52 protein-coding genes and 1 tRNA gene (2 of these 53 running past the window's edge) are annotated in these 56,776 nt (G+C 71.4%); 26 read left to right on the top strand and 27 right to left on the bottom strand.

What is annotated here, in order from left to right; genetic code table 11:
• Both OG819_RS26270 and OG819_RS26265 read left to right on the top strand, forming a co-directional pair.
• A protein-coding gene (locus OG819_RS26270) for an aldo/keto reductase (RefSeq protein WP_266623442.1) crosses the window boundary here: on the top strand, nt 1-562 show its 3' portion. The gene continues 422 nt to the left of window position 1, outside the view; the window shows 562 of its 984 coding nt (coding positions 423-984); its start codon lies off the left edge, out of view; its stop codon occupies nt 560-562.
• On the top strand, nt 559-2,802 hold the full coding sequence (locus tag OG819_RS26265) for a helix-hairpin-helix domain-containing protein (protein WP_266651304.1): 2,244 nt from the start codon (nt 559-561) through the stop codon (nt 2,800-2,802). The genes OG819_RS26270 and OG819_RS26265 overlap by 4 nt, the downstream gene beginning before the upstream one ends.
• Nucleotides 2,803-2,934: 132 nt before the next feature.
• On the opposite strand, the gene OG819_RS26260 is transcribed toward OG819_RS26265, so the two are convergent.
• Entirely contained in the window at nt 2,935-3,642 is a 708-nt protein-coding gene (locus OG819_RS26260; protein WP_266623445.1) for a hypothetical protein, read from the bottom strand.
• A 47-nt stretch (nt 3,643-3,689) separates the two neighbouring features.
• On the opposite strand from OG819_RS26260, the gene OG819_RS26255 reads away from it, so the two are divergent.
• Nucleotides 3,690-3,878, top strand: coding sequence for a DUF5703 family protein (locus OG819_RS26255; protein ID WP_054231126.1), 189 nt, complete (start codon nt 3,690-3,692; stop codon nt 3,876-3,878).
• A gap of 148 nt (nt 3,879-4,026) precedes the next feature.
• Here the strand turns inward: OG819_RS26255 and OG819_RS58615 are convergent, their stop codons facing one another.
• The 3 genes from OG819_RS58615 to OG819_RS26235 all read right to left on the bottom strand — a co-directional run bounded on the left by OG819_RS58615 (nt 4,027) and on the right by OG819_RS26235 (nt 6,753).
• Nucleotides 4,027-4,896: a chaplin family protein gene (locus tag OG819_RS58615; RefSeq protein WP_323139363.1), complete on the bottom strand. Its 870-nt coding sequence runs from the start codon at nt 4,894-4,896 to the stop codon at nt 4,027-4,029.
• Between the two features lie 151 nt (nt 4,897-5,047).
• Nucleotides 5,048-5,281 (bottom strand): chaplin ChpH, encoded by a 234-nt coding sequence (gene chpH / locus OG819_RS26240; RefSeq protein WP_054231124.1) that lies wholly within the window; start codon nt 5,279-5,281, stop codon nt 5,048-5,050.
• Nucleotides 5,282-5,427: 146 nt separating this feature from the next.
• Nucleotides 5,428-6,753, bottom strand: coding sequence for a M20/M25/M40 family metallo-hydrolase (locus OG819_RS26235; RefSeq protein ID WP_266623448.1), 1,326 nt, complete (start codon nt 6,751-6,753; stop codon nt 5,428-5,430).
• Between the two features lie 188 nt (nt 6,754-6,941).
• Between OG819_RS26235 and OG819_RS26230 the strand changes: the two genes are divergently transcribed.
• From OG819_RS26230 to OG819_RS26215, 4 genes are all read left to right on the top strand, one after another.
• Nucleotides 6,942-7,026 (top strand) — tRNA-Leu (locus OG819_RS26230).
• Between the two features lie 329 nt (nt 7,027-7,355).
• Complete coding sequence (locus OG819_RS26225) at nt 7,356-11,231, top strand: Pls/PosA family non-ribosomal peptide synthetase (RefSeq protein ID WP_266651303.1); 3,876 nt, start codon at nt 7,356-7,358, stop codon at nt 11,229-11,231.
• Between the two features lie 71 nt (nt 11,232-11,302).
• The gene (locus OG819_RS26220) at nt 11,303-12,691 is read left to right on the top strand and encodes a M1 family metallopeptidase (RefSeq protein WP_266651302.1); all 1,389 of its coding nucleotides are present in this window, start codon (nt 11,303-11,305) and stop codon (nt 12,689-12,691) included.
• A 31-nt stretch (nt 12,692-12,722) separates the two neighbouring features.
• Nucleotides 12,723-13,097, top strand: a complete 375-nt coding sequence (locus OG819_RS26215; RefSeq protein ID WP_266651301.1) for a YchJ family metal-binding protein — start codon at nt 12,723-12,725, stop codon at nt 13,095-13,097.
• A gap of 16 nt (nt 13,098-13,113) precedes the next feature.
• Here OG819_RS26215 and OG819_RS26210 read toward each other — a convergent pair whose 3' ends face one another.
• On the bottom strand, nt 13,114-13,815 hold the full coding sequence (locus tag OG819_RS26210) for a FadR/GntR family transcriptional regulator (protein WP_266623454.1): 702 nt from the start codon (nt 13,813-13,815) through the stop codon (nt 13,114-13,116).
• A 130-nt stretch (nt 13,816-13,945) separates the two neighbouring features.
• On the opposite strand from OG819_RS26210, the gene OG819_RS26205 reads away from it, so the two are divergent.
• Nucleotides 13,946-14,473: a gluconokinase gene (locus tag OG819_RS26205; protein WP_266651300.1), complete on the top strand. Its 528-nt coding sequence runs from the start codon at nt 13,946-13,948 to the stop codon at nt 14,471-14,473.
• Between the two features lie 38 nt (nt 14,474-14,511).
• On the top strand, nt 14,512-14,694 hold the full coding sequence (locus OG819_RS26200; protein ID WP_266652954.1) for a hypothetical protein: 183 nt from the start codon (nt 14,512-14,514) through the stop codon (nt 14,692-14,694).
• Between the two features lie 39 nt (nt 14,695-14,733).
• Here OG819_RS26200 and OG819_RS26195 read toward each other — a convergent pair whose 3' ends face one another.
• From OG819_RS26195 to OG819_RS26175, 5 genes are all read right to left on the bottom strand, one after another.
• Entirely contained in the window at nt 14,734-15,369 is a 636-nt protein-coding gene (locus tag OG819_RS26195; protein ID WP_266415847.1) for a cytochrome b/b6 domain-containing protein, read from the bottom strand.
• Complete coding sequence (locus OG819_RS26190; protein WP_266651299.1) at nt 15,353-16,114, bottom strand: molybdopterin-dependent oxidoreductase; 762 nt, start codon at nt 16,112-16,114, stop codon at nt 15,353-15,355. Before OG819_RS26190 ends, OG819_RS26195 begins: the two co-directional genes overlap by 17 nt.
• A gap of 129 nt (nt 16,115-16,243) precedes the next feature.
• Nucleotides 16,244-17,809, bottom strand: coding sequence for an APC family permease (locus tag OG819_RS26185; RefSeq protein WP_266623460.1), 1,566 nt, complete (start codon nt 17,807-17,809; stop codon nt 16,244-16,246).
• Nucleotides 17,810-17,853: 44 nt separating this feature from the next.
• Complete coding sequence (locus OG819_RS26180; RefSeq protein WP_266651298.1) at nt 17,854-18,813, bottom strand: hypothetical protein; 960 nt, start codon at nt 18,811-18,813, stop codon at nt 17,854-17,856.
• Between the two features lie 289 nt (nt 18,814-19,102).
• Complete coding sequence (locus tag OG819_RS26175) at nt 19,103-20,758, bottom strand: FAD-binding dehydrogenase (RefSeq protein ID WP_266651297.1); 1,656 nt, start codon at nt 20,756-20,758, stop codon at nt 19,103-19,105.
• Between the two features lie 305 nt (nt 20,759-21,063).
• On the opposite strand from OG819_RS26175, the gene OG819_RS26170 reads away from it, so the two are divergent.
• The 7 genes from OG819_RS26170 to OG819_RS26140 all read left to right on the top strand — a co-directional run bounded on the left by OG819_RS26170 (nt 21,064) and on the right by OG819_RS26140 (nt 26,102).
• On the top strand, nt 21,064-21,957 hold the full coding sequence (locus OG819_RS26170; RefSeq protein WP_266623465.1) for a DMT family transporter: 894 nt from the start codon (nt 21,064-21,066) through the stop codon (nt 21,955-21,957).
• Nucleotides 21,958-22,034: 77 nt separating this feature from the next.
• Nucleotides 22,035-22,556 (top strand): NUDIX hydrolase, encoded by a 522-nt coding sequence (locus OG819_RS26165; protein WP_266623467.1) that lies wholly within the window; start codon nt 22,035-22,037, stop codon nt 22,554-22,556.
• Between the two features lie 31 nt (nt 22,557-22,587).
• The gene (locus OG819_RS26160; RefSeq protein WP_266415834.1) at nt 22,588-22,980 is read left to right on the top strand and encodes a YidH family protein; all 393 of its coding nucleotides are present in this window, start codon (nt 22,588-22,590) and stop codon (nt 22,978-22,980) included.
• The gene (locus OG819_RS26155; protein ID WP_266623469.1) at nt 22,977-23,339 is read left to right on the top strand and encodes a DUF202 domain-containing protein; all 363 of its coding nucleotides are present in this window, start codon (nt 22,977-22,979) and stop codon (nt 23,337-23,339) included. The genes OG819_RS26160 and OG819_RS26155 overlap by 4 nt, the downstream gene beginning before the upstream one ends.
• An 80-nt stretch (nt 23,340-23,419) precedes the next feature.
• Nucleotides 23,420-23,716 (top strand): hypothetical protein, encoded by a 297-nt coding sequence (locus tag OG819_RS26150; RefSeq protein ID WP_266623470.1) that lies wholly within the window; start codon nt 23,420-23,422, stop codon nt 23,714-23,716.
• Between the two features lie 143 nt (nt 23,717-23,859).
• Nucleotides 23,860-24,882, top strand: coding sequence for a phosphotransferase family protein (locus OG819_RS26145; protein WP_266651296.1), 1,023 nt, complete (start codon nt 23,860-23,862; stop codon nt 24,880-24,882).
• Nucleotides 24,883-24,887: 5 nt separating this feature from the next.
• Entirely contained in the window at nt 24,888-26,102 is a 1,215-nt protein-coding gene (locus OG819_RS26140) for an acyl-CoA dehydrogenase family protein (RefSeq protein ID WP_266651295.1), read from the top strand.
• A gap of 60 nt (nt 26,103-26,162) precedes the next feature.
• Here the strand turns inward: OG819_RS26140 and OG819_RS26135 are convergent, their stop codons facing one another.
• Genes OG819_RS26135 through OG819_RS26125 form a run of 3 tightly spaced genes read right to left on the bottom strand, consistent with a single transcriptional unit; the run spans nt 26,163 to nt 29,235 of the window.
• Nucleotides 26,163-26,756 carry a TetR/AcrR family transcriptional regulator gene (locus OG819_RS26135; protein ID WP_266415823.1) on the bottom strand — a complete coding sequence of 198 codons (594 nt, stop codon included), beginning with the start codon at nt 26,754-26,756 and terminating at the stop codon, nt 26,163-26,165.
• Nucleotides 26,757-26,812: 56 nt separating this feature from the next.
• Nucleotides 26,813-28,474 (bottom strand): AMP-binding protein, encoded by a 1,662-nt coding sequence (locus OG819_RS26130; RefSeq protein WP_266623475.1) that lies wholly within the window; start codon nt 28,472-28,474, stop codon nt 26,813-26,815.
• A complete protein-coding gene (locus tag OG819_RS26125; RefSeq protein WP_266623476.1) occupies nt 28,471-29,235 on the bottom strand; it encodes an SDR family oxidoreductase in 765 nt (254 codons plus the stop codon). The genes OG819_RS26130 and OG819_RS26125 overlap by 4 nt, the downstream gene beginning before the upstream one ends.
• Before the next feature lie 228 nt (nt 29,236-29,463).
• Here OG819_RS26125 and OG819_RS26120 point away from each other — a divergent pair, with 228 nt between their 5' ends.
• Both OG819_RS26120 and OG819_RS26115 read left to right on the top strand, forming a co-directional pair.
• Complete coding sequence (locus OG819_RS26120; RefSeq protein WP_266623478.1) at nt 29,464-30,717, top strand: DUF1343 domain-containing protein; 1,254 nt, start codon at nt 29,464-29,466, stop codon at nt 30,715-30,717.
• Between the two features lie 110 nt (nt 30,718-30,827).
• Nucleotides 30,828-32,162, top strand: coding sequence for a serine-threonine protein kinase (locus OG819_RS26115; RefSeq protein ID WP_266651294.1), 1,335 nt, complete (start codon nt 30,828-30,830; stop codon nt 32,160-32,162).
• Nucleotides 32,163-32,196: 34 nt separating this feature from the next.
• Here the strand turns inward: OG819_RS26115 and OG819_RS26110 are convergent, their stop codons facing one another.
• Nucleotides 32,197-34,989, bottom strand: a complete 2,793-nt coding sequence (locus OG819_RS26110; protein WP_266651293.1) for a penicillin acylase family protein — start codon at nt 34,987-34,989, stop codon at nt 32,197-32,199.
• A gap of 368 nt (nt 34,990-35,357) precedes the next feature.
• Between OG819_RS26110 and OG819_RS26105 the strand changes: the two genes are divergently transcribed.
• Nucleotides 35,358-35,960: a hypothetical protein gene (locus OG819_RS26105; RefSeq protein ID WP_266623485.1), complete on the top strand. Its 603-nt coding sequence runs from the start codon at nt 35,358-35,360 to the stop codon at nt 35,958-35,960.
• A 337-nt stretch (nt 35,961-36,297) separates the two neighbouring features.
• Here OG819_RS26105 and OG819_RS26100 read toward each other — a convergent pair whose 3' ends face one another.
• Both OG819_RS26100 and soxR read right to left on the bottom strand, forming a co-directional pair.
• A complete protein-coding gene (locus tag OG819_RS26100; protein ID WP_266623486.1) occupies nt 36,298-36,582 on the bottom strand; it encodes a GNAT family N-acetyltransferase in 285 nt (94 codons plus the stop codon).
• 270 nt (nt 36,583-36,852) lie between these two features.
• Nucleotides 36,853-37,362 (bottom strand): redox-sensitive transcriptional activator SoxR, encoded by a 510-nt coding sequence (gene soxR / locus OG819_RS26095; RefSeq protein ID WP_266623488.1) that lies wholly within the window; start codon nt 37,360-37,362, stop codon nt 36,853-36,855.
• Between the two features lie 128 nt (nt 37,363-37,490).
• On the opposite strand from soxR, the gene OG819_RS26090 reads away from it, so the two are divergent.
• Complete coding sequence (locus OG819_RS26090; protein WP_266415803.1) at nt 37,491-37,952, top strand: MaoC family dehydratase; 462 nt, start codon at nt 37,491-37,493, stop codon at nt 37,950-37,952.
• Between the two features lie 24 nt (nt 37,953-37,976).
• Here the strand turns inward: OG819_RS26090 and OG819_RS26085 are convergent, their stop codons facing one another.
• The 3 genes from OG819_RS26085 to OG819_RS26075 all read right to left on the bottom strand — a co-directional run bounded on the left by OG819_RS26085 (nt 37,977) and on the right by OG819_RS26075 (nt 40,177).
• Entirely contained in the window at nt 37,977-38,603 is a 627-nt protein-coding gene (locus tag OG819_RS26085; protein WP_168490237.1) for a TetR/AcrR family transcriptional regulator, read from the bottom strand.
• Nucleotides 38,604-38,663: 60 nt separating this feature from the next.
• Complete coding sequence (locus tag OG819_RS26080; protein ID WP_266623489.1) at nt 38,664-38,894, bottom strand: YiaA/YiaB family inner membrane protein; 231 nt, start codon at nt 38,892-38,894, stop codon at nt 38,664-38,666.
• 95 nt (nt 38,895-38,989) lie between these two features.
• The gene (locus tag OG819_RS26075; RefSeq protein WP_266623490.1) at nt 38,990-40,177 is read right to left on the bottom strand and encodes an acyl-CoA dehydrogenase family protein; all 1,188 of its coding nucleotides are present in this window, start codon (nt 40,175-40,177) and stop codon (nt 38,990-38,992) included.
• 85 nt (nt 40,178-40,262) lie between these two features.
• On the opposite strand from OG819_RS26075, the gene OG819_RS26070 reads away from it, so the two are divergent.
• The 3 genes from OG819_RS26070 to OG819_RS26060 all read left to right on the top strand — a co-directional run bounded on the left by OG819_RS26070 (nt 40,263) and on the right by OG819_RS26060 (nt 42,847).
• Entirely contained in the window at nt 40,263-40,904 is a 642-nt protein-coding gene (locus tag OG819_RS26070) for a TetR/AcrR family transcriptional regulator (protein ID WP_266623492.1), read from the top strand.
• 174 nt (nt 40,905-41,078) lie between these two features.
• Nucleotides 41,079-41,804: a helix-turn-helix transcriptional regulator gene (locus OG819_RS26065; RefSeq protein ID WP_266623494.1), complete on the top strand. Its 726-nt coding sequence runs from the start codon at nt 41,079-41,081 to the stop codon at nt 41,802-41,804.
• A gap of 74 nt (nt 41,805-41,878) precedes the next feature.
• Nucleotides 41,879-42,847 (top strand): DMT family transporter, encoded by a 969-nt coding sequence (locus OG819_RS26060; protein ID WP_266652851.1) that lies wholly within the window; start codon nt 41,879-41,881, stop codon nt 42,845-42,847.
• On the opposite strand, the gene OG819_RS26055 is transcribed toward OG819_RS26060, so the two are convergent.
• The 8 genes from OG819_RS26055 to OG819_RS26020 form a co-directional block, all read right to left on the bottom strand.
• On the bottom strand, nt 42,844-43,926 hold the full coding sequence (locus OG819_RS26055) for a Zn-dependent alcohol dehydrogenase (RefSeq protein ID WP_266651292.1): 1,083 nt from the start codon (nt 43,924-43,926) through the stop codon (nt 42,844-42,846). The two genes, OG819_RS26060 and OG819_RS26055, sit on opposite strands and share 4 nt — an antisense overlap.
• 70 nt (nt 43,927-43,996) lie before the next feature.
• Nucleotides 43,997-45,385, bottom strand: coding sequence for an aldehyde dehydrogenase family protein (locus OG819_RS26050; protein WP_266623497.1), 1,389 nt, complete (start codon nt 45,383-45,385; stop codon nt 43,997-43,999).
• 130 nt (nt 45,386-45,515) lie between these two features.
• A complete protein-coding gene (locus OG819_RS26045; protein WP_266651291.1) occupies nt 45,516-46,859 on the bottom strand; it encodes an ABC transporter ATP-binding protein in 1,344 nt (447 codons plus the stop codon).
• A gap of 194 nt (nt 46,860-47,053) precedes the next feature.
• Nucleotides 47,054-48,328, bottom strand: a complete 1,275-nt coding sequence (locus OG819_RS26040) for an MFS transporter (RefSeq protein WP_266651290.1) — start codon at nt 48,326-48,328, stop codon at nt 47,054-47,056.
• 120 nt (nt 48,329-48,448) lie between these two features.
• Nucleotides 48,449-49,861, bottom strand: coding sequence for a citrate:proton symporter (locus OG819_RS26035; RefSeq protein ID WP_266651289.1), 1,413 nt, complete (start codon nt 49,859-49,861; stop codon nt 48,449-48,451).
• 154 nt (nt 49,862-50,015) lie between these two features.
• The gene (locus OG819_RS26030; protein WP_266651288.1) at nt 50,016-52,274 is read right to left on the bottom strand and encodes a molybdopterin oxidoreductase family protein; all 2,259 of its coding nucleotides are present in this window, start codon (nt 52,272-52,274) and stop codon (nt 50,016-50,018) included.
• Between the two features lie 151 nt (nt 52,275-52,425).
• Nucleotides 52,426-53,043 (bottom strand): TetR/AcrR family transcriptional regulator, encoded by a 618-nt coding sequence (locus OG819_RS26025; protein WP_266651287.1) that lies wholly within the window; start codon nt 53,041-53,043, stop codon nt 52,426-52,428.
• Complete coding sequence (locus tag OG819_RS26020) at nt 53,040-53,675, bottom strand: nuclear transport factor 2 family protein (protein ID WP_266651286.1); 636 nt, start codon at nt 53,673-53,675, stop codon at nt 53,040-53,042. The genes OG819_RS26025 and OG819_RS26020 overlap by 4 nt, the downstream gene beginning before the upstream one ends.
• A 201-nt stretch (nt 53,676-53,876) precedes the next feature.
• Between OG819_RS26020 and hmgA the strand changes: the two genes are divergently transcribed.
• The 3 genes in view from hmgA to OG819_RS26005 are tightly spaced (at most 41 nt apart) and all read left to right on the top strand, a layout consistent with a single transcriptional unit that may run on beyond the window.
• The gene (gene hmgA / locus OG819_RS26015) at nt 53,877-55,217 is read left to right on the top strand and encodes a homogentisate 1,2-dioxygenase (protein ID WP_266651285.1); all 1,341 of its coding nucleotides are present in this window, start codon (nt 53,877-53,879) and stop codon (nt 55,215-55,217) included.
• 28 nt (nt 55,218-55,245) lie between these two features.
• A complete protein-coding gene (locus OG819_RS26010; protein WP_266623509.1) occupies nt 55,246-55,995 on the top strand; it encodes a GntR family transcriptional regulator in 750 nt (249 codons plus the stop codon).
• A 41-nt stretch (nt 55,996-56,036) separates the two neighbouring features.
• A protein-coding gene (locus OG819_RS26005; RefSeq protein WP_266652849.1) for a type ISP restriction/modification enzyme crosses the window boundary here: on the top strand, nt 56,037-56,776 show its 5' portion. It continues 460 nt past the right edge of the window; 740 of the gene's 1,200 nt are visible here — the first part of the coding sequence; the start codon lies at nt 56,037-56,039; its stop codon lies off the right edge, out of view.

Here is a 56,776-nt window from a genome sequence, read left to right as displayed (position 1 = left end):
CGGTCGCGCGCGGTACGCGGGGGTGTCCAACTTCTGCGGCTGGCAGCTCGCCAAGGCGGCGACCTGGCAGCTGGCGGCGCCCGGCACACGGACCCGGATCGCCAGTACGCAGCTGGAGTACTCCCTGCTCCAGCGCGGCGTGGAGCGGGAGGTGCTGCCCGCGGCGCTCGACCTGGGCATCGGTCTGCTGCCGTCCTCCCCGCTCGGGCGCGGTGTGCTCACCGGGAAGTACCGGGGCGGCACACCGTCGGACTCCCGGGGCGGCTCGGAGCACCTCGCGCCGTTCGTCGCGCCGTACCTGGACGACACGGCGAGCGGCATCGTGGACGCGGTGGCGACAGCGGCGGACGGCCTCGCGGTCACACCGTTGCAGGTCGCCCTCGCCTGGGTCCGCGACCGGCCCGGCGTCGCCGCCCCGATCGTCGGCGCGCGCAACGCGCAGCAGCTCACGGCCGCGTTGTCAGTGGAGACCCTTAGTCTTCCTGACGAGATCTGCCGGGCGCTGGACGATGTGTCGGCACCGGTGCACCACTATCCCGATCACGACTGGAGCACGCTGTGAGCACGGAGCCCGAGACCACGGAGGAAGCAGAGCCGGGGACGCCGGGCGCGGGAGCGACCGACGACCCGCAGACCGCGGACACGGATGCGGACATGGTCACGGAAGCGGACGCGGGCACCACGTCTTCCGGGGGCGAGGGGACCACGGCCGAGGGCGGCACGGAGACCGAAGGCGCGGCGGACGCGGCCAAGTTGTCCGAGGCCGCGGCGGAGTTGGCGGCGCAGCGGCTGGAGCGGGAGCGGATCGAGCGGCGCAAGGCCGAGAGGCAGGGGCCGATCGAGGCCGGCGCCAAGCTCAGCGGGACGGCCGCCGATCTGCTCGCGGCGGTGCGGGCCGTGGAGAGCGGCGAGAAGCCCGCGGCCACCGCCTTCCGCGACCCCGCGCCGACGCCACGCAGGACGGTCGCCCCGGAACCCGTGCGCCGTCCGGAGCCGGTGGCCGCCCCGGCCCGGACCTCGGTGACGGTCGCACCGGAAGCCGTCGCCGCCGTAGGCGCCGTACTGAGCGAAGGCGGCGCACCCGCCGCCCTCGCACCGGGGGCCCTCGCGGCTCTCGGCGAGGGCGCGGACGAGCAGTTGCGCGAGGACCCCTGGCAGCTGCTGCAGGTCGCCGGGGTGCGGCCCGAGCAGGCCGACGGGTTCGCCCGCGCGCTGCTCGGCGCGGAGTGCCGCCCGGACGACGAGCGGCGCGGCCGGGCGGTCACCGTCTGGCTCCTCGATCAGGCGGCCCTCGCCGGGCATACCGCCCTCGACGCCCCCGCGCTCACCGCCGCGCTCGCCCAGCGCGCGGTGCCGGACCCGGACGCGGCCGTGCAGAGCACCCTCGCCGAGGGCGACGCGCTGGTCTTCCAGGACGCCCTCGACCCCGCGCCCCCGGCCCAGGAAGAGGGCGCCGAGGAGTCCGAGGAGCGTCCGGTCCGCGTCCTCATCGGCCTGGAGCGGTACGCCCTGGCCGAGGAGAGCCTCGCCGACGGACTGGCCCGGGTGATGAACTCGGTGCCGAAGGCCGACGGCTCCGCCGACGGGTGGGAGCAGGCCGCCGCGTCGGCCACCCGCTCCGCCGCGGAGCTGATCCGGGCGGTCGCGGGCCACGGCCTGGTCCTGCACACCGGCGGGGACGCGTCCCAGGCGGAGGCGGCGGCGCTGCTGCACGCCGCGCGCGGTCTCGGTCTGCGCGGCTGGGCCGCCGCCCACACGCCGAGCGGCCGCGACGGCTTCACGGTCCGGACGGCGCGCTACGACCTGCCGGACGGCCCCTCGGGCGACGCCGAGGACGGGCCGGTCACCGGGGTCGCCACCGTCGCGGGACTCCTCTCCGGCGCCGAGGGCCCGGGCCGGGACGCGGACGGCGCCTTCGACCTGGACCTCCTGATCGTCCTGGACGCACCGCAGCTGGACGTCGAGACGGCGGCGATGCTCGCCGAGTCGCTGCCGGACGGCGCGCGGCTGGTGCTGAGCGGGGACCCGGGTGTGCTGTGGTCGGCCGGTCCGGGGCGTGTCTTCGCCGACCTGCTCGCCGCCCGCGTGTGCCCGCAGGTGGCCTCGAGGACGCCGGACCCCGGCCCCATCGGCGAGCTGGTCTCCGGGGTCGGCATCGGCGAGCTCAACCAGGTCGAGGCGCCCGGCAAGGAGGTCGTGATCGTCCCCGTGCGGGACGCCGGCGAGGCGGTGCACCGGACCGTGCAGCTGGTCGCGGACTCGGTGCCGCGCGCCATCGGCATCCCGGCCGAGCAGACGCAGGTGATCACCCCGGGGCACGGCGGCGCGGTCGGCACCCGCGCGCTGAACACCGCGCTCAAGGAGCGGCTGAACCCGGGCCCCGGCCGCTTCGGCGGCTTCGACCCCGAAGACCGCGTCGCCTACTCCCCCGCTCCGGGTCGTACGGCGGTGGGACACGTGGTGAAGGCCGACGCCGACGGGCTGCACCTGACGTGCTCGGGGCTCCCCGTCGTCGTACCCAAGGAGCGGGTGGAGCAGTCGGTACGGCACGGCTGGGCGCTCACGGCGCACCAGGCGGTCGGGCTGCGCTGGCCCGCCGCGGTCGTGGTGCTCCCCGGTGACGCCGCGGCGGCCCTGACCAGGCCCTGGGTCTACACGGCCTTCGGCCGGGCCGAGCGCCATCTGTCCGTGGTCCACGGGGTGGAGCAGGCACTGCAGCGGGCGGTGGCCGAGATCCCGCAGAAGCCACGCACCACGCGTCTGCCCGCCCTGCTCAAGGCGCAGGTCCCGGCAGCGGGCTGAGCCCCGCCCAGGGACACGGCTCCCCTACGCGGGGAGGTGGCGGCCACCGGACTTCCGGTGGCCGCCACCTCCCTGTGACACGGTGCTCAGCGATCCCGCGAGGGGATGCTCGGCGATCCTGTGACGCGGTTCTCAGCGATCGGCGTCCAACGGCTCCAGATCCCCGTCCTCGTCCAGCTCGGAGTCCGGAGCGAGGTCGTCGTCCAGCTCGTCCTCGTCCGGCTCGTCGTCGAAGACCGCGCTGACGTCGAAGCGGCAGACCACCCGCTGCGGGTCGATCGCCTCGAAGGGGGTCTCCAGCCACTCGCCGGGATCGGCGGGTTCGTCGGCGGCCGTGACCCAGAGTGTGGAGTCGCCCTCCTCCAGACCGAACTCCTTGTGCCGGGAGGCGATCTCGTCCGGCTCGAACTCGCCGAACAGAACGCCGAGCGCCCCGTGCACCGTGCCGGAGGCCGCGTCGAAGCCCACGGCCGCGGTCGCCCCGTCCTCCTCCACCGCCTCCACCCGCTGGGCCTGTGCCAGCAGTCGCTGCGGCTCCACCACCGCGTAGTCCCGCCGGATCAGCACGCTCAGCGCGTTCGGTTCCTCGGGCCCCGTGTACGGCGGCAGCGTGTCGTCGCTGCCGGGGATCTCGAAGGGTGTGACCTCGTCGTAGCGGTCGTAGAGCAGCTCGTCGTACTCCTCGGCCGCGGCGGCCAGCTCGTTGAACGCCTCATAGACGGCCGGGTCGTCATCGCCCGACCTGCGCTCGACCGCGGCCAGGTGGCGGTCGAGCGCGATCTTGACAGCCTCGGCGGCGGCGCGTACCTCGGCAGCGGTGGGCTGCACAGCATCAGACATAGTGCAGACGCTATCCGTACAGGGCCTCTGCCCGCACAATAGATGCGATGCCGGAATACGAATTTGTCGACGTGTACGTGCCGCGCGGGGTGTCCCGCAAGGAGACGACACGCCTGCTGACGGACCATGCGGAGTACGGACACTGGGAGTTGGACCGCCTCAGCCTGCACCCCGACGGCAGCCGCAAGGTGCGGCTGCGCCGGCGGATCATCCGCCAGGTGCGTGCCACGTGGTGAGCGAAAGCGGCTGAAACGGGGCGGGCCCCGCCGGTGCGGGGCCCGCTACGGTCGCTTCGCCACAGGGGATGCCTGTGGCGTCGCGATCACCCCTGTCCCGGCCCGTTCCCGGCCCGTTCCCGGCCCGGACCTGCCTTGTCCTGCCGGTCTACGCCCCGGAGCGCGCCCGGCGGTAGAGCACGGCGCCCGCCAGCAGCGCGCCCGCGCCCGCCGGGATCACCGCGCCGATCGGCAGGTCACTGCCGGTGTGGGCGAGCTGCGCGGGGCTCTGCGGCTGGGAGACGTTCTGCGTCCCCGGGTGGTGGGGGTGCGAGGCGGGCGGGGTGCCCGGGGTTCCGGGGTGCCCGGGGTTTCCGGGGTTTCCGGGGTGCCCAGGATTTCCAGGCTGCCCCGGGTTCCCGGGCTGACCGGGCTGCCCCGGGTGGCCGGGGTTCCCCGGCTGACCCGGGTTTCCGGGCTGTCCCGGGTGACCGGGGTATCCCGGGTGCCCAGGGTGACCGGGGTGACCTGGCTGGCCGGGGTGGCCCGGGTGACCGCCGCCGGGCGGATAGTGGGTGTGGCCGCCGTGTCCGTTCGCGCAGTCGTTGCCCATCGCCGGGTTGCCGACTCCGATCACGTTCACGCTGTTGCCACAGGCGTTGACCGGCACGTCGATCGGCACCTGGACGTGGTTGCCGGAGCCGACGCCCGGCGAGCCACTCGCGTGCCCGCCGGCGTGGGAGCCGCCGCCCGAGTGCGAACCACCGCCCCCGTGCCCACCGGCGGACGATCCACCGCCGTCGTTGACGCACTTGTTGCCCATCGCCGGGTTGAGCAACCCGACGACGTTCACGGTGTTGCCGCAGACGTTGACCGGCACGTGCACCGGTACCTGCACCGTGTTGCCCGACAGCACGCCGGGCGAGTTGGAACTGGCGCCGCTCGCACCCGAGTCGGCGTGTGCGTAGCCTCCGGTCGCGGCGAGTACGCCGGTCGCGGCCGCCACGGTCATCAGGCCCTTGCGGGTGACCTGTCGCATAGCTGAATTCCCTGCCTTAGTCCTTGGCTTGGACCCTCCGGAAAGCGCACGCATCCGTCCCGTGCGTGCGCCGAAAGCCGGTCGGCCCCGGAGCGCATGGCGCACGCTCCGGGGCCGACGGGCTCAGACCCTCATGGGGTGAGGCACAACGTCACTTGTTGATGCAGGTGTTGCCGAAGGCGGGGTTCAGCAGCCCGATCACGGAGACCGTGTTGCCGCAGACGTTCACCGGGACGTGAACAGGCACCTGGATGACGTTGCCGGAGATGACGCCCGGGGAGTGCACAGCGGCACCCTGGGCACCCGAGTCGGCGACAGCCAGGCCCGCACCCGCGAGAACCAGACCACCAGTGGCAGCCGCAGCAGCGACGACCTTCTTGATCATTATTCCTCCTTGTAGGCAAATGCGATCCCAAGTAGCGGATCACATCACCTGTAACGAGGAAGAAGTACTTGAGCTACGAGCTTATGGTCCCATTCACCCGTCCCGGGCGATCTCCGCACGTACGGGCGATTGCGGGCGTCAACACGTCATGACGCCTCGATGAAGCGGTCGAGTACGCGGACGCCGAACTTCAGCGCATCCACCGGCACCCGCTCGTCGACCCCGTGGAACATGCCCGCGAAGTCCAGCTCCGGCGGCAGCTTGAGCGGGGCGAAGCCGAAGCAGCGGATGCCGAGGTCGGCGAAGGACTTGGCGTCGGTGCCGGCCGAGAGCATGTAGGGCACGGCACGCGCGATCGGGTCCTCGGCGGACAGCGCGGTCTGCATGGCGTCGACCAGTGCCCCGTCGAAGGTGGTCTCCAGCGCCTTGTCCGCGTGCACATCCGTGCGCTGGACCCTCGGTCCGAGAACCCGGTCCAGGTCGGCGAGGAACTCCTCCTCGTATCCCGGCAGGTACCGCCCGTCGACGTGCGCGGTCGCCTGCCCCGGAATCACGTTGACCTTGTATCCGGCACCGAGCTGGGTCGGGTTCGCGGTGTTCTGCAGGGAGGCGCCGATGAGCTTGGCGATGCCGCCGAGCTTGGCGAGCGTCTCGTCCATGTTCTCCGGGTCGAGCTCGGTGCCGAGCGCGTCGCCGAGCTCGTCGAGGAAGTGCCGCAGCGTCTTCGTCACCCGGACCGGGAACTTGTGCCGCCCGAGCCGGCCCACGGCCTCGGACAGCTCCGTGATCGCGTTGTCCTTGTGGATCATCGAACCGTGCCCGGCGGTGCCGTCCACGGTCAGCTTCATCCAGTGCATGCCCTTCTGCGCGGTCTCGACGAGATACAGCCGCAGCTTCTCGTTGACCGTGAAGGAGAAGCCGCCGACCTCGCCGATCGCCTCGGTCACGCCCTCGAAGAGGTCGGGGTGCTTGTCGACGAGATGCCGCGCACCCCACGTACCGCCGGCCTCCTCGTCGGCGAGGAACGCGAGGACGATGTCCCGGGGCGGCTTGCGCCCGCTGCGCAGCCGGTCCCGGACGACCGCCAGCGTCATGGCGTCCATGTCCTTCATGTCGACCGCGCCGCGGCCCCACACCATTCCGTCCGCGATCTCGCCGGAGAAGGGGTGGTGGGTCCAGTCCGCCGCGTTGGCCGGTACGACGTCGGTGTGACCGTGGATGAGCAGCGCGGGGCGCGAACGGTCCTCACCCTCGATACGGGCCACGGTCGACGCGCGCCCCTTGTGCGACTCGAAGATCTGCGGCTCGAGCCCGACCTCGGCGAGCTTCTCGGCCACGTACTCCGCGGCCTTGCGCTCACCCGGTCCGGAGTGGTCCCCGTAGTTGCTGGTGTCGATCTGGATCAGCTCGCGACAGAGGTCCACGACCTCGTCCTCGCCAGAGACGCCCCTGGCCGTGTTCGACTCGCTCACGCTGCTTCCTCCCACTGTCACTGCTGGTGGTCCCCCCTCATCCTCTCTCCCGCCCCCGCCCTCCCCCAAGGCCGGACCCGGCCCGTCACACGCCGTTCACGCGGCGACGGGGTGTGATCGGGGACCCTCGAAAGCCTGGTAATGTTTCCTCTGTCGCCGCGAGGGAAACCCCGCGCGACAAACACCTTGTCCGGGTGGCGGAATGGCAGACGCGCTAGCTTGAGGTGCTAGTGCCCTTTATCGGGCGTGGGGGTTCAAGTCCCCCCTCGGACACACAGAGGAGTGAGGGCCGCGACCATCAGGTCGCGGCCCTCACTCGTTGCGTCGATCACAGGCCTCGCTCGCCGTGTTCACCGCGTTACGGACAGATGTGGGGCAGATCTCGTCAGGATGACATACCCCCATGTCAGAGCACCGTCACCACACCGAAATCAGTGGTTCCGGTCCCCTCGTACGGCCTCCTCGCATGGCTGACGACCAGGTACGCGACTAGCGTCGTACTAAAATTCCAGGCTTGTTTGGAGCTGGACCGGAATATCCCCAGGCATACCTGCGGGCCCACCAGCTCCCCGGACGCTCCGGGAACGACACGTGAGGACCCGATGGCAGCCCTCGAGCAAGGCCCCGCACTCGCGCTGTTCGACGAGGAGGTGCGCGCGGAGTTCGGCGACCCGGCGCGCTTCTCCGCCTCCGTCGCCGCCTCGCCGCGCACGCTGGTCGACATCCTCGACGCCACCGTCCGGGCCCACCCCGACGAGCCCGCCCTCGACGACGGTCACCGGAGCCTCACCTACCGCGCCCTCGCCGTCGAGGTCGAGGCCCTGCGGCGGCGGCTGAGCAGCGCCGGAGTGGGCCTCGGCGACCGGGTCGGCGTCCGCGTCCCCTCCGGCACCAACGAGCTGTACGTCGCCATCCTCGCCGTACTGGCCGCGGGCGCCGCCTACGTACCGGTGGACGCCGAGGACCCCGACGAGCGGGCCGACCTGGTCTTCGGCGAGGCTCAGGTGCGGGCCGTCATCGGGGCCGGGCACCGGCTGACCGTCGACGGCGCCTCCGAGGTGCCCGCCGCGCGGCCCGGCGTCGAGCACGACGCCTGGATCATCTTCACCTCCGGGTCCACCGGCAAGCCCAAGGGCGTTGCCGTCAGTCACCGCAGCGCCGCCGCCTTCGTCGACGCCGAGGCGGAGCTGTTCCTCACCGAGGACCCGATCGGGCCCGGCGACCGGGTCATGGCGGGCCTGTCCGTCGCCTTCGACGCCTCCTGCGAGGAGATGTGGCTGGCCTGGCGGTACGGCGCCTGTCTGGTGCCCGTACCGCGTTCTCAGGTGCGCAGCGGCGCCGACCTGGGGCCCTGGCTGGTCGAGCAGGAGATCAGCGTCGTCTCGACCGTGCCGACGCTCGCCGCGCTCTGGGAGCCGGAAACCCTCAACGACGTACGGCTGCTGATCTTCGGCGGTGAGGCCTGCCCGCCCGAGCTGGTCCAGCGGCTGGTGACCGAGGGCCGCGAGGTGTGGAACACCTACGGGCCCACCGAGGCGACCGTCGTCGCCTGTGCCTCCCTCATGACCGGCGAGGAGCCCGTCCGGATCGGGCTGCCGCTGAACGGCTGGGAGCTGACCGTGGTCGACGAGGCCGGCGAGCCCGTGGCGATGGGCGGCAGCGGTCAGCTGGTGATCGGCGGGGTCGGGCTCGCCCGGTATCTCGACGCCGAGAAGGACGCGGAGAAGTACGCGCCGCTCAAGTCGCTCGGCTGGGAGCGGGCGTACCGCAGTGGTGACCTGGTCAAGGCCGAGCCGGAGGGGCTGATCTTCCTCGGGCGGGCCGACGAGCAGATCAAGCTCGGCGGGCGCCGTATCGAGCTCGGCGAGGTCGACGCGGCGCTGCAGGCGCTCCCCGGTGTGGCGGGGGCCGCGGCCGCCGTCCGTACCGCCCGCGGCGGCAACCAGTTGCTCGTCGGTTATGTCGTCACCCAGGAGGGCTGGGACCAGGCTGCCGCCGTCGAGAAGCTGCGTGCCGAGCTGCCCGCGGCCCTCGTCCCGCTGCTCGCCCCGGTCGAGGACCTGCCGACCCGCACCTCCGGCAAGGTCGACCGGGGCGCGCTCCCCTGGCCCCTGGAGGGCCTGGAGAGCGGCGGTGCGAAGGAACAGCTCTACGGCACCGAGGCCTGGCTCGCCGAGCAGTGGAGCGAGGTCCTGGGCCTCCCGGTCTCCGGCGCGTCCGACGACTTCTTCGCGATCGGCGGCGGCAGCCTCGCCGCCGCCCAGCTGACCACCCGGCTGCGCACCCGCTACCCCAGCGCCGCCGTGCTCGACATCTACCAGCAGCCCGTCCTGCGCAAGCTGGCCCGGCACCTGGAGAAGTCCGCGCAGGACGACGGCGCCGAGCGGGTCATCGCCCCGGTACCGCTGCGCGCCAAGGTGGCCCAGCTGTTCCTGCTGATACCCCTGTTCACGCTGATGGGGCTGCGCTGGACCGTGGCGCTGGCCGCGCTCGGCAACATCCTGCACTGGTTGGGTCCGTACCCCTGGGCGCCGAGCGCCTCGTGGTGGCTCGTCGGCGCCGGGGCGGTCGTGCTCTTCAGCCCGCCCGGGCGGCTCGCGATCGCGGCCGGCGGGGCGCGGCTGCTGCTGCGCCATGTGAAGCCCGGGCGCTACCCGCGCGGCGGAAGTGTGCACCTGCGGCTGTGGACCGCCGAGCGGCTGGCCGAGTTCAGCGGCGCGGTCTCACTCACCGGGTCCTGGCTGGAGCGGTACGCGCGTGCCCTGGGCGCCAAGGTCGGCGCGGACGTCGATCTGCACTCGCTGCCGCCGGTGACCGGCATGCTCAAGCTGGGCCGGGGTGCCGCCGTCGAGTCCGAGGTGGACCTGTCGGGGTACTGGCTGGACGGGGACCGGCTGGAGATCGGGCAGGTCAAGGTCGGCGCCGGTGCGGTGGTCGGGACGCGCAGCATGCTCTTCCCGGGGGCGCGCGTGGGCAAGCGGGCCGAGGTGGCGCCGGGCTCGGCGGTCGCCGGGCAGATTCCCACCGGGCAGCGCTGGGCCGGAGCGCCCGCAGGCAAGCTCGGCAAGGCGAAGCGCGCCTGGCCCAAGGAGCGTCCGCGCCGGGGCACGTACTGGCGGGCGATGTACGGCGCGACCGGTTTCGCGCTGTCCGCGCTGCCCGTGCTCGCGGGTGTCGCCGCGCTCCTGGTGGCGCATGTCTTCGTGAGCGCGGACGCCGGGCTCGGTGCGGCCCTGCGCGGCGCGGCGCTCGCGCTGGTCCCGGCCACGCTCGCCTTCGGGCTGGCCTACGCGCTGCTGCTCCTGGTCGGCGTGCGTCTGCTCAGCCTGGGCCTGCGCGACGGCACCTACCCGACGCACAGCAGGATCGGCTGGCAGGCCTGGACCGTCACGCAGCTGATGGACCGCTCGCGCGACACACTGTTCCCGCTGTACGCCGGGCTGATCACGCCGGTGTGGCTGCGGCTGCTCGGCATGAAGATCGGCCGGGGCGCCGAGGTCTCGACCGTCCTCGCGCTGCCGAGTCTCACCACCGTGGGCGAGGGCGCCTTCCTCGCCGACGACACCCTGACCGCGCCGTACGAGCTCGGCGGCGGCTGGATGCGGATCGGGCGCGCCGAGATCGGCCGCCGGGCCTTCCTGGGCAACTCCGGGATGACCGCGCCGGGCCGCAGCGTGCCGGACGGCGGGCTGGTCGGGGTGCTGTCGGCGACCCCGAAGAAGGCGAAGAAGGGCAGCTCGTACCTGGGGCTGCCGCCGGTGAAACTGCCGCGCTCGACGCAGGACGGCGATCAGAGCCGTACCTACGACCCGCCCGCGCGGCTCTTGTGGGCGCGGGCGTTCGTGGAGCTGTGCCGGATCGTCCCGGTGTTTTGCTCGGCGGCGCTGGCGGTGCTGACGGTGGCCGCGCTGAGCGCGCTGGGCGGGTGGGCGCCGCTGCTGGCCGGACTCGTGTTCCTGGGCGCCGGTGTGCTCGCCTGCCTGACGTCCATCGTGGCGAAGTGGCTGCTGGTGGGCCGGCACCGGGCGGGCGAGCACCCGCTGTGGAGCGGTTTCGTGTGGCGCAACGAGCTGGCGGACACCTTCGTCGAGGTCGTCGCCGTGCCGTGGCTGGCCGGATCGGTGCCCGGTACGCCGCTGATGACGGCGTGGCTGCGCGGCCTCGGCGCCCATATCGGCAAGGGCGCGTGGATCGAGAGTTACTGGCTACCCGAGACGGACCTGGTGACCCTGGGGGACGCGACCACGGTCAACCGAGGCTGTGTCCTGCAGACCCACCTCTTCCACGACCGGATCTTGCGGACGGATACTGTTGTCCTCCGTGAGGGCGCCACTCTGGGCCCGGGCGGAATCGTCCTTCCCGGCAGCACAGTCGGGGCGCGCAGCACGCTGGGACCCGCGTCGCTCGTCATGGCGGCGGAATCCGTCCCCGACGACACCCGCTGGCTGGGCAACCCGATCGAGGCATGGCGTTCCTAGGCGCCTGTACGGCGTCCGGGGACGGTGCACCGGCACGTCGTACGAGCACAGCGCAGGGAGCAGACGCAAGCGTGAGCGTTCAGCAGACAGTGGGATCGGACCCGTACTTCCCGGCGAACGGTGATCCCCGTTACCGGGTGCACCGGTATGAGCTCGCGCTGGACTACCGCCCCGGCCCGAACCGGCTCTCCGGCACGGCACGGCTCAACGCCATAGCGGGCCGGGCTCCGCTGGCCGAGTTCCAGCTGAACCTGGCCGACTTCCGGATCGGCCGGGTCCGGGTCGACGGCAAGGCACCGCACTACACGCACCGGGGCGGCCGGCTGCGCATCCGCCCGCCGAAGCCGATACGGGCCGGAGCCGCCTTCACCGTGGAGGTGCACTGGTCGGGCAACCCCAAGCCGGTCGCCAGCCCCTGGGGCGGGCTCGGCTGGGAGGAGCTGGAGGACGGGGCGCTGGTGGCGAGCCAGCCGATCGGCGCGCCCTCCTGGTACCCGTGCAACGACCGCCCCGCCGACAAGGCCTCGTACCAGATCTCGATCACGACGCCGTCGGCGTACTCGGTGGTGGCGGGCGGCCGGCTGCTCACCCGGACGACGAAGGCGTCGACGACCACCTGGGTGTACGAGCAGGCGGCGCCGACCTCCAGCTATCTGGTCGGGCTGTCGATCGGGAAGTACCAGACGGTGCTGCTCGGCGACCCCGGACTCGGCGGCGTACCGCAGACGGGACATCTGCCCGCGCACCTCCTCGCCGAATTCTCGCGGGACTTCGCGCGGCAGCCCGCGATGATGGAGCTGTTCGAGCAGATCTTCGGGCCGTATCCGTTCGGCGAGTACGCCGTGGTGGTGACCGAGGAGGAGCTCGATGTCCCCGTCGAGGCCCAGGGGTTGTCGCTGTTCGGCGCCAACCACGTGGACGGGGCGCGGAGTTCGGAGCGGCTGGTCGCGCACGAGCTGGCGCACCAGTGGTTCGGCAACAGCGTGTCCATCGCGGACTGGCGGCACATCTGGCTGAACGAGGGCTTCGCGAAGTACGCCGAGTGGCTGTGGTCGGAGCGGTCGGGAGGTCGTACGGCACAGCAGCTGGCCGCTCTCGCGCACCGCAAGCTGTCCGGGCAGCCGAAGGACCTGGTGCTGTCCGACCCGGGCCGCAAGCTGATGTTCGACGACCGGCTCTACGAGCGCGGCGGACTCACCCTGCACGCGCTGCGCTGCGCGATGGGCGACGATGCCTTCTTCCGTATGCTGCGCGGCTGGGCCGCCCTGCACCGGGGCGGCGTCGTCACCACGGCGGCGTTCACCGGGCACGCCGCCCGGTACGCGGCCGAGCCGCTGGACGACCTGTTCAGGGCCTGGCTGCATACGGCGAAGCTGCCGCCGCTGCCCACCCAGCCCGCACCGGTCGCGCCGATGCCGGCCCGCCCGACATACCCGCCGACCAACGCCGACTCGGCGTAGGGCCCCTCCGGGCTGGGGGAGAATGGCGGTCATGACCAGTCGTAGCTGCCCGTGCGGGCTGTCCGAGCCGTACGCGCGGTGCTGCGCGCGCTTCCACCGCGGTGAGGCGCTCGCGCCGACCGCGGAGCGGCTCATGCGGTCGCGGTACTGCGCCTTCGTCAAGGAGGACGAGGGGCATCTGCTGCGGACCTGGCATCCGCGGACGCGGCCGGGGCGGGTCGACTTCGACCCGGGGATGCGGTGGACGGGGCTGGAGATCCTCGACACGGGGCAGGGGTCGGCGTTCCACTCCGCGGGGACCGTGACCTTCCGGGCCTCCTACCGGGGCGGTTCGCTGCACGAGCGGAGCCGGTTCGAGCGGGTCGACGGGGCCTGGGTGTACGTGGACGGCGACTTCCTGGACTAGGCCTGGCCTAGGCCGCCTACGGCGCGAGGACGTCCAGTTCCTGGAGCGCCCCGACCGTGATCTCGCGGGTGAGTGCCTCGGCGCGGGCCGCGTCGCCTTCGCGGACCGCCTCCGCGAGCTGGACGTGCAGGGTGACGGCGGCCGGGTCGGGGTCCTCGAACATCACCTCGTGGTGGGTGCGGCCCGCGAGGACCTCGGCGACGACATCGCCGAGACGGGCGAACATCTCGTTGCCGGAGGCGTTGAGGATCACCCGGTGGAAGGCCACGTCGTGGACGAGGTACCCCTCCAGCTTGTGGCCGCGTGAATTGGCCACCATGCCAAGGGCGCACTCGGTGAGCTCCGCGCACTGCTCGGCGGTGGCGTGCCGTGCGGCCATGCCCGCGGCGATCGGTTCGACGGCGGAGCGCAGCACGGTGAGCGAGCGCAGCTGGTGGGGGCGGTCGGCGCCGGCCAGCCGCCAGCGGATGACCTGAGGGTCGAACACGTTCCATTCCGCCTTGGGGCGGACCGTGACGCCGACGCGGCGGCGGGACTCGACCAGGTCCATGGACTCCAGCACCCTGACCGCCTCGCGCATCACGGAGCGTGACACCTCGAAGCGCTGCGCGAGTTCGTCCGTGCGCAGCACGCTCCCCGGCGGGTACTCGCCCGCCGTGATCGCCGGCCCGAGGCATTCCAGTACATGTCCGTGCAGCCCCCGGCCCCGTGTGGTCATGGGGTCAGCGTACGAGGCGGAGCCAGCGAACCAAAAGTCAGACTTATATGTCACACACTCTTGAATTCGTCGTACCTAATGAGTTTCAGTGTCGTCGACATCAGATGTCGACGAAGACAGTGAGAGCACGATGCAGCAAGTGCGCACCCCCCATGTCGTCGTGGTCATGGGCGTCGCAGGCACCGGCAAGACCACCATCGGTCCCCTGCTTGCGGCCCGGCTCGGCGTTCCGTACGCCGAGGGCGACGACTCCCACCCGCAGGCCAACATCGCCAAGATGTCGGCCGGGCACCCGCTGACGGACGACGACCGCTGGCCGTGGCTGGACGCCATCGGCCGTTGGGCGCACGACCGGCACGGGCTCGGCGGAGTGGTCAGCAGTTCGGCGCTCAAGCGCAGCTATCGCGACCGGCTGCGGGCCGAGGCGCCCGGAGTCGTCTTCGTCCATCTGACCGGTGACCGCGCGCTCATCGAGGACCGGATGTCGCACCGTCAGGGGCACTTCATGCCGACGGCGCTGCTGGACTCGCAGTTCGCCACCCTCCAGCCGCTGGAAGCGGACGAGGCGGGTGTCTCCGTGGACGTCTCCGGCGACCCCGGGGAGATCACCGAACGGGCCGTCGCCGCACTCCAGGGGCTCGCCCAGCCCTCGCTCTAACACCTTTCCCACGTACGTTTCTCAAGCAAGGGACCACCGTGACCAGACTCAGCGTCGAGATGCTGGCAGCGGACGCCGTCGAGCCGATCACCTCGGCGGGCCATGCTCAGCTGGGCATCGCCGTACTGGCGGGCATCGCCGTCATCGTCCTGCTCATCACCCAGTTTGTCATCTCGGTGGTGGCGGGCGGGCTGATCCTGCTGCTGTCGCTGGTCATCTAGGGGGTGTGCCGGGGGCCATGAGCCCCCGGCAGATCCGGCCTAAGGCCGCCAGAGGGGATGCTCCCGTTCCGCCCACTCCCGGCTCACCGAGCCCGTGCGCAGGCCGCGGCGGGCCTCCGGGTCGCCGAGGGCCATGCCGATGTGGCCCGCGAGGACGACGCCGATCGTGAGCGCGAGCCAGTCGTGGACGAAGGTCGCCGAGGTGCGCCACATCAGGGGGGCGAGGTGGGTGAACCACATCAGCAGCCCCGTGGCGAGCATGACCAGGGTCGCGCCGGCGATCCAGGCGGCGTAGGTCTTCTGGCCCGCGTTGAACTTGGCCGCCGGGCGGGACGAGCGGCGCCGGTCCCGTCGTAGCGCCGCGCGCAGCCACGTACGGTCGTGCGGACCCCAGCGGTTGAGGCGGCCCAGGTCCGCACGGAAGGCGCGGGAGACCAGGCCCGCCAGCACCGGTACCGGCAGTAGCAGGCCCGCCCATTCGTGGATCCTGACCACCAGCTCACGACGGCCGACGAGCTCGGCGAACATCGGGAGGTACAGACAGGCCGCCGTCGCCACGCAGATCCCCATCAGCAGGGCGGTCACGCGGTGCACCCAGCGCTCGGCGCGGCTGAAGCGCCGTACGCGTGGCGCGGGCGCGGCGAGGGCGGGGGTCTCGTCAACTCGTGGGTGCATCGTCGCGTCCGTTCGAGCGGCCGACCCACGCGTCCACGTCGTAGCCCCGGTCCTCCCAGTACCCGGGACGGACGTCCTCGGTGACGGTGATGCCGGAGAGCCACTTGGCGGACTTGTAGAAGTACATGGGGGCGACGTAGAGGCGGACCGGGCCGCCGTGGTTGTGGCCGAGGGGCTTGTCCTGCATGCGGTGGGCCACCAGGATGTCCGGGCGCCGGGCCTGTTGCAGCGTGAGGCTCTCGGTGTACGCCCCGTCGAAGCAGGTGAAGCGGATCGCGCGGCCCTTGGCCTGGACCCCGGCGGCGTCCAGGAGATGGGACAGCCGTACGCCTTCGAAGGGGGTGCCGGGCACCCGCCAGCCCGTGACGCACTGGACGTCGTGCACGATCCGTGTCTGCGGCAGGGCCTTGAGGTCGGCCAGGGTGTAGCTGCCGGGGTGGTCGACCAGGCCGTTGATGGTCAGCCGGTAGTTCGACGCGTCCTTGTGCGGGACGGATGAGGTCACCGAGTAGTAGCGGAAACCGCCGCCGTTGGGGAGCAGGCCGGTCAGCCCCGTGGGGTCGTCGGCGAAGAGGGACTCCAGGCCACGCTGCAGGGTGGGCGCGGCCAGCACGCCGAAGGCACCGAGTCCGAGCGTGCCGAGCAGGAGCCGGCGGCCGATGGGCGCGCCGGAGGCTTCCGGGTCCTCCGGCGGGCGTTCCCGGGGCCGGTCCGGTCCCTGCCGTGGGGACTGTTCAGGGTTCACACACCCATACGAGCACCCGCGACCCCCTTGAGGCCAGCGGCAGCGGGTGCTCGTCAGATTTCCGTAACCACTTCTCACGCGCTTCTCAGAACGGACGCCCCGGATCGGGGCGCCGCACGAGGGCTCCGGTCAGGGCGTGGACTCCGCCGCCTTGTCCAGCTGGAACGCCTCGTTGCCCAGGCCGATACGGGCGTACGCCTCGGGTTCGCGGGAGCGCAGCACCAGGCCCTGGACCAGGCCGACGACCAGGGCGACCGCGACGAGGGCGGGCAGCAGCCAACTCAGCGCGGAGTCCGGACCGGCCCCGACCAGGATGTCGAAGTCCTTGACCGTGTAGCCCGCTATCACGAGGAGGGCGACGGCCGCGATCGCCGAGGTGACCAGGCGCCAGGCCTGGGACCGGGCGGCGCCGCGACGGGCGAAGAAGACGATCACCGAGACCGAGGCCGCCGCCATCAGCAGGATGACGCCGAGCGCGCCGACGTTGCCGGCCCAGGTGAACAGGTGCAGCACGGGCGCGGTCGGGTCGCCGGTGGGCTTGTCGTCGGTCACGGCGAACGCGATCAGCACGATCACGGAGACGCCGGTCTGCAACAGCGAGCCGGTGCCGGGCGCGCCGCTGCTGCCGGTGGTCCGGCCGAAGGCGGCGGGCAGCAGCCCTTCGCGGCCCATGGCGAAGGCGTACCGCGCGACGACGTTGTGGAAGCTGAGCAGCGCCGCGAACATGCCGGTCACGAAGAGGACGTGCAGGACGTCGGTGAAGGCGCCTCCGAGGCGCGACTCGGTGAGGAAGAACAGCAGTCCGGCGCTCTGCTTCTGCGCCGCCCCGACGATCCCGGAGGGGCCCGCGGCGACGGTCAGCGCCCAGGAGCTGAGCGCGAAGAAGACAGCGACGAAGCCGATCGCCAGGAACATCACGCGCGGGACGAGGATGTGCGGGCGGCTGGTCTCCTCGGCGTACACCGGTGCCTGTTCGAAGCCGGTGAAGGCGGCGATGCAGAAGCACAGCGCGGTGCCGACGCCCGCCCCGGTGAGCGTGTCCGGGTTGAAGGCGTGCAGGGAGAGGCCCTCCTTGGCGGGGTCGGCGACGGCGGCGATGTCGAAGATGACGACGAGCGCCACCTCGACGACCAGGAGGACGCCGAGTACAAGCGCGTTGACGTCGATCTTCAGCCAGGAGAGCGCGCCGACGGCGAGGACGGCGATCAGCGCCGGTATCCACCAGGCGACCTCGACGTGGCCGTAGGTGGCGAACAGCCCGGAGACCTCGAAGCCGAAGATGCCGTAGATGCCGAACTGCAGGGCGCTGTAGGCGACGAGCGCGACCGCGGCGGCGCCCGCGCCCGCGGTGCCGCCGAGACCGCGGGCGACGTAGGCGTAGAAGGCGCCCGCGTTGTGGACGTGGCGGCTCATCTCGGCGTACCCGACGCTGAAGAGCACCAGCACCACGCCGAGGATGACGAAGAGCAGCGGCTGCCCGACGATGCCCATCACCGCGAATGTGGTGGGCATGACACCCGCGACCACCATGAGGGGGGCGGTCGCCGCGAGGACGGAGAGCAGCAGACCTCCCGTGCCGAGGCGGCCCGCGTGCAGGGCGCGCTCCTGGCCCTTGAAGGTGCTGATGGCGCCACCGGCCGTGGCGGGTCTACCCGTGTTCGAACTGCTCGATGTGCTCGAACTGCCCGTCGTCATCGCGGGGCCGTCCTTTCGGGTTTCTCGACTTCTTGTGGGTGGGGTCACGCCGTGCCGAGGGAGCTGTCGCGGGCGGCACGGAAGGCTTGGTACGGGTCGCGGTCCGGGTACGACCACGGCACCGGGGTGGCGTGCGGGCCGATGCGGTGGAACAGGGCGGCGGCCTCGGCGCCCCGGCCCTCGCAGAACTTGGCGTGGGCGAGGAAGTTGAGGTCGAGGTGGCGGCGGGGGTGGTCCTCGCGCTCCCACTCCAGCCACCAGTCGAAGGCGGCCTTCATCACCTGGCGGGCCCGGCGTCCGACCCAGTGCCCGGAGGCGACCGGGTCGGTGGACTCGCTGCCGGCACCGGCCAGTACGCGATAGCGCTCGGCGTGCGCGACGACCGGCAGCATCGCGAGCGGTGAGTCGGCGGGCGCCTGTTCGGCCGCCCAGTTCGCGAAGTCGTAGACCTCGTGCAGGGGGTCCTGGCCGGCCTCGGCGCGGCGCTCGGCGAGCCGGGCGACCATCAGGTGGTGGGCGTGGTGGTGGTCGGGGTAGCGGTGGCGCACCTCGTCGAAGAGCCGGACCACGTCGCCCTCGCTGCCGCGCGAACGCTCCAGTATCAGCAGGCCGAGCCAGGGGGTGGGGTCGGCGGGCGCGAGCGCGGCCGCGGCGGCGCAGGCCTCGCGGGCACCCTCCGGGCGGTCCTTGCCGTGCAGGGCGCGCTCGACGGTCGCGCAGGCGAGCAGCACGGCGGCGTCGGCGGACTCGGGCTCGGCGAGCTGCCAGTCGCGGGCCCAGGCGTGGGCGGCGGGCTCCTGCGCGAGGACGGTGACACGGTGTCCGCGGCGGTCCCAGTCGTCGCCCGTCGCGGCGAGCAGTGCGCGGACCGCGGTCCATCGTCCCTGCGCCAACGAGGCGCGCGCGGCGACGAGTTCGGTGTCGTCGAGAGCGGCGTCGAAGGCGTGGGCCGCGCGTTTGCGACCACGGCCGAGGGGAGGAGGGGGTGGCGGGGGTGGCGACACCGCGGGGGTTCCTCACAGACGCGGCTGGTCAAGGGGTGATCACGCACAGCAAACCCTTGGCTGAGGGTTTACGTCAAGGCCCGATTGGTTCGCTGCACGTTGCAACTACCCTTGAATGGCGCAGAGTTGATGTTCCTCCGCGCGCTCTCCGGGCCGGGAACGGGCTGGTGGGGCAGCTCCCTCCGGGGGCGAGCCCGACTCACCGCGGGGGCCGAGCCGCGCCCGGGCCCCGGTTCCCCGGAGCCCGGGTCACGGCTGAAATCCGACCCCGGAACGGCCCCCGCGAGGGTCAGCTCACCGCCTTAGCGGCCGCGCGGCCCGCCGTGCGTCCGGAGAAGAGACAGCCGCCGAGGAAGGTGCCCTCGAGCGAGCGGTAACCGTGGACTCCGCCGCCGCCGAAGCCGGCGGCCTCGCCGGCCGCGTAGACACCGGAGAGCGGGTCGCCGCCCTCCGTCAGGACGCGCGAGGAGAGATCGGTCTCCAGGCCGCCCAGGCTCTTGCGGGTGAGGATGTGGAGGCGGACGGCGATGAGTGGGCCCGCCTTGGGGTCGAGGATGCGGTGCGGGGTGGCCGTACGGATCAGCTTGTCGCCGAGGTAGTTGCGGGCGCCGCGGATCGACATCACCTGGAGGTCCTTGGTGAAGGGGTTCGCGATCTCCCGGTCGCGCGCGACGATCTCACGGCGCAGCGCGGCCTCGTCGATCAGCGACTCCTTGGTGAGGGCGTTCATGCCGCGCACCAGGGTGCCCAGATCCTTCTCGACGACGAAGTCCGCGCCGTTGTCCATGAACGCCTTGACGGGGCCAGGTACGTCGGCGCGGGCCCGGCCGATCACGTCCCTGATCGACTTGCCGGTCAGGTCCGGGTTCTGCTCCGAGCCCGAGAGCGCGAACTCCTTGCCGATGATCTTCTGGTCGAGCACGAACCACGTGTAGTCGTAGCCGGTCTTCATGATGTGTTCGAGCGTGCCGAGGGTGTCGAACCCCGGGAAGAGCGGGACCGGGAGCCGGTTGCCCCGGGCGTCCAGCCACAGGGAGGACGGGCCCGGCAGGATACGGATGCCGTGGTTCTCCCAGATGGGGTTCCAGTTCTGGATGCCCTCGGTGTAGTGCCACATGCGGTCGCGGTTGATGAGGTGCGCGCCTGTCTCCTCGGCTATCGCGAGCATCTTGCCGTCGACGTGCGCGGGAACGCCCGCGACCATCTTCTCGGGGGGAGTACCGAGCCGCTCGGGCCAGTTCGCGCGGACCAGGTCGTGGTTGCCGCCGATGCCGCCCGAGGTGACGATCACCGCCTGCGCCTTGAGCTCGAACGCCCCGGCGACCGTACGGCTGCTGGCCTGCCCACGCGCTGTGCCGGACGGTTCCAGGATCTCGCCGGTGACCGTGTCGACGGTGCCCGCGCTGCGCGACAGCCCGGTGACGCGGTGGCGGAACTTGAGCTGGACGAGCCCCCGGGCGACCCCGGCCCGTACCCGCCGCTCGAAGGGCGCCACCACCCCGGGCCCGGTCCCCCACGTGATGTGGAAGCGCGGCACGGAGTTCCCGTGGCCGTTGGCGTCGTATCCGCCGCGCTCCGCCCAGCCGACCACCGGGAAGAAGCGGACCCCCTGCTGGTGCAGCCAGGACCGCTTCTCACCGGCCGCGAAGTCCACGTACGCCTCGGCCCAGCGGCGCGGCCAGTGGTCCTCGGCCCGGTCGAAGCCGGCCGTGCCCATCCAGTCCTGGAGGGCGAGCGCGTGGCTGTCCTTGATCCGCATCCGGCGCTGCTCGGGCGAGTTCACGAAGAAGAGTCCGCCGAAGGACCAGTGGGCCTGGCCGCCGATCGACTGCTCCGGCTCCTGGTCGAGGAGAATCACCGTGCGGCCCGCGTCGACGAGCTCCGCGGTCGCGGCGAGCCCCGCGAGGCCCGCTCCGATCACGATCACATCTGCGTCGTAGGCCATGGGCCCGTCCTCTCGGCCTGCCGACGTTTCCGGTCGACTTCTGTCGGCTTCGTCACGAGCCGGCGGCATCGGTCGTTGGTTGATGAGACAGTGGTACGAAAGACATCAGGCATCACTACCGGTCGAACAGGCGCGGCCGCCGTTCGAACAGCTTGTTGTTACTGATCGGTCAGATCCTTCGGCAAGAAGAGTGACCGAGTCAACTGCCCGGTTCCGGGTACTCCCGTGGGCAGGGCCCGGCCGATGGCACTACAGTCGGCGGGAATACGCGCCCGTGACCCGTCCGACGTCTCGAGGTACCCAGCGTGTCGGTTCTCGTTCTGATTCTCTCGGTGAGCGCGGCCTGCTGTCTGGGCTTCGGATTCGTGCTCCAGCAGAACGCCGCCTCGCACGCCCCGCTGAGCGACTTCCTCTCCCCCCGCCTGCTGCTCGACCTCATCCGGGTGCCCCGCTGGCTGGGCGGTATCGGGCTCATGGCGTGCGGCATGATCCTCGGCGCGGTCGCCCTGGGCGAGGGCGAGATCTCCCTGGTGGAACCCCTCCTCGCGACCAACCTGCTCTTCGCGCTCGCGCTCTCCCGTCACCAGACCAAGCACCCCCTGGGCCGCCAGGGCTGGGCGGGGCTCGTCCTGCTCGCGGGCGGGGTCACGGCGTTCATCCTGGCGGGCAAGCCCAGGGGCGGCGACTCGGTCATGGATCCGCTGCGGCACTGGCTGATCATCGGGATCATGATCGGGCTCGCGCTGCTGCTCACCACCTACGCCAAGCGCTCCCGGCTGACCGCCGCGCCCGTCCTGCTGGCGCTGGCCGCGGGGCTGCTGTACGGCGTGCAGGACGCGCTCACCCGGGTCAGCGGGCAGCGGTTCGGCGCCGGCGGCTGGAGCGAGCTGCTGACCGGCTGGCAGCCGTACGGCGTGCTGGTGCTCGGGGTGACGGCCCTTGTCCTGGTGCAGAGCGCCTTCGAGACGGCGGAGCTGCGGATGTCACTGCCCGCGCTCACCGCCGCCCAGCCCCTGGCCGGAATCGTGTGCGGGGTGGGTTTCCTCGGGGACCGGCTGCACACGGACGTGGGGGCGCTCGCCTGGGAAGCGGCGGGGCTCGCGGCGATCGTGGTGGGAATCCTCCTGCTGGGCCTGCATCCCGCGATGCCGTCGGGCACCACCAAGACGGAGTCGGTACGGGACCTCCAGCCGCATTGAGGCGCCCGGCGGCGCCGCATCGGGCCGCACGGGCGGCGCGCACCCTCCCCGGTTCCGGTGGCTGCTTGGATGGGACCATGAGTGCCGCTGACGAGATCCTCGACATCGTGGACGAGAACGACGTGGTCATCGGGCAGTCCCCGCGCGGCGAGGCGTACGCGCGCGGTCTTCGCCACCGGTGCGTGTTCATCCAGGCCCGAGACTGCGAGGGCCGGCTCTTCGTCCACCGCCGCACACCCGTCAAGCTCGTCTTCCCCTCGCTGTACGACATGTTCGTAGGCGGGGTCGTGGGCGCGGGCGAGTCGTACGACTCCGCGGCCCTGCGCGAGGCCGAGGAGGAACTCGGGGTCTCCGGGCTCCCCCGGCCCGTCCCCCTCTTCAAGTTCCTCTACGACAACGGTTCCGGCCAGACCTGGTGGTCGGCCGTCTACGAGGTCCGCTGCGACCTTCCGGTGAACCCTCAGAAGGAGGAGGTCGCCTGGCACGACTTCCTCACCGAGGAGGAGGTGGAGCGGCGCCTGTCGGACTGGACATGGGTGCCGGACGGCCTGGCGGCGTACGAGCGCCTGAAGGACCACCGGGCGACGGGCACCGTCTGACCCCCCGCCGGGCCCCGGTAGGGTCGATGGCGTGATCGAATTCGTACGGAACGTCCGGCTGTGGTTCGCGCCCGAGGCGGTCCGGCAGGAGGGCGGCACGCCCGACTACCGGTTCTCGCTGGCGAACGAGCGGACTTTCCTCGCCTGGCTGCGCACCGCGCTGGCGCTGATCGGCGGGGGCTTCGCCGTGGATCAGTTCCTGCCGGACCTGCGCTGGGGATGGCGGGTCGGCCTCGCGCTGGCCCTGCTGGCGGCGGGCGTGCTCTGCTCACTGCGCGCCGTCAACCACTGGGTGCGCTGCGAGCGCGCGATGCGCCGGGGGGAGGACCTTCCCGTGTCGCGCTTCCCGGCGCTGCTGAGCATCGCCGTCGCGATCGTGGCCGTCGCGATGGTCGTCGTCGTCCTCGTCGGCTGGGAAGGGTGACCGTGCCCGGCCCGGAGCACCGCCGCGAGCGGGACCCGGGGCTGCAGCCGGAGCGTACGCGGCTCGCGTGGCGGCGTACGACCCTGTCGAGCACCGTCGCTGCGGTACTCGCGGCCAAGGCGGCGCTGCACGGCGGCCCGTCGGCGATCGACGTGACGGCCTGCGCCCTGTGCTGCGCGCTGTGGCTGGGCTTCCTGGCGCTCGCGCACCGGCGCATCCGGGTGCTCGCGACGGCGTCCGGCACCGACGGTCCCCCCGCACTCGCACCGCGGCACGCGACGGCGGCGACCCTGTGCACGGTCGCCCTGGCCGTGTGCGCGGTGGCACTGGTGTTCCGAACAGGATCAAATGGGGCGTAATGGTGCAAATAGTGACGGATGCTGTTCTTTCTGGCGCTAGCCTGAGCCGTCATTTCACGCCACTCACGAAGGTGAGCACCATGACCACCCTTCACCTGGAGCACCCGACCCACGAGCACACCCACGGCCCGGACTGCGGGCACACCCCCGTGCCGCACGGGGACCACGTCGACTACGCGCACGACGGGCATCTGCACCGGGAGCACTCCGGACACTGGGACGAGTGCGAGCCGAACGGCCACACGGCGCACGGCGAACACGGCCACCGGCACGGCGAGGGCTGCGGGCACCCCGCGGTCACCCACGGCGACCACGTCGACTACCTGCACGACGGCCACCGCCACGCCGAGCACGACGGCCACTGGGACGACCACTAGGAGCTGTCCGGTCGCGAGCACGCCCTGGCGTCTCCCCCGGCTCCCGGGGGAGACGCCGATCACGTTTCGTCCCGGCGCTGGACGACATACCGACTGGTCGGCATCATGGTCATGTCCAGTTTCCCGGCGTGCAGGAGAAAAGAATGAGTCCCGACCACCCGCCAGGTCTCGATCTCGACCGACTGCGCGTCCTGCTCGACAGCGAGCGACCCGGTCTGGCGCACGGCCCGCTGACCGGCCGGCTGATCGAGGGCGGGCGGTCGAACCTCACGTACGCGATCACGGACGGCACCACGAGCTGGGTCGTCCGCCGGCCTCCGCTCGGGCATGTGCTGGCCACCGCGCACGACATGAAGCGCGAGCACCGGGTGATCAGCGCGCTGCACCCGACGGCCGTCCCGGTACCGCGTCCGGTGCTGCTGTGCGAGGACGAGGAGGTGCTGGGCGCTCCCTTCTACGTCATGGAGTTCGTGACCGGCACCCCGTACCGCACCGCCGAGCAGCTCGCCCCGCTCGGCCCGGAGCGCACCCGGAACGCGGTGCTCGGCCTCGTCGACACCCTCGTCGAACTGCACGCCGTCGACCCCGCCGCCGTGGGCCTCGCCGACTTCGGACGCCCCGAGGGCTTCCTCGACCGGCAGCTGCGCCGCTGGGGCAAGCAGTTGGACGCGTCCAGGAACCGTGAGCTGGCAGGGATCGACGAGCTGCAGGCAGCTCTGGGGCGCGCGCTGCCGCACTCCCCCGCGCCCGCGGTCGTACACGGCGACTACCGGCTCGACAACGTGCTGATCGACGCGGAGGACCGGATCACGGCGATCCTGGACTGGGAGATGTCCACGCTCGGGGATCCGCTCACCGACCTCGGCCTGCTGGTGATGTACAGCGCGCCGCTGGACCTGCCCGACTCCCCCATCAGCACGACCGCCTCGGCGGCCGGGCACCCGGACCCGGCCGAGATCATCGAACGGTACGCCGCGCGCTCGGGCCGCGACGTGTCCGACGTCGCCTGGTACACGGCGTTCGCCTGGTTCAAGCTCGCCGTGATCCTGGAGGGCATCCACTACCGCTACACGCTCGGCCAGACGGTCGGCGCGGGCTTCGACCGCATGGGTGAACTGGTCCCGTTCTTCATCGAGCACGGTCTGACCACTCTTCAGGAAGGCTGACCCGCATGGACTTCGCATACGACGCACGCACCGAGGAACTGCGCGGGAAGCTGCTCGCCTTCATGGACGAGCACGTCTACCCCGCGGAGGCGGTGGCGGAGGAGCAGCGCGCCCGGCTGGCCTCCCCGTGGGACACGCCCGCGGTGGTCGGGGAGTTGAAGGCGGAGGCCCGCAGGCAGGGCCTGTGGAACCTCTTCCTGCCCGACGCGGAGTACGGCGCCGGGCTCACCAACCTCCAGTACGCGCCGCTCGCCGAAATCACCGGTCGCAGCCCGCACTTGGCGCCCACCGCGCTGAACTGCGCCGCGCCGGACACCGGCAACATGGAGGTGCTCGCGCAGTTCGGCGACGAGCAGCAGAAGAAGCAGTGGCTGGAGCCGCTGCTCGCCGGTGAGATCCGCTCGGCGTTCGCGATGACCGAGCCGGAGGTGGCCTCCTCCGACGCCACCAACATCACCACGCTCATCGAGCGCGACGGCGACGATTACGTCATCACCGGCCGTAAGTGGTACATCTCCGGGGCGATGAACCCCGACTGCAAGATCTTCATCGTGATGGGCAAGACGGACCCGGACGGGCCGGACATCCGCCGCCAGCAGTCCATGGTCCTGGTCCCGCGCGACACCCCGGGGCTCGAGGTCCGGCGCGCCATGCAGGTGTACGGCTACGAGGACCACTCCCACGGCGGGCACGCGGAGGTCGTCTTCGACCATGTCCGTGTCCCGGTGAGCAACCTCGTCGGCGAGGAGGGCGGCGGCTTCGCCATCGCCCAGGCGCGGCTCGGCCCGGGCCGTATCCACCACTGCATGCGGCTGATCGGCATGGCCGAGCGGGCGATCGAGCTGATGTGCCGCCGGGCCGTATCCCGTACGGCCTTCGGCAAGCCGCTCGCCCAGCAGGGCGTGGTCCAGAACTGGATCGCGGACGCGCGCGTGGCCGTCGAACAGCTCCGTCTCCTGGTCCTGAAGACCGCCTGGATGATGGACACCGTCGGCAACAAGGGTGCCCACACCGAGATCCAGGCCATCAAGATCGCCACCCCGCGCACGGTCGTGGACATCCTCGACAAGGCGGTGCAGCTGCACGGTGCGGGGGGTGTCAGTCAGGACTTCCCGCTGGCCGAGCTGTGGGCGAGCGCGCGCACGCTGAAGCTCGCGGACGGGCCGGACGAGGTCCACCAGCGGTCGCTGGCGCGACGGGAGATCAAGAAGTACGTGTGAGTCGGGCGGTGCCGCGCGGGTGCCCGCGCCCCTTTTCAGGGGCGCGGGCACCCGCGGTCCCTACGGCCGGAGCGCGCGCAGCAGCAGGTCCGCCAGGTGGTCGGCGACCTGCTGGGGGGTGAGGGGGCCGTCGGGGCGGTACCAAGTCGACAGGTGGTGCACCGAGCCGAAGTGGTAGTCGACGACCAGGTCGGCCGGGGTGGCGGTGGAGAAGACGCCCTTCTTCTGGCCCTCCTCCACGAGCGCGCGGAAGCGTTCGTGGTAGCGGCGGCGCTCGGCGCGCACCTGCTTGTCCTTCTCGGGGCTGAGGTGGTGCATGGAGCGGAAGAAGATCGCCGCGTCGTCGAGGTTGTCGATCGTGGTGACGACGACGTCGGCGGCGGCACCCCGCAGCCGCTCCTCCACCGGCGCGTCGGCGTCGGCGAACGCGTCCAGCCGCTCCTGCTGAAGCCGCAGCACACGCGCGTACACCTCGTGCAGGAGGTCGTCCTTGGACCCGAAGTAGTGGTACAGCGCGCCCTTGGTGACGCCCGCCGCCTCCACGATCTCCTGCACGGACGTGCGGTCGTAGCCCTGCTCGGCGAAGAGCCGGGTGGCGGCGGCCAAGAGCCGCTGCGGGACGGGCGTACCGTCTCCGTCCGTCGTCCTGGGCACTGCCGCCACCTGCCTTCCAAGCGTTTGTCCGGTGAAACGCGTCGTCTACTGGTCGTCTACTGAGAGTCCTGGGGACGGGAACGCAGTTCCCGACGGAGGATCTTGCCACTCGCCGTCTTCGGCAGCTCGGGCAGGATCTCCACATGCCGCGGATATTTGTAGGCGGCCAGTCTCTCCTTGCAGTACGCGGCGAGCGCGTCGGGGTCCTCGTCGGCGCCCGGCCGCAGGCTGATGTAGGCCTTCACGGTCTCGCCGCGGTAGCCGTCGGGGATGCCGACGACGGCCGCCTCGCGGACCGCGGGGTGCGTGTAGAGCACGTCCTCGACCTCGCGGGGCCACACCTTGAAGCCGGACGCGTTGATCATGTCCTTCTTGCGGTCGACGACGTAGAGCCAGCCCTCCGGGTCCATGAATCCGATGTCGCCGGTGCGCAGCTCACCGTCCGGGAAGGTCTCGGCGGTGGCTTCGGGACGGCGCCAGTAGCCGGGCACGACCTGGGGCCCTCGTACAAGGATCTCGCCCTGTTCGCCGAAGGGCACCTCCTGGCCCTGGTCGTCGACGATGCGTACGACCGTGTCGGGGCCCGGCACGCCGACGGCCAGCGTGCCGGAGACCGGGTCGACGGGAGCCTCCCGGTGCGGCGGTACGGAGGCACAGGGCGCGGTGCACTCGGTGAGTCCGTAGCCGTTGCGGATGTAGGGCCCGACGCCGGCCCGGAACTTCTCCACCAGGGCGGGCGGCAGCGGTGCGCCTCCCGAGGAGATGTTCACGAAGGAGGAGAAGTGGTCCGGCGTGACCGCCGGATGCGCCGCGAGGGCCATGAAGGCGGTCGACGGGCCCACCGTGTACAGCGGCCTGTGCTCGGCGAACGCGTCGAGGACGACCCCCGCCTCGAAGCGGTAGGCGAGGACGAGCGTGCCCGCGCTGTTGAGGCAGGCGGCGAGCTGGCAGACCATCCCGGTGATGTGGAACAGAGGTGCCATCGCGAAGTAGACGGGCGCCTCGGGCAGCCCGAGCCCCGTCCGCTGCCGCTCGGCGTTGTACATGATGTTGCCGTGCGTGTTGGTGGCCCCCTTGGGGGTGCCGCTCGTCCCGGAGGTGTAACTGATCAGCGCGATGTCGGAGGGCTCCGCGTCACGCCCTTCGGGGGCCTTGTGGCCCGCCCGGGCGACGGCCACCAGATCGTCGGCGTCCGCGGCCTGCGGCAGCCGCTCGAAGGTCAGCACACGCGCGTCGCCCCGCGTCTGGAAGTCCAACTCGCACCCGGTGAGGACGACGCTGACGGCCGAGTCGGCCGCCGTGTCGCGCAGATACGACTCCCACGCGCGGTCGGAGCACACCAGGGCGCGTACGTCCGCGTCGTGCAGGACGTGGCGGACCTCGCCCGACTTGTACATCGGGTTGACCGGCACGACGGTCGCGCCCGCCTTCCAGGCGCCGAGCAGCGCGAGCACGAAGTGCGGGGAGTTCTGGAGCAGGATCGCGACGCGGTCGCCGCGCTCCAGACCGCGGGCGGCGAGGTGCCCGGCGACGGAGTCGCTCAGCTCGTCCACCTCGCGGTAGCTCAGCCGCCCGTCGAAGTAGGCGAGCGCGGCGCGGTCCGGGGCGGCCGCCACGGCCCCGCGCAGGGCGTGCACCAGGGAGTCGGCCGGGCTCACCGGGCCACTCTGGGCGTCATTGAGGAGGGCGACCCAGGGCCGGTCGGCGTAGGTGGTCATCGGGTCGCCTCCCACTTCTGCTGGATGTGGTTCATGTTCGCCAGCCAGTGGTCCGGCTGCGTGGCCCGCACCTGGTAGTACCCGGCGACCTCGGGGTGCGGCAGGATCAGGAAGCGGTCCTCCGCGATCCCCGCGAAGAGCGCGTCCGCGACGGCCTCCGGCTCGATGGCGGTCGGCTGGAGGACCAGGTCGCCGGCGCTGCCGGTGGCGTCGAGCATGTCGGTGCGCACGCCCTGCGGGCAGATCGCGTGCACCTTGAGGCCGCGGTGGCGGTAGGTCAGCGACAGCCACTCGGCGAAGGCGTACGCGCCGTGCTTGGTGACGCTGTAGGGCGCGGCGCCGATCATGGTGAGCAGTCCGGCGGCGGAGACGGTGGAGACGAACCGGCCGCTGCCGCGCTCCAGCCAGGCCGGGAGCAGCTCCTGGGCCGCCCGTACGTGCGCCATCACGTTGACGTCCCAGGCGAGCGCCCAGACCTTCTCGTCGGCCGACTCGCTGCCGGCCGAGGGAAGGCCCGCGTTGGCGCAGTAGACGTCGATGGTGCCCCCGAGGGCGTCCCGGGCCTCGGCCACGATCGCGGACGCGTCGCCGGGAACCGCGATCGCCCCGATCTCCTCGGCCACGGCCTTCGCCTTGGCGGCGTCCAGGTCGTTGACGACGACCCGGGCCCCCTCGGCGGCGAAACGACGGGCCAGCGCGGCCCCGATGCCGCCCCCCGCTCCGGTGACGACGACTCCCGCATCCTGCACGGCTTCCACCATCAGTCTCCTTCGACACGACGCGACACAACACGGCTCAGCTGCGACCCCAGACTAACCAGTCGGTATGTAGCGAGGGAAGGGGCTTCCTTTTCAGAGGGGTGGCGCTGTGCCACGTATGCGGCTCCGCCGGGTGGGCCCGACCGGCCGCATACGGCCTGCCGCCTACGCACCGTCCGCGGGAGCGCCTAACGTGCCGGTGCCAGCCTTCCGCGATCACGGAGGTCCCCCATGCGCCCTTCCCGCCGAGCCCTCCTCACAGCCACCGCCACGGCCACCGCCACCGCCGCCTTCGCAGCGACCCGCACCACCCCCACCACGACGACATCCCATGCCGACCCCCTCCGCACCGGCTTCGAGCAGCTCCGGGCAAGCGGCTACGCCGCCCTCCACGGCCGGCGTGTCGGCGTCGTCACGAACCCCACCGGTGTCACCAGAGACGTTCGCCACATCGTCGACGTCATGCACGCCGACCCCCACGTCGAGCTGACCGCCGTCTTCGGCCCGGAACACGGCTTCCGCGGCACCGCACAGGCCGGCGGCTCCGAGGGCCGCTACGACGACCCGGCGACCGGACTCCCGGTCTACGACACGTACCTCAAGAGCGGCCGGCCTCTCGCCGACATCTTCACCGCCTCCGGCGTGGACACCGTCCTCTTCGACATCCAGGACGTGGGCGCGCGTTTCTACACGTACATCTGGACGCTGTACGACTGCATGGAGGCGGCCCAGCTCGCGGGCAAGCGCTTCGTGGTGCTGGACCGGCCGAACCCGGTGACCGGACGGGCGGCCCAGGGCCCGGTGCTGCACAAGGAGTTCGCGACCTTCGTCGGACGGCAGCCCATCGCACAGGCGCACGGGATGACGGTGGCGGAGCTGGCCCGGCTGTTCAACGGGAAGTTCCTGACGGCGCCGGTGGAACTGACCACCGTACTGATGTCGGGCTGGAAGCGGTCGGACTTCTACGACGCCTCCGGCCTTCCGTGGGTGCCGCCGAGCCCGAACATGCCGACGGCCGACACCGCCCTGGTGTACTCCGGAACGTGTCTCTTCGAGGGGACGAACCTGTCGGAGGGGCGCGGCACGACCCACCCGTTCGAGTTGCTGGGCGCGGAGGGCATCGACGGCCGATGGGCGCTGGAGGCGAACCGGCTCAAGCTCCCGGGCGTGCACTTCAGGGAGGCGTATTTCGCTCCGACCTTCTCCAAGTTCCAGGGAAAGACGATCGGCGGCGTGCAGATCCATGTGCACGACCGGTCCGCGTACGACCCCGTCCACACCGGAATCGCCCTCCTGGTGACCGCCAAGAAGGTCTGGAGCGGCTTCACCTGGCGCTCGGACAACTGGATCGACAAGCTGACCGGTTCCACAAGCGTGCGCAGGATGATCGACGCGGGGGCGACGGCCGACAAGATCGTGGCCGCCTGGCAGGACGAGCTGAAGGCTTTCCAAGGGATCCGGAAGGAATATCTGCTCTACGGATGAGCGGAAATAACTTCTTTTCCTTGGATGGGTCGTGACCTATGGCCAATCTTCGCCCCCGGTAGGACGATGCGCCCACATCGCACCGCCTTCGGGGGACGAGGGGGCTTGCCATGGCGGATCCGGCAGTCAGTGTTTCTCCCTATTGGGAACTGACCTTCGACGCGGACGGAGACGTGGACGGCCGGGAAAGGGACCGGCTGCTCGCGGAGGTGCCCCGGCGCGGAGTGCGTGATCTGATCGTCTTCGCGCACGGCTGGAACAACGACCGTTCCGGCGCGACCCGTCTCTACAGCCAGTTCTTCGCACCCGTCCCGGACCTCGCGCCGCACGCGCGTCTGGGGTATGTCGGTGTGGTGTGGCCCTCGATGCGGTTCTCGGACGAGCCGATCCCCGATTTCCCCCGGTCGGTGGCCGCCGCCGTCTCCACCGGCGTGCCCGCCGCCGCCCGCGCCGCGCTCGACAAGGACACCCGGCACGCGCTCCTTGAGGTGTTCCCCGGCCGGGCGACGGTCGTCGAGCAGATCGCGCGCCTGCTGGACCAACAGCCGGACGAGGGCGCCTCCTTGGAGGAGTTCGGGCGTCTGGTGCGGCTGCTGGTGGAGGTGCGACCACAGGGACCGCAGGCCGCCTTCGCCGCGGACACGCTCGCGGCCGGGGTGCCCCAGGGCGACCCCGCGATGCTCTTCGGGGACACGGCCACGGCGTGCGGCGAGTTCGCCGATGCGCTGGCCCGGATGGCGGCCCCCGGCGAGGCCTTCGCGCTGCCGCGGCTCTGGGACGGAGCGCGTGAACTGCTGCGCCAGGCCACGTACTACGCCATGAAGCGGCGCGCCGGCACGGTGGGAGAGCGTGGGCTCGGGCGGGCGCTCGGACAGCTCGCGACCGCCGCGCCCGGGGTGCGCGTGCACCTGGTCGGGCACAGCTTCGGCGGACGACTGGTCTCCTTCGCGCTGCGCGGACTGCCCGAGGGCGTGCGCACGGTGAAGTCCGTGACCCTGCTCCAAGGGGCGTTCTCGCACTACGCGTTCGCCGCGCGGCTGCCCGGCGATCCGCGGTCGAGCGGCGTGCTGCACGGTCTGCCGAGCCGCGTCGACGGCCCTGTGGTGTGCTGCTACTCCCACTTCGACACGGCCCTCGGCACGATCTATCCGCTGGCCTCCCGGATGGCGGACGACGACCGCTCGGTGCTGGGCGTGGATCTCGACCCCGGCCACCTCCTGGGCGCCCGCTGGGGCGCGATGGGACACGACGGGGTGCAGGCGGTGGAAGGCACGAAGACGTTCACGCTCGCCGACGCGCTGCGCGCGAAGCTGCCGGTGTCGGGGTGCGTGAACGTCGACGCGTGCGCGGTGGTGAACCGCGGTGGGCCCCCGTCCGGGGCCCACAGCGACATCTGCCACCGGGAGCTGGCCCAGGTGGTGCTGGCGGCGGGCCGCGTTCAGTGACCCGCCGCCGGGAAGTCCGCGACGCGCTCCGGGGTCACCGGTGCGACGTGTACTCCACCACCTGCTGATAGGTCGGCCGGTTCTGCCAGGTGATCTTGCCGTGCTTGATGCCGCCGAGCGTCCGCTGGACGATCGAGTCGGCACACCACTGGTCACCCGCCGAGCACTGGTCGTCGCCCGGGTAGACCTGGGCGGCCGTCAGGTCGGCCGCCGTCTTGAGCGTGCTGATCAGGGTGTCCCGGCAGGCGCTGAGACTGCCGCTGCCGCAGTACTTCTGCGACAGTCCGCCCTGCACGGACTCGCCGAGGACCGCCCGGATGTCCTTGTCGACATAGCTCCACCAGCCGTACTGGAAGGAGCTTCCGGCGTGTGCGCCGGTCGGGCCGTGGGCGGCCGACGGCGACTCGTCGATGGGCAGGTTGTTGGAGAAGGCGGTGTACAGGTCGGTGCCGAGACCGGGTTCGAACTCGGCCTTCACCAGCAGCGGCCACCAGGCGTCCAGGGTGCGGATCGCGTCGGCGTTGGCGTAGGCCTTCGAGCCGGCCGAGGTCTCCTTGCGCTTGGCGCCAGCCGTCACCCAGTCGGACAGCTTGGTCACCGCCGCGGCGGCCGTGGTGTCCGTGACCGTCGAACTGTTGATGACCTTCAGCAGCTTCGGCAGCACGTCCTCGGCCCGCAGATCGGCCAGCGCGGCGTCGGCCATCGCCTTGGTGAGCGAGGACCTGGTCACCCCGCCCGCGGCGACCAGCTTCTTCACCCGGTCCTCCAGGAGGTTCCCGCGGTGCACGGAACCGTCGCCCCAGGGGGCCGTGGTGTAGTCCTTGGCCTGCTTGTTGTTCCAGGAGATGTAGTAGTCCTGGTCGATGGAGTTGGGGTGGGCGGACGGCGGGGTGTACGAGGCGGTGTTCGTGGTCGGGTCCCAGTTCTGCCACTCGTAGGCGGCCTGCGCCCAGACCGGGAACTCGGCGTCGACGCCGGTCGCGCGCACCGGGTTGTCACCGCTGTTGTAGTACGCGGTGTGCGAGGAGTCGGCGTAGAACCAGTTGAAGGTGTAGTTGATGTGCTGCACCGCGCTCTGGAACGTCCCCGGGCTCTTCACGTAGTCCGGGTCGTTGAGCATCTGGAAGCCGATGATCGAGTCGGCCTCGTGCATGTAGGAGGAGCGCAGGGTCGTGTACGCGACCTTCTTGCCGCCGACCGTCGCGCGGTACTCCACGGGACCGTACTTGGTCCGGTAGACCTGCATGCGGTACGAGCCCGCCGCCGTGCTGTCGGCCGTGGTGGGCTTCCAGGAGTTGGTCCGCTCCACCTTGTCCATGGCCGTGCAGGTGCCGTGGTACAGGTAGTGGTAGTCGTCCTGGCACAGCTCGACGGCGTAGGTGTCGATGATGTCCTGGCCGGAGGTCGTCGCGCTCCAGGAGTAGTCCTGGCCGCGGCCGAGTTCGACGTACATGCTCAGGCCCGCGAAGGAGGCGCCGCGCGCGCTGAGGCCCGGGCCCTGGATCTCCTGGAGCATGAGGAGCTGTGGCGCGAAGTAGCCGGTCTGCGGCCCGAAGACGGCGATCGGATGTCCGCTGGCGGTGTACTTGCCGCTCACCACGAGGGCGTTGGACATCCCGCGCTTCGCCGAGGTGAGGGTGGTGGCGGCCGCCGTCGCCGAGGTGCTGGTGGCGGTGGCGGTCGCCGCGCTGCCGGTGCGGTCGTAGACCAGCGGCTCCTGGGTCACCGAACCGGCTTCGGGCAGGGCCTCGCCCTGCGCGGTGTCGGGCTTCGAGGCGTACGGGAAGCTCTCGCCGTTGTGGACGGTGAGCACCGCCTCGGGGTCGTTGCGCTCGCGGAAGGACTCCCAGACCTTGGTGCCTTCGGTCACGCCGTACTTGGACTGCGCGGCCAGCAGCGAGATGGCGTTGTTGACCTCGCCGCCGCCTCCGGAGCCGAAGAGCGAGCCGATGACGGAGGCCAGCGCGACCAGGTCGGTGATCTTGAAGTGGTCGATGGTGCCGGCGTTGGTGATGGAGTCCTTGTGGCCGGTCAGGACGTACTCGCCGGGGAAGTAACGGCCGCTGTCGGAGGCGTCGATGTAGGCGTTGATGCCGTCGATGTAGGCGTTGGCGTCGGCGAGGGCCTGCTGGCCGCGGGTGCCGTTGTTCGCGATGGCGTTGTCGATCTGGGTCTGCAGATCGGCCTCGGTGTAGGGGGCGTTGCGCCAGAACTCCTGCTCCAGGCCCTGGTTGGAGGGGGCCCCGCCGGCGAAGGAGGTCAGCTGGCCGCGGCCGACGTGCCGGAAGACGTCCATCAGCCACAGCCGGTCCTGGGCGGCTGCGTACCCGGCGCCGTACTCGGTGCCGTAGCGGGTGGTGCCGGTGATGTGCGGCACACCGGTCTTCTTGTCGCGGACGATCGTCACGTCGGTGCGTCCGCCGGGCGCGGTGGTGGAGGCGACCTGGTCGGAGGCGACCCCGAACGACGCGTCGTTGAAGAAGTCGTTGATCTTGGCATCGGTGAGCGTGGCGGCGCCCGAGGCCAGGTTGCTGTAGGGGCCGAGCTGGTCCTCGGCGTGGTCGGGCTGGATGCCGAAGGCCTGGTTGAGGAGGATCTGGGCGAGGGTGGCGTTGCCGTTCTGACCGGGCGGGAGGATGTCGGAACACTGGCCGCCGCAGTAGTCGTTGGCGGCGAGCGCGGCCGTGCCGTCGGCGGCCGCCGCCTGGGTCAGCGGGGACAGCAGGGCGGCTATGAGGGCACAGATGGATGCCGCTCCGAGGAACTTGGGGAATCTGCGGGGAGTTCTCAGTCTGTCGAGTGCGGTGCGTGCGGTGCGCCGTGGCATGGCTGCTCCTACCGACGGGGGTGGGCCGGACGTTACCGCCGGTATCCCCGAGTTGGAAGATGAACATGCGTCAACTTTTCAACGATCACTGAGCTGTTCAGAGGTCACGAGCCGTTTAGAGATCGACGGGCCGTGCGGAGCCGACGACCGACACCCCGGCACCCGGCACCCCGACCCACAGGCTTTTCAACGGGTGACTGACAGCGAAGGGAGGTAGGCCGGAGGGAGTTCGGCCGGTGACTTATGGCGCTCATCGGAAATTGGATGGAGCCGAATCACGTGTCGATACGTCTACTCGGCGACGTCCTTGGGACGGCGACGCCGAAGTGACCGAAGTACAGGTGCAGGTGTGACGGAGGTGCAGGGCGATGGCGGGTTTTCGGAGTCTGGCGAGACAGGTGCGAGATCCGAGGAGTGATCTGGCACTGCGACGCTATTCACTGCGCAAGTGCCTGGAGAGGTTCGCCCCTTACGGGCATCGGGCGACCTGGGACCATCTCTGCTCCCGGGCCGGGTTCGGTCCCGAGGACCGGTCCCCCGATTCAGCGCGGCTCGTGGCCGCACTGGACGAGTTGGAGGAGGCCCGCTCCGTCTGGCTCGCCTACGAGGTCGAGTTCGCCGAACGCCGCAAGAAGGAGAAGCACGACGGGCTGCGCCGGCCGGGCAGCGTGGACGACTGGCACCGGCTGACCTGGGGTGGTTTCGGCGTCGCGTGGTGCGACGATCCTCGGATCCACCCCCATGAGTCACTGGCCGAGGTGCTGCGCCGGCTGATCGCCGCGCTGGAGCGCGAGCCGGGCACGGTCTGCCCGGTCTGCACCGGTGAGCGCCTCATCTGGAAGTACGACCTGGCCCACGAACCGTCGTCGGGTCCCGTCTGTACAGGCTGCGGAATCGTCGTGCCGCGGCCCGTCCTCACGCCCGAGGCACTGGCGGAGGCCAGGCGCGGGCGGTTGCTGGTCTCCGCGTGAGCGCTCCGCTGGGTTGAGCGGCGGCGGGGTTACGGGAACTGTGGGTGAGTCGTCGGCCGCGGGATTGTCCGTGGCTGAGCGCGCAGTTCCCCGCGCCCCTCTCAGGCGCGTGGCCTGGCAGGCTCGGAGGCATGGTGCAGGTTCGTCCGAACAGTGTGCGGGAAGCCGCCGACGGGGTCGGCGTGACGCCTCCCCGGAGACGGCCGAGCGGTCGGCCCGCTCCCTCCTGGCGGACCTGGGCACCGCGCACGGCCGACCCGTCCTGCTGCACGGCGAGGAGGGCGACACCTGGCCGGTCCTGAGACTCGCAAGATCGTAAGCGCCGGGGCATCCTCGCTCAAAGCCGCATAAGACCCGCAGCAGTCGGCCAAAACCCGCACTGTGCGTAGAAGGACTCAAGGTGAGGTTCGTAGTCGACGTGCAGCCACTGGGCACCACAAGTCCTCGCCTCATCGGCGGCCGCACGCACCAGTTGCACCCCGAGCCCCTGCCGACGTTCGTCAGGGTGCACGGTGGTGTCCAGGATGAAAGCGTGAGCGCCGCCGTCACCGACCACGTTGACGAATCCGACCAACCGGCTCCCCCGGCGTGCGGCGATCCAGGCGAGACCGCGGGCCAGCATCGGTGCGAAGGATGTCAGCCTGTGACCCGGCCAGTCAGGAGGCACTGAACAACTCGTTGAGGTCGTCATCCGTGAGCATGGGGCGCACCGCCAACACCGCATCGCCGTCCAGCGACGGATCACTGATCATCATGCAGATCAGCCTGCCACGCGCCTCACGTCCGTGATCAGCCCCTCAACGAACTAACGCGGTGCAGCACTAGCGTGACGCGCCGGGGCGGCCGGAGCGCGGGAGCCGGTCCTGCGGAGCCGGAGGCCGAGGAGTGCCGCTCAGCGGCACTCCTCGGCCTCCGGCTGGCGATTCCGTGGTTTCCGCTGCGCGGTGACGCGCTCCACCATGAGCCGGGACCCCGCCTGGCGCTCGCCGAAGACGTCGTCGGGGTTGGACAGCACGCAGTTCTCCAGGGACAGACAGCCGCACCCGATGCAGTCGGTCAGGTGATCCCGCAGCCGGCTCAACTGCCTGATCCGCTCGTCGAGTTCGGAACGCCAGGCCTCCGACAGCCGGGCCCAGTCCGCGCGCGTCGGGGTGCGCTCCTCGGGGAGCTCGGCGAGCGCCTCGCGGATGGTGGCGAGGGGGATGCCGACGCGTTGGGCGGCCCGGACGAAGGCGACACGGCGCAGCGCGTCGCGGTGGTAACGGCGCTGGTTTCCGGTGGTGCGACGACTGCTGATCAGGCCCTTGGACTCGTAGAAGTGCAGGGCGGAGACGGCGGCGCCGCTGCGGGCCGACAGCTGACCGACGGTCAGCTCGTGGATCTTCTCAGGGATCTGGGGCACCCCTCCAACCCTACCTACTTCGTCACCCGCCCTACCTACTTCGTCACACGCCCGGTCCGTTGACATGCGCCCCGCGCCCGACCATGCTAAGCAGTTGCTTAGACATAGAGATGCGGGAGGTCGGGAAGATGGCAGAGCCGAGGACGTTCGCGACGGTCGACGAACTGCGGGCCGCGGTGGGCGAACAGCTGGGGTATAGCGACTGGGTCGAGATCGAGCAGAAGCGGATCGACCTCTTCGCGGAGGCGACCGGCGACCACCAGTGGATCCATGTCGACCCCGAGAAGGCCGCCGCCGGCCCCTTCGGCACGACGATCGCGCACGGTTACCTCACCCTGTCGCTCCTCCCGCTCTTCGGCCCGCAGCTGATCAAGGTCGAAGGCGTGAAGATGGGCGTCAACTACGGGACGAACAAGGTCCGTTTCCCCGCCCCCGTACCGGTCGGCTCACGGCTGCGCGCCACCGCGAAGATCACCGGCGTCGAGGACGTGACCGGCGGTGTCCAGGTGTCCGTGGCCTTCACCGTGGAGCGCGAGGGCGGCGACAAGCCGGTATGCGTCGCCGAGTCGGTGTCGCGCTACTACGTCTGAGCACCCCGCACGCGCCCGGGGCCGCTACTCCTTGGCCCCGACCATGCGCAGCACGAGGTCGGCGTAGAGCGCGCCGACCTCGTCGGGCGTACGAGGGCCGTCGACGTTGAACCAGCGGGCCACGTCGATGCAGAGTGAGAGCACGGCGAGCGTGGTGCCCGGCACGTCCGGCACGTCGAAGTCGCCCGCCGCCACACCGTCCTCGATGATGCCGCGCACGGCCGCGTCGGTCTGCCGCCGCAGCGCGACGATCTCCGCTCGCGCCTCGGGCCCGAGGGCTTCCAGCTCGTACTGCACGACCCGCGCGGTGGTGTGCTGCCCGGCATGCCACCGTACGAAGGACCGCACGGCGTCGGTGAGCCGCTCGGCGGCGCTGCCCCCGCCCTGTGCCGCGCCGCGCACGATGTCGAGCGCCTTGTCGTGACCGATCCGGCTGATGCGGTGGAGCAGCTCTTCCTTGGTCTTGTAGTGGATGTAGAGCGCGGCGGGGCTCATGCCCGCACGGCCCGCGATGTCCCGGGTCGTCGTCGCGTGGTAACCACGCTCGGCGAAGGCCTCCACGGCGGCGACGAGCAGCCGCCGGGCCGCGTCCGGGGTGACCTCGGCCCACGGCTGCATCTCGCCGCCGGCCGTCTCCTCCGCCGTACTCATCGCTGGTTCGCCCCTCTCGCTGACAGGAGGTACACCATACCGCCGAAGGTGAGCGAGCGCTTAGCGAGCCCGGTCGGCGCCCGCGTCCTGGCGGTCACGGATCACCTTGGCCAGCGTGAAGGCCGACGTCACCAGATAGAGGACGGCGATGGCCAGGAAGGCTCGCACCCAGGCGTCGGCGTGCAGCTTGTAGATGCCGACGGCGGTCGCCACCATGGCGAGGGAGAAGGACGCCACGGCCTGACCGTAGAAGGCCGCCGTGTTCTGGTGCTTGACGGGTGTCTCGTTCATGGGACCAGGGTCGGCGGACGCGACCGCCGTCACATCCGCCCACGTACTCAGTGCCGCGTGCGGGCGTACTCAGAAGACGCGGGCCCCGGTCGGCCTCAGAAGGCGGAAACCCCGGTCAGGGCACGCCCGATGACCAGCTTCTGTATCTGGCTGGTGCCCTCGTAGAGGGTCATCACGCGGGCGTCGCGCAGCAGTTTGCCGGCCGGGTACTCGTCGATGTAGCCGTAGCCGCCGAAGACCTGGAGGGCGTTGTTCGCGGCGCGCACGGCGGCCTCGGAGGCGAAGAGCTTGGCCTTCGAGGACTCCGTGGCGAAGGGCAGTCCGCGGTCGATGAGATCGGCGACCCGCCAGGTCAGCAGCCGTGCCGCGTCCACGTCGACGGCGATGTCGCTGATCAGTTCCTGGACGAGCTGGTGGTGCGCGATGGTCTTCCCGAACTGCTCCCGCTCGGTCGCGTACCGCACGGCGGCGTCCAGGGCCGCCTGGGCGATGCCGACGCACCCGGCGGCGACCGACATCCGCCCCTTGGCGAGAGCGGACATGGCCACGGAGAACCCCTTGCCCTCGGGCGCCAGCATGGCGCTCGCGGGTACGCGTACGTCCTCCAGGACGATTTCGGCGGTGGCCTGGCCGCGCAGGCCGAGCTTGCCGTGGATGGTGCGGCGGCTCAGGCCGGGGGTGTCGGTCGGCACGAGGAAGGCGGAGACGCCCTTGTGGCCGGGGGCGTCGGTGGAGCGGGCGAAGAGCAGGACGACGTCGGCCCAGGTCCCGTTGGTGATGAACATCTTGGTGCCGTTGATGACGTAGTCTCCCCCACTCTCGGCTCCGCTCGAGCGGGAGGGGCCCCCATCGTCGCGTACGGCCTTCGTCGAGAGGTTGCCCGCGTCCGAGCCGGTGCCGGGCTCGGTGAGGCCGAAGCAGCCCACGTACGCGCCGGAGGTCAGCCCCGGCAGCCACTGCCGCTTCTGCTCCTCGCTCCCCCAGTACGCGATGGTCTTGGCGACCAGACCGAGCGAGACGGAGACGATGCCGCGTACGGAGGAGTCACCGCGGCCCAGCTCCTCCGTCACGAGGCAGTACGCGAGGTGGTCGCCGCCGCTGCCGCCGTACTCCTCGTCGACGGTGAGCCCGAGGAAGCCGACCTCGCCGAGCTTCTTGACGAGCGAGCGGTCGACCTCCTCGGCGCGGTCCCACTCGACGACATGAGGGGCGATCTCGCGGTCCACGAAGTCCTTGGCGAGTTGCCGGACGGCGGTCTGCTCCTCGCTGAGCTCCAGGTTCATGACGGGTCACCCCATTTGAAAGCCGTACATTCGAAAAGCTAAATTAGCACTGCTAGTTTAAGTGCGCAGCCCTACTATGTGCGCCATGGCCCGACCGCGCAAGCCCCTCCTGAGCACCGACCGGATCGTCGAGACGGCACGGGCCCTGGTGGACACGGAGGGTCTGGCCGCCGTCTCCACGCGGCGGCTCGCCGCCGAACTGGGCGTGAGCGGGCCCTCCCTCTACAACCATTTCCGCACCAAGGACCAGATCCTGGAAGCGGTCGCGGACTCCGTGAGCGCGCAGGTCGACCTGTCGATGTTCGAGGACGGGCGGGACTGGCGTACCGCCCTGCACGACTGGGCCGTGTCCTACCGGGCGGCGCTGCGCGACCACCCGAACATCGTCCCGGTCCTCGCCCGCGGTCCCGGGCGCCGTCCCGCCGGGCTGCGGCTCGCGGACGCCGTCTTCGGCGCGATGGTCGACGCCGGGTGGCCACCGGCCCAGGCCACGTCGATCGGGGCGCTGATGCGGTACTTCATCATGGGGTCCGCGCTGGGTTCCTTCGCCGGGGGCTTCGTCGACGACGAGAACGCCTACGATCCCGCCGACTACCCCCACCTCGGACAGGCCCACCTGCTCGCCGAGCAGCAGGAGAAGGTGGACGAGCGGGCCTTCGAGGTGGGGCTCGGGGCGTTGCTGGACGGGTTGACGGAGCAGTTCGGAAGGGTGACGGGCGAGGGCTGACGGCGCCGGGGCGGGCGCGTTGGCTGCGGGGCGATGGGCCTCGTCCTCGAACTCCGGACGCGCTGGAGGCTTTCAGGGGCGCGGGGAACTGCGCGACCAGCCCCCACCGGCCCTCGGCCGAAGAACCCCCGCGGCCCGGAAACCGTTCGGCGCGGGCCGAACTGTGCGGGGCGGATGATGGGTGGCATGACGAGGTCGACGGATCCGGTCGCACCGCGCCTCGCGGCGCTGGCCGCGATGTTCGCGGACGAAACCCGCGCCACCTTCCTGCTCGCCCTGCTCGACGGCCGCGCCTGGACCGCCGGTGAACTGGCCAGGCACGCCCAGGTCGCCCCCTCGACGGCCAGCGAACACCTGGGCAAGCTGGTCGCCGGCGGCCTGCTCGCCGAGGAACGGCAGGGCCGACACCGCTACGTACGATTGGCAGACCCCCACGTCGCCCAGCTCGTCGAGGACCTCGCTGCCCAGATCGCCCCCGACACCACCCGACGCCCCCGCACCCTGCGGGAAGCCGGCACCGGCTCCGCGATGGCCCGCGCCCGCACGTGTTACGACCACCTCGCGGGCCGCCTCGGCATCACCCTCACCGACGCCCTCACCCACCGCGGGCTGCTCCGCCAGGACACCGGCTTCGCGCTCACGGACGCGGGCCTGCGCTGGTTCGACGAGGCCGGCATCGGCCTGGACCGCACCGGCCGGCGCCCCCTCACCCGCGCCTGCCTGGACTGGACCGAACGCCGCCCCCACCTCGCGGGCACCGCCGGCGCGGCCCTGTGCCGCCACGCCCTGGACGCCCGCTGGTGCGTACGTATCGGATCGGAGCGCGCGGTCAAGGTCACGCCGGACGGCGAGCGGGCCTTCGCGGAACTCCTGGGCATCGAGGCGACGACACTGCGCTGAGCCGACCGGCCCCACTGCGGCGTCCGAAAACCGCGAGCCCCCTCCCCCGTACCCCATCTAGCCTCGGGACCATGATGAACGCCACCCCACCCGTGTCCGCCCACCGCGCGGACCCGCTCGCCGCGGGCGCCGCGACCGTCACCGTCGTGCTGTGGGCCTCCGCCTTCGTTTCGATCCGCAGCGCGGGCGCGGCGTACTCGCCGGGCGCGCTGGCGCTCGGGCGGCTGCTGGCGGGATCCGTCGCGCTGGGCGCCATCTGTCTCGTACGCCGTGAGGGGTGGCCGCCGCGCGCGGCCTGGCGCGGGATCGCGATATCCGGCCTGCTCTGGTTCGGCTTCTACATGGTCGTCCTGAACTGGGGTGAGCAGCAGGTGGACGCCGGCACGGCGGCGCTGGTCGTGAACATCGGTCCGATCCTGATCGCGCTGCTCGGCTCCCGGCTGCTCGGCGACGCGATGCCGCCGCGGCTGCTGGCCGGTATGGCGGTGTCGTTCGCGGGGGCGGTCGCGGTGGGGCTGTCGATGTCCGGCGAGGGCGGCTCCTCGGTCCTCGGGGTGGTCCTGTGTCTGCTCGCCGCCGTCGGCTACGCCGCGGGGGTCGTCGCGCAGAAACCGGCGCTCGGACGGGCGAGCGCCCTCCAGGTGACCACGTTCGGCTGTCTGGTCGGGGCAGTGGTGTGCCTGCCGTTCGCGGGACAACTGGTCCACGACGTCGCCGACGCGCCCGTCTCCGCCACCCTCAACGTGCTCTACCTCGGCGTCTTCCCGACCGCGCTGGCGTTCACGACCTGGGCGTACGCGCTGGCCCGGACCACCGCGAGCCGTATGGGCGCGACGACCTACGCGGTGCCCGCGCTCGTCGTCGCGCTGTCCTGGCTGTTCCTGGGCGAGATACCGGGGCTGCTCACGCTGGCGGGTGGAACGCTGTGCCTGGCCGGGGTAGCGGTGTCCCGCTCCCGACCCCGGCCCAAGAAATTCAGCGGCGCGGGAGACCGCACGACCAGCCCCCACCCACCCGCGGACAACCACGCCACCCGGAGCTAGAACACCACCAACGCGCGCCCGCCCTTCCCTGCCACCATGTTCTCGAACGCCCCCGCGATCCCGTCCAGCCCGATCCGCTCGGTCACCAGCGTCCCCAGATCCAGCCGCCCCGCCCGAACATGCTCCGCCAGCACCGGCAGGTCCCGCGCCGGGTCGGAGTTGCCGTACACGCAGCCGGACAGCGTACGGCCCCAGTGGAAGATCTCCAGCGCGTTGAAGGTGACCTGCTGGTCCTTGCCGCCGATGCCGACGACCGTCGTACGGCCGCCGCGGCGAGTGGAGTCCCAGGCCGCGCGAATGGTCACCGCACGCCCTACGCACTCGACGGCGACATCGACACCCCGCTTCCCCGTGAGGGAGCGGATCTCACGGGCGGTGGCGTCGGAGGCGACGACATAGTCCGTGGCGCCCGCCTCGCGCGCCAGCGACTCCTTCTCCGGAGAGACGTCCACCGCGATGACCTGCGACGCGCCCGCGATCCGCGCCGCCTGGAGCGCCGCGAGCCCGACCCCGCCCGCCCCGAACACGGCGACGGTCTCACCCGCGTGGACCCGCGCCGAGTGGTGGACGGCACCGTACCCGGTGAGGACGGCGCAGCCGAGGAGGGCAGCATCGCTGAGGGGGACGCCGTCCGGGACGGGCAGTACGCACCCGGCGGCCACGACGGTCTCCTCGGCGAACGCGGCGACGTTCAGCCCGGGATGGAGATCGCTCCCGTCGCAGGCGCGCCGCGCGTACACGTCCCCCGCACCGGTCAGCGCGTTGGCGCACAGCCACACCTCGCCCAGTGAGCAGGCGTGGCAACTCCCGCATGAGGGCGCCCAGTTGAGGACAACTCCGTCGCCGGGCGCGATACCCGTCACGCCCTCCCCGACGGAGACGACGGTCCCGGCACCCTCGTGGCCGAGGACGGCGGGGACGGGTACCCGCATGGTGCCGTCGGACAGCGAGAGGTCGGAGTGACAGACCCCGGCGGCGGCCAGCCGGACGCGGACCTGGCCGGGACCGGGTGCCGGAAGGTCGATCTCGGCGATCTCCAGGGGAGCGCCCACGGCGGGAAGTACGGCAGCGCGAACCACGTAAAAGCTCCTCGGGTCCAGAACTCCGAAACTGACTGGAACTGACTGAGATGGAGTGGAGTGGAACGGGCTAGAACTGGAGGGACTTCGTCTGGAGGTACTCGGACAGGCCGTGCGCGCCCAGTTCCCGTCCGACCCCCGACTGCTTGTAACCGCCGAACGGGGCCCGGGGGTTGAACCGGCCGCCGTTGATGTCGACCTGGCCGGTGTCGAGCCGTCGTGCGAAGGCGACCGCCTCGGCCTCGTCGCCCGCCCACACCGCGCCCGCGAGCCCGTACACCGTGCCGTTGGCGATCCGGACGGCGTCCTCCTCGTCCTCGTACGGGATCATCGACAGCACCGGGCCGAAGATCTCCTCCTGCGCGATCGTCATCTCGGGGGTGACGTCCGCGAAGACGGTCGGCTGGACGAAATACCCCTGATCGCGCGGGGATCCGGGGCCGCCCGCGACGAGTCGGGCTCCTTCGGCGATGCCCTTCTCGATGTAACCGCGTACGCGTGCCCGCTGCTTGGCGTTGACGACCGGGCCGATGCGGTCCCCGTACTTCGCCGCGGCGGTCGCGGCGAGTTCGACCGCCGCTTCGTACTGGGCCGTGTGCACGAGCATGCGGGTCCAGGCGCTGCACGTCTGGCCGGAGTTGGACATCACGTTGGCGACGCCGACGTTGACGGCCTTGGCGAGGTCGGCGCTCGGCAGGATGACGTTGGCGGACTTGCCGCCGAGTTCGAGGGCGACCCGCTTGACCGCCGCACCGGCCGTCGCTCCGATCCGCCGTCCCACCGCCGTGGAGCCCGTGAAGGAGACCAGGTCCACGTCCGGGTGTTCGGCGAGGGCCTGGCCCGCGACCGGACCGAGGCCGGTGACGAGGTTGAAGACGCCGGCCGGGACGCCCGCCTCCGCGACCGCCTCGGCGAAGAGCTGGGCCGTGAGCGGGGTGTCCTCGGCGGGCTTCAGGACGACCGTGCAGCCGGCCGCGAGCGCGGGGGCGACCTTGGCGACGATCTGGTGCAGCGGGTAGTTCCAGGGCGTGATCGCGCCGACGACACCGACCGGTTCCTGGTAGACGGTCGAGTTGCCGACCTTCTCCTCGAAGGCGCACGTGGCCGCCAGTTCGGCGTACGAGCCCGCGACCAGGATCGGTACCGCCGCGTGCACCGACTGCGAGAAGGGCAGCGGGGAGCCGAGCTCCGCCGTGACCGTCTCGGCGATCTCGTCCTTGCGTGCGGCGAGGACGTCACGCAGGGCCCCGAGCCGCGCGGCCCGCTCGGCGGGTGGGGTCGCGGCCCATGCCGGGAAGGCGGCGCGGGCGGCCCGTACGGCGGCGTCGACGTCCTCGGCCGTGCCCGCCGGAACCCGGCCAAGGACCTGTTCGTCCACCGGGTTCACGACCTCGATCACGTCCGTCCCGGCGGCGGGGCGCCAGGCGCCGTCGATGTACATGCCGTCATGTGCCTTCATCGTGTTCCTCCCGGGCGGGGGCGCGTCGTCCACCTCGCGGCGTCGTCCACCTCGTAGCGTCGTCCGACCCACAAACTAGCGGTGTTAGTTTTCAGGCGCCAGACGTCTCCCGCGAGTCACCCTGCTCACCTCACTCGTCCAGGTCCGGCAGCCGCGCCGGAGCGGGGGAGATGCGTTCGCCGTGCTGGCCGAAGACGAACAGATGGGCGAGGTCGACGAGGAGCGGGACCTGCATCCCGTGGCGGAGGTCGAAGTCGGGGGTGGTGCGGACGACCAGGTCGCCGGGGAGGCGGCCGTCCGGCGGGATCTCGTCGTCGCGGGCGGGATCCGCGTCGGCGGGGTCGTCGAGGGCGACCACCGGCCCGGCGCGCAGAGCGGCCCGGCGGTCCCGGAGACGGGCCAGGAGCGAGCCCTCGCGGCGGCGGCGCCCGGCCGGGCGGACCGCGCGCGGCGCCTCGAGTTCCGGGACGAAGGCGGGCCGCGAGCCGGTGTTGAAGTGGACGAGCACCTCGTGCCCCTGGAACTCCACGTGCTCGACGAGTCCGCTGATCGCCACCTCGCCGGGCCGGGCCTCCGACGGCTTCGCCACGCGCACGGCCTCGGAGCGCAGCCCGACGATGACCTCACGGCCCTGCTGCACCCGCAGCAACCGCTGATCCACCGACCAGGGCTCGCGCAGCGGCAGATACTGCTTGCCGAGGCTGATCGTCATGGCCCCGTCGAGCGGGGCCCGCACCAGGCCGCGCAGCAGATTGATGCGCGGGGTGCCGATGAAGGCGGCGACGAAGACGTTCGCGGGCAGCGCGTAGACCGTACGGGGTGTGCCCAGTTGCTGCAGGACGCCGCCGCGCAGGACAGCGACCCGGTCGCCGAGGGACAGCGCTTCGGCCTGGTCGTGGGTGACGTACACCGTGGTGACGCCCAACTCCCTGGTGAGCGAGGCGATCTCGGCGCGCAGGTGGTTGCGGAGTTTGGCGTCGAGGTTGGAGAGCGGCTCGTCCATCAGGAAGGCGGAGGGGTGGCGGGCGATCGCACGGCCCATCGCCACGCGCTGGCGTTCGCCGCCCGACAACTGGTGGGGGAAACGGTCGAGGAGGTCCTCGATGCCGAGCATCCGGGCGGTGGCGTCGACGCGCGGACGCGGGTCCTCGCCGGGGGTCTCGATGCGTAACGGGAAGCCGATGTTGTCGCGGCCCGTCATGCTCGGATAGAGGGCGAAGTTCTGGAAGACCATCGCCATGTCCCGCTCGGACGGCGGGAGATCGCCCGCGTCCTCACCGTCGAGGCGCACCTCGCCCTCAGTGGCGTCCTCCAGACCGGCGATCATCCTCAGCACGGTCGACTTGCCGCAGCCGGAGGGTCCGAGCAGTACGAGGAACTCGCCCGGCCGGATGTCCAGCGACAGCCGTTCCACCACGCGAACACCGCGCGTGTACGACTTGCTGACCTGGTGCAGGGAGATGGCGCGTGTCATGAAGGGTGCCCCCGGGGGCTCACAGGGCGCTGTCGCTCCGCGGTCGGAACGCCCCGAGCGGGTCGCAAGGAACGTATGAGTCACGGAAGTTAACGGACCGCGACCGCCCGGGGGAAGACACCCGGCGCGATCCGGCGTGTCGCTCGCGGTCCGGTTCCCGCCCCTGTCCCGGTGCGGCGGAAACGGACGATCGCCTACCGGCCCGGCAGACGCTTCGGCTCACCCTCATCGGGCCTGTCGGGGGAAGGGCAGATGTCGCTCTTGCGACGCACGGGCACCCGGGGCCGTACGCGCCCGGCGGGCGCCTTCCTCGGCGAGCGCAGCGCGACCCCCGAGGACAGCACCAACAGCGCGCCCAGCATCACGAACGGCGCGGCCACGCCGGCGACCCCGGCGACCAGCCCCGCGGCGGCGGGGGCGGCCACCTGACCGACCCGGTTGCCGGTCAGCCGCAGGGCGAGGGCCGTGGAGCGGGCCTCGTCCGGGGCCGCCTGTACGACCGTCGTCATGGACAGCGGCTGGCCGACGCCCAGACAGAAGCCGAGGACCAGCAGCATCGCGGCCAGCGCCCACACCGGCACGGGCAGCGCGAGCCCCGCGCACAGCACACCCGCCACCAGACAGGTCGCGGTGAGCAGCGTCGCCCGGCCCAGCAGCCGCAGCATCGGCGTCATGACCAGCCGGCAGGCGATGGTCGCCGCCGCGCGCAGACTGAGCAGCAGACCGATCACGGACGGCGCGATGCCCCGGTGCTCGCCGACCACCGGCAGATACGCGGTCAGGATGTCCGTCGCGGACAGCACGGAGAGGCTGATGAGGATTCCGGCGGGTACGCCCCGGGCGCGCAGGATGCGATGTACCGGGACACGGTCGCCCTGAGCCGTACGGGACTCGGCGGGCCTGCGGTGTTCGATACGCCAGAGCGAGGTGAACGACACCGCGGCGACCGCACCCGCGACGAGCAGGGCCTGCGCGCTGCTGCCCGCCCTGTCCGAGCCCCCGATCAGGAAGCCCGCGACGATCGGTCCGACCAGCTGGCCCAGGGAGGCGCCGATGGTGAAATGGCCGAAGTTGCGGTCCTGCTCGTGCGGCGCGGACTGCCGGGCCACGATCGACTGGGCACCGATGACGAAACAGAGGTGGCCGAGGCCCATCACCCCGCTCCAGGCAGCCATCGCCCCCAGCGAGTCCGCCGTACCGCTGAGCGCGCAACCGCCCGCGATGAGGACGACCCCGACGGGCAGCAGCGGGGCACAACGGCCGTGGTCGGTACGGCGGCCCAGCGGCACGGCGGCGAAGAGGGGCAGCAGGGCGTACACACCGGCGATCACACCGATGGCACGTTCGTCCGCGCCCAGGGCAAGGGCCCGGTAGGAGACGGCGGGCCGGGCCATCGACACCGCCCCCTGCGCGAAGCTGAAGGCGATGACGAGGCGCAGCAGCCAGCCGCGGTTCCGACCGGGCCCCACGGGGACACCTCTCCATCCGATGACGGCTGACAGATGACGGATTTCAGAGAACAGGTGGCAGATGACGGATTTCAGATGACAGATAACAGATGACAGAAACTGTCAGCCGTCACCCGCCCGTCAGATGATGCCGAACAGGATCCCCGCCCCCAACACCACCACCGAAGTCAGCGCCGCCCACTTCACCACGAACCTGGTGTGGTCGCCGAATTCGACCTTCGCCATGCCGACGAGGACATACACGGCGGGCACCAGCGGGCTGGACATGTGCAGCGGCTGGCCGACGAGCGAGGCGCGGGCGATCTCCAGGGACGAGACTCCGTGTGCCTGGCCCGCTTCGGCGAGGACTGGGAGGACGCCGAAGTAGAAGCCGTCGTTCGACATGAAGTAGGTGAGCGGGATGCTCAGGACGCCGGTGACGAAGGCCATGTGCGGGCCCATGCCCGCGGGGATGTTGGAGACCAGCCACTTGGACATGTGGTCGACCATGCCGGTGCCCTGGAGGACGCCGGTGAAGACGGCGGCGGCGAAGACCATGCCGGAGACGTTCAGGACGTTCTCGGCGTGGGCGCCGAGGCGGGCCTTCTGGTCGGGCATGTGGGGGAAGTTGACGGTGAGCGCGAGCGCGGCGCCGAGCAGGAAGAGGACCGGGATCGGCAGCCACTCCATGATCATGGCGGTGAGCAGGGTGACCGTCAGGAGCGCGTTGAACCAGTAGAGCTTGGGGCGCAGGGTGGCGCGGTGGGGGTCGAGACCCTTGAAGTCGTCGTCCGCTTCGGGCAGCTTGGCGTCCGCGTCGGTGCCGGAGCCCGAACCACCCGCACGCGTCGCCTTCTTCGCGCCGTCACCGGAGGCGCTCGCACCCGCACCGACCAGCACCGTCTCGGTCTCCGGCTCCAGGACCTCGTCCAGCGTGAGGACGCCGAGCCGCTTGCGCTCACGGCGTCCGAGGACGTACGAGAGGGCGAAGACGGCGAGGAGACCGACGGCGAGGGCCGGGATCATCGGGACGAAGATGTCGCTGGCGTCGAGCTTCAGCGCGGTCGCGGCGCGGGCCGTGGGGCCGCCCCAGGGGAGCGTGTTCATGACGCCGTTGGCCATGGCGGCGACGCCGGTCATCACGACCAGGCTCATCTTGAGGCGCTTGTACAGCGGGTACATCGCCGAGACCGTGATCATGAAGGTGGTCGAGCCGTCGCCGTCGAGGGAGACGATCGCGGCGAGGAGCGCCGTGCCGACCACGATCCGCAGCGGGTCGGCCTTGCAGAACTTGAGGATCCCCCGGACGATCGGGTCGAAGAGACCGACGTCGATCATCACACCGAAGTAGACGATCGCGAACATCAGCATCGCCGCCGTGGGGGCGAGGCTGGTGACGCCGTCGATGACGTAGTCACCGAGCTTGGCGCCCTTTCCGACGAAGACACAGAAGAGTGCCGGGATCAGCACGAGCGCCGCGATCGGCGACATCTTCTTCAGCATGATCAGGACCAGGAAGGTCGCGATCATGGTGAAGCCGAGGATGGTCAGCATGAGTTGGATTACCTAACGTTCGCCCTTGAACTCCCACCAGGGACGGCGGTGCGATGACGTTAGGTCGCGCAAGATTGCGTTAACAAGATGTTGACACGCGAGCAATAAGCGCAAAACTCCAGGTCACAGGCTTGTCTCGGTGAGCGGAGGCCCGCTACGGGCATGCCGCGAGCTCCACGGGCACCCCGTTGAGCACCGCCGTGCCCGACAGCGGGTCGAGGAGCGAGCCGTCGAGGAGCTGGTTGACGTTCACACCCGGGTCCAGGGCCGCGTGGCTCATCCGGGTGCCGGGGCGGTCGTGGCCCCAGCCGTGCGGCAGGCTCACCACCCCGCGTCGTACGGCGTCCGTGACCTCGGCCGGGGCCACGACCTCTCCCCCGGCGCCCTTGACGCGCACGGCCGCCCCGTCGGCGAGGCCGAGGCGTGCGGCGTCCTCGGGGTGGATGTGCAGGGTGCAGCGGTTGGTGCCGCCGGTGAGGGCGGGGACGTTGTGCATCCAGCTGTTGTTGGAGCGCAGGTGACGGCGGCCGACGAGGACGATCGCCGCCGGACGCTCGCGCAGGGCGGCGCGCAGCCGGGGAAGATCGTCGGCAATCGGTGCGGGCAGCAGCTCGATCTTCCCGCTGCGCGTCTTCAGTGGCTGCGGCAGACGGGGGCGCAGCGGTCCGAGGTCGATGCCGTGCGGGTGGGCGAGCAGTTTCTCCAGGCTCAGGCCGTCGGGCCGGGCGCCGAAGCCCTCGCCGTAGGGGCCGAGGCGCAGCATCATGTCGAGCCTGCGTTCGGGTCCGTTCTCGCCGGTGAGCCGCGTGGCGAGTTCCTTCGGGTCGCGTTCGTGGACGGGTCCGTGCGGGTCCTGGACGGCCTTGCCGAGGGTGGAGTCGATGACCATGGCGTCCACGGCGGACGGGTCCGCGCCATGCATGCCGGTCGCGGCGAGCACCAGCCGGGCGAGGATCTCGGTCTCGGCCATGCGGCCCGGTTCGAGGGGGACGGCGGGGCGGTTGTAGCGGACCTGGTTGCGTACGGCGAGGGTGTTGAAGGCGAAGTCGTGGTGGGCGCTCTGGGAGGGCGGGGGCGGCGGCAGTACGACGTCCGCGTGGCGTGCGGTCTCGTTCAGGTAGGGGTCGACGCTGACCATGAAGTCGAGGGAGTCGAGGGCCTTGTCGAGGCGGTTGCCGTCGGGGGCCGACAGTACGGGGTTGCCGGCGATGGCGATGAGGGCGCGGACGGGGCTGCCCTCGGGTGTGGCGGTGTCGATCTCCTCGGCGAGTGCGGCGAGCGGAAGTTCGCCCTTGGCCTCGGGGTGGCGGCTCACCCGGCTGTGCCAGCGGCCGAGCGCGAAGCCGCGACCGGGTCCGGCGGGGCGGGGCGTCTTGTCGGTGGCGGCCTGTGGGAAGAGGGCGCCGCCGGGGCGGTCGAGGTTGCCGGTGAGGATGTTGAGGACGTCGACGAGCCAGCTGGCGAGGGTGCCGTGCGGGACGGTGCAGCTGCCGATGCGGCCGTAGACGGCGGCGGTGGGGGCGGCGGCGAGTTCGCGGGCGAGCGCCCGGATGGTGTCGGCGTCCACGTCGCAGGCCTCGCTCGCGGCCTCGGGAGTGAAGTCCCGTACGGCGGTGGCGAGTTCCTCGACGTCCTGGACGTGCGGGGCGAGGTCGCCGAGGTCGACGAGCTTCTCCTCGAAGAGGACGTATGTCATCGCGGCGAGCAGCAGGGCGTCGGTGCCGGGGCGGACGGTGACGTGGCGGTCGGCGAGTTTGGCCGTACGGGTGGTGCGCGGGTCGATGACCGTCAGGGTGCCGCCGCGGGCGCGCAGCGCCTTGAGCTTGCCGGGGAAGTCGGGGGCGGTGCACAGACTCCCGTTGGATTCCAGGGGGTTGGCGCCGATGAGGAGGAGGTGGTCGGTGTGGTCGAGGTCCGGGACCGGGATGGCGTTGGCGTCGCCGTAGAGCAGGCCGCTCGAGACGTGTTTGGGCATCTGGTCGAGCGTGGAGGCGGTGAAGACGCTGTGGGTGCGCAGTGCGGTGAGCAGGACGGTCGGGTAGAGGGCGCCGGCCATGGTGTGCACGTTCGGGTTGCCGAGGACGACGCCGAGGGCGTGCGGGCCATGCTGCTCGACGACTGGGCCGAGGCCCGCCGCGATCGCGTCGAAGGCCTCTTCCCAGGTGGCCTCGCGCAGTTCGCCGTCCGTGCGGACGAGGGGCGTGCGCAGCCGGTCGGGGTCGCCGTCGGCCGCGCCGAAGGAGGCGCCCTTCGGGCAGATGAACCCCTTGCTGAACACGTCTTCGCGGTCGCCGCGGGCGCCGGTGACCCGGGTGCCCTCGATGGTGAGCGTCAGCCCGCAGGTGGCCTCGCAGAGGGGGCAGACGCGTAGGGCGGTGCGGGAGTCGGGGGTGGTTCCGGACGTGCGGGACACGGGTCCTCCCGGAGGGCGGTGACGGCGGTGGCACACGGACTGGGCCGAGCATACCGACCGGTACGGATGGGAGGGAGGGCTTGAAGGGGGTGAGGTCGGAAAATCGCGTACCTCTCCCCGCGGTCCGCGCGCGCTCCAGGGGGTGAGCGGTTCAGTCCAGCACCCTGGCCAGGTACGCGCGCAGCAGCTCCCGTGCCTCCTCGATGATCCGCTCGTCCCCCTCCGGCGCGATCCGGAAGGCCAGGTGGACCAGGCTGTCGGCGGCCTCCACGGCGACCAGGAAGACGCGGCGCAGGTCCTCGTCGGGGGTGCGGTCGAGATAGTCGGAGAGGAGGTCGGTGAGGCGGTCGGCGACGCGGGTGTTGGGCTCGGCGTCGCGGGAGCCGACGGGTATCTGGTTGCCGAAGTCGACGAGGGAGAAGCCGGGGGCGGTGCGTTTCATGGCGAGGTACTCGTCGAGTACGGCGTCCATGGCGGCGCGCCAGCCTTGTGCCTCGGTCGCCCGGAGGCGTTCGGTGACGCGTTCGGTGTAGCGCTCGAGGTTGCGCTGGGCGAGCGCGTCGGCCATGGCGCGCTTGTTGCCGAAGAAGCGGTAGACGGAGCCGATGGGGACGCCCGCACGCTGGGCCACGGCCCGGGTGCTCAGGGCGTCGTAGCCGACCTCGTCGAGGAGGGCGGCACAGGCGTCGAGGATCCTGGTCAGTCGTTCGGCGCTGCGCCGCTGAACGGGCGCACGGCGCAGCGAGGTCGCTTGGGGCACAGGCTTCATGATGCCTGCCCGCCGGGATCCGGTGAACCTCCGATATCGGCACGGGCCGCGATGCCGCTTCCGCTCACCGCCGCTGCCGGTGTCGACATGGGGGGCGAGGTCGGTGTCGCGGACGGTATCGCGGACGATGTCGACGCGGCCCCGGAGGCGGTGATGTCCGCCGTGCTCTCGACGGGCTTGCCGCCGACGGCCCACGCGGTGCGGTCGTCCGCGTAGAGGCGCGCGGTGACGTGGTGGGTGCCGCGTGGGACCAGGTCGCCGGTGAGGTGGTACTCGGCGGTGCGCAGGGTGGCGAGGGTCCGGCCGTCCAGGGACAGCAGCGCGACGCCGCGGCCCGCCACGGCTTCCGCCTTCGCGGCGGCGGGCGAGAAGCGGAAGCGATGGACGGTCAGGCGTACGTCCCAGCCGTCGTCGGAGGCCGGCTGGACCTCGATGGAGACCTCGGGTGCGCTCTTCTTGTCGACCTCACGGTAATGACGTCCTTCTTTGTCCGTCTCGTCCAGGATCTTGCCCACGGGCGAGGGCGACACCGCGTCCCTCCGCTCGTGTGCGGCGCCGGTGCCGCAGCCCGCGGATCCGCCGAGCAGGGCGCAGACCGCGAGCGCGGCGAGCAGTCCACGCTTCCACGACATGCCGGGGAGATTAGAACAACGCTCTGACAGGCGGATCCCCCTGGAGTCGGGTTCTTGGGCCGTGCCGCCAGCCCTGGGGTGTACTCCGCACGGAGGTTCCGGCGCTTCGCGTGCGCCGGCCACACACATCGGCGTACCTCTTGCGCGCGAAAAACCTGAATCCTACGGTGAAGCATAGGAATCAGGCGCGAGGGAGCGATCATGAGCGGGGACGCGAGGAAGACGGCCGAGGGGCTGAGCTACCTCACCGGATTCGGCAACGAACACAGCTCGGAGGCGCTCCCCGGGGCGCTGCCGCACGGCCGCAACGCGCCGCAGCGCGCCCCCCTGGGGCTGTACGCGGAGCAGCTGAGCGGTACGGCGTTCACGGAGCCGAGGGCGCACAACCGGCGTTCGTGGCTGTACCGGATCCGTCCGTCGGCCGCGCACCCCGCGTTCACGCGCACGGACAACGGCGCGCTGCGTTCGGCGCCCTTCACGGAGACCGAGCCCGACCCGAACCGGCTGCGCTGGAACCCGCTGCCGGAGCCGGCGCGGGGCACGGACTTCCTCGCGGGTCTGTGGACGGTGGGCGGCAACGGCGACGTGACGCAGCGCACCGGCATGGCCGTGCACCTGTATCACGCCGATACCTCGATGGACCGTGTCTTCAGCGACGCCGACGGGGAGCTGCTGATCGTGCCGGAGCGCGGCGGGCTGTTGCTGCGGACCGAGTTCGGGCTGCTGCACGTGGAGCCGGGCGGGGTGGCGCTGATTCCCCGTGGGGTCCGCTTCCGGGTGGAGCTGCAGGACGACGCGTCCGACGGCGGGCAGAGCCCGGCCGCCCGCGGCTATGTCTGCGAGAACTACGGGGCGCCGTTCCGGCTGCCCGACCTCGGCCCGATCGGCGCCAACGGACTCGCCAACGCGCGGGACTTCCTCGCGCCCGTCGCCGCGTACGAGGATGTCGAGGGCCCGGTGGAGGTGGTCAACAAGTTCTGCGGCAACCTCTGGACGGCGACGTACGACCACTCGCCACTGGATGTCGTCGCCTGGCACGGCAACCATCTGCCGTACGTCTACGACCTGCGCCGATTCAATGTGATCGGCACAATCAGCTACGACCACCCGGACCCGTCGATCTTCACGGTGCTGACCTCGCCGAGCGACACCCCGGGTCTCGCCGGGGTCGACTTCGTGGTGTTCGCGCCGCGCTGGCTGGTGGGCGAGGACACCTTCCGGCCGCCGTACTTCCACCGGAACGTGATGAGCGAGTACATGGGGCTCATCGAGGGGGCGTACGACGCGAAGGCGGAAGGATTCGTCCCGGGGGGCGGTTCGCTGCACAACATGATGTCGGCGCACGGGCCGGACCGGGAGACCTTCGACCGGGCCAGCGCCGCCGAGCTGCGGCCGCAGAAGATCGACGACGGGCTGGCGTTCATGTTCGAGACCCGGTGGCCGGTGACCGCCACGGCGCAGGCGGCGCACGCGGAGCATCTGCAGCGCGGGTACGACGACGTGTGGCAGGGCCTCCAGCGGCACTTCGGCCCGTTGCACTGAGCGTCGGCGACCGGTACGGATATCCCTCGTGACCTCCTTCGCCCCGGACTCGATCGTCCTGAACCGCAAACTCCCGCTCTGGTATCAGGTGTCGCAGTCGCTGCGCGCCTCGATACTCGGGCGCTCGCCCCAGGACCCGCTGCGCCTGCCGACCGAGGAACGGCTGGCGGGCCACTACGGGGTGAGCGTGCTCACCATGCGGCAGGCGCTCAAGGAGCTGGAGGACGAGGGGCTGATCACCCGCCATCGACGGCGGGGCACGTTCATCGAGCCGAGCGCGCAACGGGGCGCTCCGGTGCGGCTGCTGGGCTCGGTGGACACGATCGTCGCGCAGCAGTCGGGCATGACGACCGAGCTGCTGGACCACGGGTCCGTGCCGGTACCGGCGGAACTCGCCGAGCACTTCCCGGATCTGGCCGAGGTGGGAACGTACCACCGGCTGCGTGGCGACGAGAAGACCGGTGAGCCGACGAACCACGCGCGCAACTACGTCCGTCCCGAACTGGCCGCACGGATCGACCCGCAGGACCTGGTGCGCTGGCCCATGACCAAGGTGCTGCGGGACGTGGTGGGGGTGCGCATCAGCAGGATCACCGACACGGTGGAGGCGCGGCTCGCGGATCCCGAGACGGCCCGGCTGCTCCAGGTGCCGCTGCTCAGCCCGATCCTGCACTACACGGGCATCGTGCACGGCGAGGACGGCCGCGCCCTGGACGTGGCCCGCATCCACTACCGCGGTGACCGCTTCTCCTTCACGGTCACCCTCGACGCCCACTGACGATGGCGTACCAGGACGGCGCGCACCGCCCACGTCGTACGATGCCGGGCGTGACGCACGACGACGCTCCGCTGCTCGCGGACCTCATGCCGTGGTCCGTCGCACCGCCGAGGCTGGGCCGGGGGTGGCCGACGGCGCCGGACCCCGCGTCCCTGAAGGCGCGCTGGGACGCGCTGTTGAAGGCCGAGGGGCAGGGCCGCGAGGCGCTGTTCGGCCCGACGCGGTCGCGCACGACGCACTCGGCCGTCGGGCAACTGCCCGGGCAGTCCAGTGGGACGGTCCGGCTGGAGCGGGAGTCGGGGCCCTGTCCCGAGCCGGTGCGCGTCCTGCACGGCCCGTTCGACGAGCAGTGGCTGATTCCGGACCACCGGCTGATCGACGCGGCGCGCCCCGAGTTGTGGCGGGTGGCCGACGAGCGGCAGGTGTTCGCGGTGGAGCAGACGGTGGCGGCGGAGGCGGCGGGGCCGGTGCTGCTGGCCGCGTCCGTGCTGCCGCTGAGCGCGGGCCGCGGCGGCCGCGTGCGCCCCCTCTACCGCCGCCCCGGGGGCCTCGAACCGAACCTGGCGCCCGGACTGTCGGAGCACCTCGGCACCCGCCTCGGCCACTCCCCCGATCCCGTCGACGTCCTCGCCTGGACGGTCGCGGTCGCGCGGTCCGGCCGGGACGGATGTGCCGTCCCGCTCACCGCCGACCCGCACACGTGGGCGCAGGGTGTCGGGCTGGGGCGCCGGATGCTGTGGCTGATGCGCCGCGACGGCGAACGTCCCAAGCTCCCCGGCGG

It is taken from the genome of Streptomyces sp. NBC_01549, from assembly GCF_026339955.1.
Taxonomy (GTDB): Bacteria; Actinomycetota; Actinomycetes; order Streptomycetales; family Streptomycetaceae; genus Streptomyces.
Note: the sequence above shows the minus strand (reverse complement) of the source record. Positions and strands in the feature narration are given on the sequence as shown.

Bases quoted from the DNA above. Each gene is read 5' to 3' on its own strand.
- OG819_RS26080 (WP_266623489.1), bottom strand. From the start codon at position 38,894: ATGAACGAGACACCCGTCAAGCACCAGAACACGGCGGCCTTCTACGGT.
- hmgA (WP_266651285.1), top strand. From the start codon at position 53,877: ATGAGCGGGGACGCGAGGAAGACGGCCGAGGGGCTGAGCTACCTCACC.
- OG819_RS26175 (WP_266651297.1), bottom strand. From the start codon at position 20,758: ATGGCCTACGACGCAGATGTGATCGTGATCGGAGCGGGCCTCGCGGGG.
- OG819_RS26075 (WP_266623490.1), bottom strand. From the start codon at position 40,177: ATGAACCTGGAGCTCAGCGAGGAGCAGACCGCCGTCCGGCAACTCGCC.
- OG819_RS26255 (WP_054231126.1), top strand. From the start codon at position 3,690: ATGCCGGAATACGAATTTGTCGACGTGTACGTGCCGCGCGGGGTGTCC.
- OG819_RS26210 (WP_266623454.1), bottom strand. From the start codon at position 13,815: ATGACCACACGGGGCCGGGGGCTGCACGGACATGTACTGGAATGCCTC.
- OG819_RS26115 (WP_266651294.1), top strand. From the start codon at position 30,828: ATGGCGGATCCGGCAGTCAGTGTTTCTCCCTATTGGGAACTGACCTTC.
- OG819_RS26165 (WP_266623467.1), top strand. From the start codon at position 22,035: ATGAGTGCCGCTGACGAGATCCTCGACATCGTGGACGAGAACGACGTG.
- OG819_RS26070 (WP_266623492.1), top strand. From the start codon at position 40,263: ATGGCCCGACCGCGCAAGCCCCTCCTGAGCACCGACCGGATCGTCGAG.
- OG819_RS26110 (WP_266651293.1), bottom strand. From the start codon at position 34,989: ATGCCACGGCGCACCGCACGCACCGCACTCGACAGACTGAGAACTCCC.
- OG819_RS26045 (WP_266651291.1), bottom strand. From the start codon at position 46,859: ATGACACGCGCCATCTCCCTGCACCAGGTCAGCAAGTCGTACACGCGC.
- OG819_RS58615 (WP_323139363.1), bottom strand. From the start codon at position 4,896: ATGCGACAGGTCACCCGCAAGGGCCTGATGACCGTGGCGGCCGCGACC.
- OG819_RS26130 (WP_266623475.1), bottom strand. From the start codon at position 28,474: ATGACCACCTACGCCGACCGGCCCTGGGTCGCCCTCCTCAATGACGCC.
- OG819_RS26120 (WP_266623478.1), top strand. From the start codon at position 29,464: ATGCGCCCTTCCCGCCGAGCCCTCCTCACAGCCACCGCCACGGCCACC.
- OG819_RS26020 (WP_266651286.1), bottom strand. From the start codon at position 53,675: ATGTCGTGGAAGCGTGGACTGCTCGCCGCGCTCGCGGTCTGCGCCCTG.
- OG819_RS26195 (WP_266415847.1), bottom strand. From the start codon at position 15,369: ATGCACCCACGAGTTGACGAGACCCCCGCCCTCGCCGCGCCCGCGCCA.
- OG819_RS26050 (WP_266623497.1), bottom strand. From the start codon at position 45,385: ATGAAGGCACATGACGGCATGTACATCGACGGCGCCTGGCGCCCCGCC.
- OG819_RS26065 (WP_266623494.1), top strand. From the start codon at position 41,079: ATGATGGGTGGCATGACGAGGTCGACGGATCCGGTCGCACCGCGCCTC.
- OG819_RS26140 (WP_266651295.1), top strand. From the start codon at position 24,888: ATGGACTTCGCATACGACGCACGCACCGAGGAACTGCGCGGGAAGCTG.
- OG819_RS26185 (WP_266623460.1), bottom strand. From the start codon at position 17,809: ATGACGACGGGCAGTTCGAGCACATCGAGCAGTTCGAACACGGGTAGA.
- OG819_RS26090 (WP_266415803.1), top strand. From the start codon at position 37,491: ATGGCAGAGCCGAGGACGTTCGCGACGGTCGACGAACTGCGGGCCGCG.
- OG819_RS26125 (WP_266623476.1), bottom strand. From the start codon at position 29,235: ATGGTGGAAGCCGTGCAGGATGCGGGAGTCGTCGTCACCGGAGCGGGG.
- OG819_RS26025 (WP_266651287.1), bottom strand. From the start codon at position 53,043: ATGAAGCCTGTGCCCCAAGCGACCTCGCTGCGCCGTGCGCCCGTTCAG.
- chpH (WP_054231124.1), bottom strand. From the start codon at position 5,281: ATGATCAAGAAGGTCGTCGCTGCTGCGGCTGCCACTGGTGGTCTGGTT.
- OG819_RS26105 (WP_266623485.1), top strand. From the start codon at position 35,358: ATGGCGGGTTTTCGGAGTCTGGCGAGACAGGTGCGAGATCCGAGGAGT.
- OG819_RS26035 (WP_266651289.1), bottom strand. From the start codon at position 49,861: ATGCTGACCATCCTCGGCTTCACCATGATCGCGACCTTCCTGGTCCTG.
- OG819_RS26225 (WP_266651303.1), top strand. From the start codon at position 7,356: ATGGCAGCCCTCGAGCAAGGCCCCGCACTCGCGCTGTTCGACGAGGAG.
- OG819_RS26205 (WP_266651300.1), top strand. From the start codon at position 13,946: ATGCAGCAAGTGCGCACCCCCCATGTCGTCGTGGTCATGGGCGTCGCA.
- OG819_RS26260 (WP_266623445.1), bottom strand. From the start codon at position 3,642: ATGTCTGATGCTGTGCAGCCCACCGCTGCCGAGGTACGCGCCGCCGCC.
- OG819_RS26060 (WP_266652851.1), top strand. From the start codon at position 41,879: ATGAACGCCACCCCACCCGTGTCCGCCCACCGCGCGGACCCGCTCGCC.
- OG819_RS26085 (WP_168490237.1), bottom strand. From the start codon at position 38,603: ATGAGTACGGCGGAGGAGACGGCCGGCGGCGAGATGCAGCCGTGGGCC.
- OG819_RS26150 (WP_266623470.1), top strand. From the start codon at position 23,420: ATGACCACCCTTCACCTGGAGCACCCGACCCACGAGCACACCCACGGC.
- OG819_RS26215 (WP_266651301.1), top strand. From the start codon at position 12,723: ATGACCAGTCGTAGCTGCCCGTGCGGGCTGTCCGAGCCGTACGCGCGG.
- OG819_RS26100 (WP_266623486.1), bottom strand. From the start codon at position 36,582: ATGCTGGCCCGCGGTCTCGCCTGGATCGCCGCACGCCGGGGGAGCCGG.
- OG819_RS26145 (WP_266651296.1), top strand. From the start codon at position 23,860: ATGAGTCCCGACCACCCGCCAGGTCTCGATCTCGACCGACTGCGCGTC.